Source organism: Pseudomonas sp. NPDC090592, assembly GCF_044769185.1.
In the GTDB taxonomy this organism is placed as follows: domain Bacteria; phylum Pseudomonadota; class Gammaproteobacteria; order Pseudomonadales; family Pseudomonadaceae; genus Aquipseudomonas.
Map to the genome: position 1 here is coordinate 138425 of NZ_JBIVXJ010000011.1, position 54923 is coordinate 193347.

Below are 54923 nucleotides of genomic sequence, written 5' to 3' on the forward strand. Positions count from 1 at the left end.
GGTGTCAGGGATGTTGGGGCCGTGCCGGGCGTGTGAAACCCTCTAACTCTTTTTTTCTGTCCGGGGCAGCGCCGGGGCGGCCCCGCCCCCCGGGGGCCCCCCCGCGAGCGGGGGGGGGGGGCCACCCCCGCGAAGAGGCCGGTGCAAGCTACCCCTTACCCAACCAGCCGCCGCAGTTGCTGCTTCACCCAAGGCTCGGCACTCACCAGGATCACCCCCAGCAACACCATCAACGCGCCCACCACGAAATTCGCGCTCAACGGCTCATCCAGCAGCAAGACGCCAAAGGTCACCCCGAACAACGGGGTAATGAATGAGAACACCGCCAGGTTCGACGCCAGGTATTTGCGCAGCAACCAGAACCACGTCAGGTAACTGACGAATGACACCACAATGCCCTGGAACAACACACTGCCCATGGCCAGCGGCGTCAACGACACCTCGCCGATCTGCCCGCTGAGCAGGGCAATCAGCAACAACCCGGCAAAACCCACCGCCAACTGGTAGAACAGGGTCAAGGTCGCCGGTGCCTCCGACAGCCGTGAGCAGCGCACCACCACTGTGGTCGCCCCCCAGGCCAACCCGGCGATCACGCCAAAGGCATCGCCCAGCAAAGTGCGGCCATCCATGTGCTCAAACGACATGCCGCCAGCAAAGGCCATGGCAATGCCGCCAAAAGCCAACAGAATCCCCAACCATTGCAACAGCCGCAAGCGTTCACTGGCTAGCCGGAAATGCAGGCCCAATGCGGTGAAGACTGGCGCCGTGTACAGAAACACCGACATATGCGCCGCCGAGGTCAGCTTCAAGCCTTCGGCAATGAACAGGAATTCAATGCCGAACAACCCACCCGCCAGCAGCCCGGCGCGCCAGGTGCTGCCGACCTGCTCCCAGCCCCCGCGCCAGCACAGCATCAGGCCTACCAGCACGGCGGCGATAGCGTTGCGCAACGCCGCCTGCATCACCGGGGCAATGTCGACGGCGGCGGTCTTGATCAGCACTTGCTGGCAGCCCCAGATCAGGCACAGCCCCAGCATCACCTGGAAAGCAAAGGCATCTGGGTTCTTGCGGACCGCGCTCATGGGCGGGCCTTTGAGGTGATCGTGGACATGGGCAAGGACTCGGCAGCGTTCAGAAGCTACCGATTATCGGGTTTTCATGGCCACCGATGCCAGCCTCAAAACGACCTCAAGCGATCTGCGCTTTTGCCGACACCTGTTCGAAGGTGGTTTCATCCAGCGCATCCTCCTGCTCATCGAGCACCTGGCGCGGGTGTTCGAAGCCCGGGATGCTGCTGTCGATCAGGCTCATCAGCCGCGAGCCGCGCTCGGTCAGCACGAAGTTCTCGCCGTTGCCGCCGTCCTCTTCAGGCCGGCTTTCGATAAAGCCGCGGTCGAACAACAACTTTTCATATTCGCAGGCACGGGTTTTCAGGTGGTCCAGGTCACCCACCGGCTCACCCTTGGCGGCCAGCGCGGCAGCGTGCTGCTCGGCATAAGGGCGTGGCGTAAAGCTGTGACCGCCGCTGTTCTGCACCTCGTGCAGCAAGCGTTCGATCAAGTCCCAGTCGTAGGCGATGCTCATGGCTACGGGCTCCTGCTGTGGACGAAAGAGGTACACAGGTTGGGACTCGCCGGTGAGGTGCGGTGTTCCGAAAGATCTTGGTGGGTAAGATGTGCGTGACCCTGAAGACGCTGCTACGGCAATAGGCAGAAACCATTTGCGGGACCGCCAAGTGTAGTTTATAAACTACATTCACTCGATGAAGAAAATCGAATCCAGCAGTTTCAGACATTGGGTGGCCGGCCTCCGGGACATCAGCGCCAGAGCCCGAATCATTTCTCGGATCAACCGGTTGATGGAGGGCCTGCCTGGCGACGTATCACCGGTCGGCCACGGCGTCAGTGAGCTCAGGGTTCACTATGGGCCTGGTTACCGGGTGTATTTCCATCAGGCGGGCAGCACGTTCGTGATTCTTTTATGCGGCGGCGATAAAAGCAGCCAACAACGAGACATCAAGGCAGCCCACCAGATTCTGCGTTCGTGGAGGATGCAAAATGACTGAAACCTTCTCTGAATTCGACCCCGCCGAATACCTCACCACCCCCGAAGCAATAGCGGTGTTCATGACCGATGCCCTTGAGACTGGGGATGCCAGCTATGTCGCCAAAGCTGTCGGCGTGGTAGCGCGAGCAAAAGGTATGAGCGAGCTGGCAAAAGAAACCGGGCTGTCTCGTGAACAGCTTTATCGGTCTTTCAGCGAGCATGGCAACCCAACCCTCAAATCGTTCCTGACCGTCATGAAAGCACTCGGCATAGACATGACAGCGCGGCCTCACATAGCAGGCTGACATACCGGCCTCCCGGTGATGCTGGACCACCCCGAGATCGCTACCATTCACTTGCCGCAGCGCCTGGAAAAGCTCAACGCGGCTTCTGCTGAGCTTGCATGTACTGGCGTAGCAGCTGGTTTATGCGGGTCTGGTAGCCGCTGCCCTGCTCTTTGAACCAGGCGAGGACATCTGAGTCCAGGCGAATGGTCACCGCCTGCTTGGCGGGAACGCGCAGCTCGGCCTGACGGAAAAACTCATCGTCGAGCTCCGGGATATCTGTTGTATCGATATCCTTGTCGTCCTGCCGGGCCAGCCGGTTCCAGTCAGTTTTCGATGATTTGGTCATAGTGTCTGGCCTCCCATTTGGTGGCTTTTCTCGCGGAAATAATGCGTATCACTTCACCCCGCCTCTCTGTGTACACGACGACGCCTATCAGCGCCTTCAGCCATCCGATGCTGACCCAACGCTCTTCAGCACACGCGACATGCTCATCGCGCCGGATCAGCATGGGGTGGTTGAACATATCAGGCACGTCGGCAAAATCGATGCCGTGCTTGCGGATATTGATCTGGTTTTTCGCTTCGTCCCATTCAAAGAACATGGGACGCCCTGTATTTACAGCTGTACATACAATACCCCCTCTTTTCATCCGAGACTAGAGTGATATAGCGCGCTGTTCAACGGCGCAAAGGGGATACTGAGGCACTTCAGAAACGGACTACATCCATCATGGAAATGATCCATCGGTCGCAAGCCCTGAACTTCCCCACACCCTCAGCCCTCCACCGCGCATAGCCACCGCTGGAGGTAAAAAGGATGAAACCGCTGCTACCCATTGGCTGCGCCACCGCCCTGCTCTGCGCCCTGCCCGCCTGGGCCTGCACACCAGAGGAAGCGACGCAGAAACGTGAAGAGCTGGCCGGGTTGGTTACTCAATTGACCGAGCAGAACCCGCAGAAAGCCAAGGAGATCAATGACGAGCTTCAGGGGATGGACTTGGGGACGGCGAGCAAGGACTTGCCCGACAAGTGTCAGCTGATTGACCAGCGGATCAAGGAGTTGAAGCAGGCGGAAAAAAAGACTGAGTGAGGTGTTTCCTGCAGGCACCGACCCTGTAGGAGTGGCCTTGTGTCGCGAAAGGGCCGCAAAGCGGCCCCAGCAATTTGTGCATTTGCGCCGAAATCCTGGGGCTGCTCCGCAGCCCTTTCGCGACGCAAGGCCGCTCCTACAGGGAATGCGTCAGCCTGCTAGAGGCTGATTACTCAGCAGCCGGCTTACGCTTTTTCAGCGGTGCCAGGCCGTCAGCACTGGCCAGCGGTGCGTTGGGCCGTGGCTTGGCGGTTGGCTTGCGCTTGGCCGCAGCTTTCTTGTCACCGCCTTTCTTGTCAACCTTCTTCTTCTTGGCCCCAACAGCCTTGCCCGACGCCTTGACCTTCTTCGGCCCGCTGTAGGTGCCCTTCACTTCCTTGATCACCCGGCGCTCGAACTGCTGCTTCAGGTAGCGCTCGATGCTCGACATCAGGTTCCAGTCGTTGTGGGTGATCAGCGAGATCGCCAGGCCTTCGCCACCGGCGCGGCCGGTGCGGCCCACGCGGTGCACGTATTCGTCACCGCTGCGAGGCATGTCGAAGTTGATCACCAGGTCCAGGCCGTCGATGTCCAGGCCACGGGCCGCCACGTCGGTGGCCACCAGCACCTTGGAGCTGCCCTGCTTGAAGCGCTCGATGGCCAGCTTGCGGTCCTTCTGGTCCTTTTCGCCATGCAGCACGAAGGCTTTTACATCCTTGGCCACCAGGTGGCCGTAGATACGGTCGGCCAAGGCGCGGGTGTTGGTGAAGATGATAGCCTTGTCGAAGGTCTCGTTGGCCAGCAGCCACTGCACGATCGCCTCTTTGTGCTGGTCGTGGTCGGCGGTAATGATTTGCTGGCGGGTGCCTTCGGCCAGTTGCGAGACGCTGTTGAGCATCAGGTGCTCAGGGTCTTTGAGTACTTTACCGATGATGTCGCGCAGGGCCGCGCCACCAGTGGTGGCGGAGAACAGCAGGGTTTGCTCGCGGTTCTCGCACTCCTTGCACAGGCGCTCCATGTCTTCGGCGAAGCCCATGTCGAGCATGCGGTCGGCTTCGTCGAGGATCATCACTTGCACGTGGGACAGGTCGAGGTTGCCGGCGTTAAGATGCTCGAGCAGGCGGCCCGGGGTGCCGATCAGCACGTCCGGCACCTTGCGCAGCATGGCGGCCTGTTCCTTGAAGTCTTCACCGCCGGTGACCAGGCCCGCCTTGATGTAGGTGAACTGCGAGAACAGCTGCACTTGCTTGAGGGTCTGCTGGGCCAGCTCGCGGGTCGGCAGCAGGATCAGCGAGCGGATCTCTACCCGCCCACCTTTCAGGTCGACCAGGCGGTTGAGCAGCGGCAGCACGAAGGCTGCCGTTTTGCCGCTACCGGTCTGCGCGGTCACGCGCAGGTCACGCCCTTGCAGGGCCAGGGGGATGGCCGCAGCCTGCACCGGGGTTGGCTCGACAAATTTAAGCTCGGCCACGGCTTTAAGCAGGCGTTCATGCAGGGCGAATTGGGAGAACACGGAGGTAACCTCAGGCAAGTGCGGGAAATTCAGTTGCATAGGGTAACGTTTTCTGCCGGCTTAGCCGAATTTCTTTTGGCAACTTTGCAGCCATCCGCGCTCTAATGGCGCTTCGTTTCGCAAAAAGACTGTACCCAAGCCCATGGATATCCAACGAATCTGGCGTGACTCCCTCGACCTGTGGGGCACCCTCGACCAACATCCCATGCTGCACGCGGCCATCGGCCTGGCGGTGCTGCTGTTGATTTCCCTGGTAGTCGGCCGCCTGGCGCGCTTCCTGATGCTGCACGGCGCGCGGCTGCTGGCCCGCCAGCCGGCGCTGAAGTGGCTGGACGACCTGCGCCACAACAAGGTGTTCCACCGCCTGGCGCAAACCACGCCGTCACTGGTGCTGCAATTTGGCCTGAAGCTGGTGCCGGAGTTGTCCGACACTGCCCAGCACTTCCTGGGCAACGTCGCCCTGGCCTTCACCCTGCTGTTCATGACCATGGCGCTGTCGTGCCTGCTGGATGCCTTGCTCGACATCTATGCCCGCACCGAACACGCCCGCACCCGTTCGATCAAGGGTTACGTGCAACTGGCCAAGATGATGCTGTGGATCTTTGCCTCCATCGTCATTGTCGCCACCCTGATCGACCGCTCGCCGCTGTTGCTGCTGTCGGGCCTGGGTGCCATGTCGGCGGTGCTGCTGTTGGTGTACAAGGACACCCTGCTGTCATTCGTCGCCAGTGTGCAGCTGACCAGCAACGACATGCTGCATGTGGGTGACTGGATCGAGATGCCGCAGGTAGGTGCCGACGGCGATGTGGTGGACATCACCCTGCACACCGTGAAGGTGCAGAACTTCGACAAGACCATCGTCTCGATCCCCACCTGGCGCCTGATGAGCGAGTCGTTCCGCAACTACCGCGGCATGCAGCAGTCCGGTGGCCGGCGAATCAAGCGCAGCCTGTTCATCGACGCTGCCGGTGTGCGTTTCCTTACCCGCGAAGAAGAGCAGCGCCTGACCCAGGTGAGCCTGCTGGGCGATTACCTGGCCGGCAAGCGCCAGGAGCTGCAAAGCTGGAACGAAGCCCTGGGCCCGGTGGCCGAGCTGTCGGCCAACCGCCGCAAGCTGACCAATATCGGTACCTTCCGCGCGTTTGCCCTGGCCTACCTGAAAAACCACCCCAACGTGCACCCGAACATGACCTGCATGGTGCGGCAGATGCAGACCACGGCCGAGGGTGTACCGCTGGAGATCTACTGCTTTACCACCACCACGGTGTGGGCGGACTATGAGCGGATTCAGGGGGATATTTTCGACTACCTGCTGGCGGTGTTGCCGGAGTTTGGCTTGAGCCTTTATCAGCAGCCGAGTGGCAATGACATGCGCATGGGGTTGAGCGGGCGTGTGGCGCAAGAGCCTGTGCCGCGTCGGCTGGAAGAGATGAGCGAGGCTTGAGATTGCCGGGGCTGCTTTGCAGCCCATCGCCGGCCCGCCAGCGTTCATGGAACTGCACCTAACTCATCGAGTTAGCAGGGACACTGTGGGAGCTGACGAACCGCAGCAATGGGCCGCAAAGCGGCCCCAAATTGCACAATTTCTCAGCATTTGCATTGGGTCACTGAATCACGGTTCTTGCAAAAAGCTACCGCCTTTATCTCGTAGAAGCTCAACCAATGCGACCGCGGAAGGCGGTAGATACCCCTCTGCTCTCACCGACACCGCAACGGTACGGCTCATGGTTGTTTCGTTCAGTGGAACTTCTCTCAGTCGTGACATGCCTTTGCCATACTCCAACGTCTCCCGGGCGAGGAAGCTCAGCAGCCGGGTACGAGCGATCAATCTGGGAAGGAGAGAAATCGAATTGGTTTCAATCTGGACGCTTGGAGCAGGGAGCTGCCTTGAAATAAAGGCGTTGTCTATCCAGCGCCTTGCGGTAACCGTCGGCCCCGGCAACACCCATTGGTAACGGCAAAGATCCTGTTGATCAAACGGAGCCAGGAAAATTGGATGGTCTGCGCTAGCGACCACTACGGCTTCATCCTGGAGCACCGGATAAATCTTGAAGTCCGGATCGCCAGAGACAAGAGGGCAAATGATTGCATCCAAACGCCCAGCTCTGAGGGCCTCCCTGAGAACATCATCTTGGCCTATGGAGAGCTTGAGTGTCAGCTTCGGGGCCCTACTCAAAAGCTCCTCAGCCAACTGGGGCAGCAAATACTCGGCCATGCTCGCCGCACACCCCAGCCGAATGTTGCCTACCAGGCCGTTGGCATAATCTCGGACTTCTCGCTCGGTTTCCGCAATGTTGATACGCAACTGCTTGCCCCTGGCAAGCAATAGCTCACCCACATCGGTCAGCTTGATCCTTCTACCATCTCGCTGGAACAGGCGCGCACCGAGGGACTCCTCCAGGCGCTGAATGCTTTTACTCAGCGCCGGCTGAGTACGGTTGAGTTTCTCAGCAGCTCGTCCGAGGTGCCCTGACTCCGCGATGGTCTCGAAATATGCAAGGTCACGAAAGTCCATGATTCATAAATTTCAGTTATAGGTTCATCGAAAGTAGAAAATAGACTTGATCAGTCCAGGCATCGATAATTTTCGTTCCCACCCGTGGGCTGCCCCCTAAGGTGAAGTCAGTGCCTGGAGGTACAGTTCGTTGCAAAGCTCAAAATCCGCCGTAGCCAATCGCTCACTGACCCTCAAATGGATCGCGCTGATCGGCATCGCCGGCGCGGCGGGCCAAGGTCTTCACGCGGCAGCAGTGCCAGCGGGACTATTCCTGGGGCCGATGCTGGTCGCCATTTTGTTCGGAGTGTGTGGTGCGCAAATGCACTTGCACCGGCACATCTTCCGCTTCGGCCAAGGCTGCGTTGGTCTCCTGGTAGCGCACTCCGTAACTTGGTCGGTTCTGCTCTCGTTGGCTCAGTCATGGCACATCATGCTCTTCGCCACATTTCTCACCGTCGTATTAAGCGCTGCTGTGGGGCTCGGAACCGTTAGATACGGTGGCATTCCTGGCAGCACTGCAGCCTGGGGCACAGCACCTGGCGCAGCTTCTGCCATGGTTTCCATGGCCGAGGAATACGGTGCCGATTCACGCGTCGTAGCGACCATGCAATACGTCAGGGTGGTCTGTGTAGTCATGATTGGGTCGCTGGTAAGCCATATGCTCGGGGCGACGAGTACTCCGGTTGTGATATCACCATCCGTTAGCCCTCTATCTGGCACCGACCTGTTTAATCTCTTGCTCAGCTCGGCAGTCATCCTGTTTGGTGTTGCAGCTGGCACGAAAATACCTGCCGGAGCGCTGCTGATGCCGCTGCTGATCGGAGGCGCCCTGCAACTGACTGGAGTGCTCCACATCACTATGCCGGCTTGGCTTCTTGCAACAGCCTATGGCGCTATTGGCTGCTATATAGGGCTGCGCTTTGACCGTAAGACCGTGCGCTACGTTTTCAAGCACTTGCCCGCAATGATTATGGGTGCAGTGATACTGATCTTGCTCTGTGCATGCTGCGCCTGGCTTCTAGCCTGTGCCACTGGCACTGACTTTCTCTCAATGTACTTGGCAACCAGCCCAGGCGGACTGGATGCAATGGCTATCATCGCTGTGGAAACACATGCCAATGTCGGCATGGTGCTAGCGATGCAGACGCTTCGTCTCTTCGGTGTAATCCTGACAGGTGCTTACTTCGCCAGGCAGATCATCCGCCTGACGCAGAACTGACCCCACCCGACTTACTCGCTCTCGATCTTTTCCAATGCCGCGAGTAGCTCTCGATTACTGCCCCCAAGCAAGCTGGTCGCTTGGGCAGCGCGCTTGAGCAATAGCAGTCGGGCCGCTTGTAGTTGATCCTTGTTAAAACGCTCGGACGGGCCCGACAGCGTGAGAGCACCTTTGAATTCATGGCTGACGCCAAATACGGGTGATGATATCGACGATGTCTCTGGATCACGCTCCCCAAACGACGTTGCCCAGAACTGCTCTCGCACATCAGCCAAAGCACGATCTGCTGGAGGGCCAAACGCCCTCAGGATCTTGCCTGAAGCGCCAGCATGCAGTGGGAAGCGATCACCCTCATGGATGCTGAAGCGCACTGCTCGTTTGGGTTCGACACGGAACAGCACTACCCGGATATCGTTCTCGATCACGTAGAACGAGGAAGTCTCGCCGCTCTCCTCAGTCAATGCCTCAAGCACCGGATAAATGGTATCTCGCAGCCGGAAGGAGGTCTGGTATATCTGTGCCAACCGCAACGGCTCATGCCCCACCGCATACTGACCATCAGGCAGGCGCCTGATAAAGCCAGCCCTCTCCAAAGAACTCATGAGGCGAAGAATCGTGCTTTTGTACAGACCAGTACGACGAGCGATTTCAGCCAATGGGAGACTCGATTGATCAGGCTCGAAAGCTCCGAGAATCGCAAAGGCTCGATCAACAGCAGCCACCCCTCCGTCAGCATTAGTCTTGGACGTGTCGGCTACCACAGGCTCATTTTTTGGCGACATCAGACGTGTTCTCGGCACACTCGTGAGAAAGCGGCCCCTGTATAGAGGCCGTTCAGATGGCTGATACCTTACCTGTGAGTACGGCTAGCAGCTAGTCCATTGTCCAGAACACTGTTCTGCTCAGATAGCATCACGCATCACGCATGAACAGTCGCAGGGACAACGCCATCAAGGCGGCGAAGAACAGGATGCATCCCATCACCATCAGGCCTGCCGTAAAGGAATGGGTATAATCCTTCAAGAAGCCCATCAGATAGGGCCCGACGAATCCACCGAATGCGCCTATGGAGTTGATGAGCGCGATACCACCAGCAGCCGCTTGGCCACTCAAGAACTTCGCGGGCAGCGTGTAGAAAATCGTCTTTGCCGAGATCGTACCCACAAGGGCCAGCGTAATGCCTGCCAGTGCCGGAATCAGCGCATTCATGTTCACAGCGAAGATCATTGCCAGACCAGCCAATACCAAGGCAACGATGAGGTTCAGGATACCGCGACCGCTTCGATCGACGTACTTGGCCCAGAACAGCAGCCCGATCGTCGAGAAAAAGTACGGTACGGCAGCGACCCAGCCGATCAGGCTGATTTCAACGCCCTGGGCTTTCAGCATCTGAGGAAGCCAGATACCAATACCGTAGGTGCCGATGGTGAAGCTGAAGGTGATAGAGCTAAGAATCCAGACGCGTGGATCCTTGAGTGCAGCCTTGAAACCGTGGCTTTTTTGGGCGTTCGCCTTCTCCTTCTCCAATATACCGGTCAGAGCATCCTTCTCCTCCTGGGACAACCACTTTGCCTCACTCGGCCTGTTGGCAAGAACCTTCAAAGTGATGAGTCCCAGTACGCAAGCTGGCAGCCCCTCGATGATGAACATCCATTGCCAGCCCGCGAGCCCCCAAGCGCCATGCATCTGGAGCAGGTAAATAGAAAGTGGGCCACCAACAAGGAACGAAATTGGCGTTGCAACCGTGAACCAGGCGAGTACCCGAGTGCGGTACTGGGCCGGGAACCACAAGGTGAGGAAGAAAATCACGCCAGGGAAGAAGCCAGCCTCGGCAACTCCCAAGAGGAAGCGAATAACATAGAAGCTATAAGGGCCGATAACGAATGCTGTTGCTGCTGCCGCAAGCCCCCAGGTGATCATGATTCGAGCCATCCAGAGCCGTGCGCCGAATCGGTACATGGCCAGGTTGCTTGGGACTTCGCAGAGGCAATAGCCCACGAACATGATCCCAGCACCCAGGCCGAACTGAGCGGCAGTGAGTCCGAGCTGATCGGTCATCTGCAGGGCCGCATAACCAACACTGGTGCGATCCAGGTAGTTGAAGAAATAGGCCAGCGCGAGCAATGGAATGAGACGCCAGGCGGCCTTCTTCATTGCTCTCTGCTGTAGCGCAGAGGTGACTTCAGGCTGCGGCATGGACAAATGGTTATCCGGGGTCGTGACGTTAGCCATGACTGTATCCTCGGTGTTGTTGTTATGAATACCGTGGCTGGATAGGCCATCGGTGAGCGCAGTCCTCAGGTACATCCCGTGCCTTCAGTGCTGCTGATTGCGCCCGAATATCTTTCCGAGCTCTACGTACAAAAACGTCAGGAGTGAGCCCCCACGGGAGACCCACATCCGTGTTGGTCAGGCAGTTTTAACCGTGCCGCTGGCTTCGAGCTGAGTGATGTCATCGTCACCGTAGCCCAGCTGTGCAAGCAGCTCTCGCGAATGGCTGCCGAGGCTCGGGACGTTCAGGCGAGTCCCGAAACGCTGGCCATTCATCTCGAAAGGCAGCATCGGTACCTTCACCTGCTCACCATCTGGCAATGTAAGCTCTGCCATGCCGCCGGACTGATTGAGGTGTTCATCCTCAAACATGTCTTCAGGACGCTGGATCGGGGAAAACGGCAAACCAGCTTTCTCACAGAGGGCCATCACGGTTTGCTTATCCATTCCGGACAAGCGCTCGCGCACCAAAGGAATGATTCGGTCACGGGCCTGAACGCGCTGGTTGTTCCGACTCAGCTCGGTGTCACTTCCAAGCTCAGGGAAATCGAAGGTTTCGCAGAAGGCGACCCACTGACTGTCGCTCACGACACCCATGAAGACTTGCTCGCCTTCTTCGGAGGTTTCAAACACGTCGTAGATTGCCCAAGCCGAAATTCGGCTAGGCATCGGCGCTGCCGCTTTCCCGGTCACTACTTTCTGCATCATGTGCTGGGCGACCAAGAAGGCCGAGTTTTCAAACAGGCCGGTCTGTACAAACTGCCCACGTCCCGACTCCTTGCGCTGCAGCAGAGCAGCAAGAATCGAGACAGTGCTGAACATCCCACCCATCACGTCGTTGACTGATGCCCCTGCACGCAGGGGGCGCCCGACCGGCCCGGTCATGTAGGCCAGGCCGGTCATCATCTGTACCACCTCATCCAGCGCCGTACGCTTCTCGTAGGGGCCAGGCAAGAATCCCTTCATCGAGCTGTAAATGATGTCAGGCTTGATGGCTTTGACCTGCTCATAACCCAGGCCCAATTTCTCCATGGCACCAGGTCGGAAGTTCTCAGTGACGACATCTGCTGTGGCGATCAATTTCTTCACAGCGGCCATGCCTTCCTCGGACTTGATGTCCACCGCAAAGCTCTTCTTGTTGCGGTTGTAGGTCATCCAATACCCGGCCCCCGATCCCATGAGCCGACGTGTGTTATCACCTTCCGGCACTGGCTCCACCTTGATGACCTCAGCGCCGAGATCGGCGAGCAGCAAGCCACAGGTCGGGCCCATTACCATGTGGACAAACTCGACTACGCGAATGCCAGCCAGGGGGAGGGATTGCTCTTCGTGCAGGCTCATACGGCCTCCTTCGCATAGGTGAAATTCTTGCCAACGCCGGCATCCGGGATAAAGCCATAGACGGGCTCTCCAGGGAGCCCACGAAGAAGTACCTCACGAGCCGCAACCAAGCGATCAATGTCTACGCCGGTTTTCAGGCCCATCGACTCAAGCAAATACACCAGGTCTTCAGTGACGATGTTGCCCGAGGCACCCGGAGCGTATGGACAACCGCCCAAACCACCTTGAGAACCATCGAACGTCTTCACCCCGGCCTCCAACGCAGCGACTACGTTGGCCAACCCTTGACCACGGGTGTTATGGAAGTGAGCGCTCCCCGCGAGCGCACCCAGCTCCCGGAACAACCGGGTAAACAGTCGACGCACTTGAGTAGGGTTGGCATAGCCGACGGTGTCGGACAGCCCGACCTCATCTACGCCCAGTTCCGCCATTTTCAAGGCAATGGCCATCGTCTCGTCGTCAGTGACGACACCTTGAAGAGTGCACCCGAAGGCAGTCGACAGACCTGCTTCGATCTGTACCTGCGCGAAGCGCTCATTGCGCAGGGCAACCACCGCTTGAACCTCATCGAATACCTGAGCGTGCGTCTTGCGGATGTTCGAGATGGAGTGCTGCTCACTCACAGAGATGGGCAGAGTGATCTTATGGACCCCTGCGTTGAATGCAGCCTCCGCGCCCTTGAGATTCGGTACGAGCGCAGTGACGAAGAGATTAGGCAGGGTCAGGGCATGGGCAACCACCTGCGCAGTATCGGCCATCTGCGGCAGCAACTTGGGGGATACAAACGAGCCCACTTCGATCTCCCTCAAGCCGGCGCCCGCCAGAGCCGAAATCCAGTCCAGCTTCAACTCGGTGGGCATGGTGGCCTTGACGCTCTGCAAGCCATCTCTAGGGCCGACTTCGCTGACGAGGATGTCGATATCTGTCGCTTCTTTCATGGAGGTTCTCCAGTAGCTGGGGAGAGCCTGCCCGAACATTCATGCAATGCAGCTGCGAAGTGGAACGCTGTTTTTTATGATTGTTCTGTCAGGCAGAATTATGTTCTGTTTTAGTATCTACCCACAATTTCACACCTGTCAACGAGACAGGCGATGAACGGATAATCAACTCAATTCGTGGGCGTGGACAGCAGCCACGAGCGTCTGATGGGACTTGACAGGGCTGAAAATAGCTTGGAAAGTGTTCTACCAAGAGCAATATAGTTCTATCTGACAGAACGATGCTCGAAACAACAAGATATCCCAGGCAACGTACACTGGTGAGATTGGCCCAAACTTCTGCCGTTTGAGCCTCAGCGTCGCGTGTCTGTTTTCACATGGAGATTGCCATGAGCCTGTACGCCCCTCCCGAGGAACGCCCAACAGAAGTCTTCAGCAGACTGCCGAAAGAGTTTTGGCGTGACGGGGACTCCGACTGGGTCAGAGCTAACAAGCCAGGCCAGCAAGTCACGAGCTTCCTGGAAGGGCCCTCCTTCGACCAGACCGGCAATCTCTATGTCACGGATATCCCCTATGGCCGAATCTTCCGCGTTTCCCCGCAGGGGAACTGGGAACTGGTTGTCGAGTACGACGGCTGGCCCAACGGTTTGAAGATTCACCGTGACGGTCGAATCTTCATCGCCGACTACAAGAACGGGATTCTCGTTCTCGATCCGGTCAGCAAACGCATTGAGCCCTTCCTGACACATCGTAGGAGTGAGAGCTTCAAGGGTGTAAATGACCTGTTCTTCGACCGACAGGGGCACCTTTTCTTCACCGACCAAGGTCAGTCAGGTATGCACGACCCAACTGGCCGCGTGTTCCGTTACGACCTGCAGCAACAACGCCTGGATTGCCTGCTGGATAATGGCCCTAGTCCTAATGGCTTGGTGATGGATCTTCACGAGAAGTCCCTCCTGGTGGCGATGACTCGCGGAAATGCGGTTTGGCGCCTCCCCCTCCAACCTGATGGCACAACCTCCAAGGTGGGTATCTTCACCTCCATGGCCGGTGGCGTGAGCGGCGCTGACGGTATGGCCCTCGACGATGCAGGAAATCTCTACGTCTGCGATGCCGGCAATGGTTGTGTATGGGCTTTCGATCAGCACGCAGTCCCACTCTATCGATTCAAGTCATGCACCAAAGGCCGCACCCTGACCAACCTCGCCTTTGGTGGGGAGGGTAATCGTGGCTTGTTCATCACCGACTCGTCGACAGGACACATCTTGAGGGCTGACCCCGGCCACTCCGGAAAGCAAATGTTCTCGCACGCTCCAGCCTAACAACTTAGTGCCGCAGCCCTGTGCACATGGCGCACGGACGCTGCTCGCCCAAAGAAAGGCCAGAGCACTTTCTTCTCATACAAAACAGATAATAAGAGGGCAACATGCTCACTCTCTTGAGCTACACAATGATCGTCTGCTTCATGTACCTCGTCATGAGCAAACGCCTGTCACCACTGGTTGCCCTCATCTTGGTGCCGGTTGCATTTGCAAGCCTGGGTGGATTTGCGACCCAGCTCGGCCCAATGATGTTCGATGGCGTGAAAATGCTTGCTCCGACGGGGATCATGCTCACCTTCGCCATCCTCTACTTCTGCATGATGACCGATGCAGGCTTGTTCAACCCGCTGATCAAGCTGATCTTGAAGTGCGTGAAAGGCGACCCACTCAAGATTGTCATCGGCACCGCTGTGCTCGGTATCTGCGTGGGATTGGATGGCGATGGAGCGACTACTTACATCATCACCACCGCAGCACTCCTTCCGCTATACCGCCGCACCGGGATGAGCCTTCAGGTACTTGCCACTGTGTTGTTGCTCACCAACGGAGTGATGAACATCCTTCCTTGGGCAGGGCCATTCTCGCGTGCGGCAAGCGCCATGCACGTGGATATCACCGAGCTGTTCCTTGAAATGCTCCCACTCATGATCGCCGGTGCCGGGTGGGTGATTTTCGCTGCATTCTACTTGGGCCGCAGAGAGCGCCGTCGTCTGGGAGTTGTGGAACTCGATCACGATGAGGTCATGAGCCACTTCACCGAATTCAAACTGACCGACTGGCGTTTCCTGTTCAACAGCGTGCTCACCATCACCCTGATCACCATGATGATGCTCAGCATCATGCCCCTCCCGATCTTGTTCATGCTCGCCTTCGGCCTGGGCGTCTTGGTGAACTTCCCAAGCGTCAAAGACCAAAAGGAAGTCATCGGTAAATACGCCGATAACGTCATGGCAGTAACCCTGCTGATCTTCGCCGCAGGCATCTTCGTAGGGATCATGTCCGGCACAGGGATGATCAAAGCCATTTCGGGAAGCCTGATCCATGTCATTCCCGAGTCTGCCGGTCACTTCATGTCCGTCATCACGGCATTCCTCAGCATGCCCTTCACCTACGTACTGACCAACGACGCTTTCTACTTCGGGATCCTGCCAATCCTGGCCGAAACAGCTAGCCACTACGGCATCAGTGCAAAAGAGATGGCCATCGCCGGCTTGATCGGCCAGCCAGTCCATCTGCTCAGCCCCCTGGTTGCCTCCACCTACCTGCTGTGCGGTCTGCTTGACCTGGACTACGGCGACAACCAGCGAGCCTCCATCGGCTGGAGCATCGGTACATGCCTGGTGATGTTCGTAGCAGCGATCGCGATCGGAACCATCGACGTTTTCAACTGAGGGTCTCCCTCAACGGAGGCGTCAAATCACCCACTACGTCGCCAGCGCCATTAGAGCATTGCTCGCCATCGCAGTCGGCATCTTGCTCAAAAAATCGAAGCCCGCTTCAACCGAAACATCCACAGCCCCGCAATAATCAAGCAACTCCACCAACAAAAAAAATTGGCTGTTTCTGCGCGCCCACCCGTTGAGCGCGCCGACAACGCCTGGAGTATTCATGAAGCCACGTAACGCAATCCCTGTCTGCACCTTACTCGGCCTTGGTAATCTCGCCTCTCCCGCATTCGCGGAAGGCTTCCTAGAAGACACCAAGGTCTCCCTACAAACAAAAAACTTCTATTTGAATCGGGACTTTCGGGACGGTGCAGGCCAGAACAAGCGTGATGAATGGGCACAGGGATTCATTCTCGACGCAAAGTCAGGCTTCACCCCAGGCCCTGTGGGATTTGGCATAGACGCCATCGGCATGCTCGGCTTTAAACTAGATTCCAGCCCCGACCGGACAGGCACTGGCCTCCTCCCAGTCCACGATGACGGCAAAGCGCCAGATGAATACTCCAAACTGGGCCTTACAGCGAAAGCCCGGTTCTCAGAAAGCCTTCTCCAAGTGGGAACGCTGATCCCCGACATGCCAACCGTCAAGGCCAACAACGGACGTATCTTCCCGCAGACCTTCCAAGGCGGATTGCTGAGCATTGGGGAAATCGAGTTCCTTGATGTCGTGGCCGGTCGTCTGACTAAAGTCACAGACCGCGACCAGACTGCCGCTCAAGACCTTGTACTGAACAACAAGAACCGTCGCTTTCAGTCCGGCATAACTGCTGACCATTTTGACTTGGCAGGCGTTGACTACACCTTCTCCAAAAACCTCGTCGGCTCCTACCAGTACGGGGAGCTGGAAGATGTTTATACCCAGCACTTCTTCGGCCTCGTTGGCTCTGTGCCCTTACCTGCCGGCCAACTGAAGGCAGACCTCCGACTTGCAATCAGCAGAGACAGCGGCAGCTCGTCTGCTGGAGAAATAGACAACACCTCAGCCAATGGCATGGTGACCTACAGCATCAAGGGACACGGCTTTGGCCTCGGCTACCAACAGATGTCGGGGGACACAGCCTTTCCCTACATCGACGGCACCGACCCCTACTTGATCAACTTCGTCCAGATCAACGACTTTGCGGGCGCCAAGGAAAAATCATGGCAGCTTCGCTATGATTTCAATTTTGCCACCATGGGCATTCCTGGACTGACCTTCATGTCCCGCTATGTCAAAGGTCATGATGTCGAGCTTGCCGCGAATGCCACAGGCAATGAATGGGAACGAAATACCGAACTGCAGTATGTGTTCCAGAATGGGCCGCTCAAAAACCTGGGGGTCCGATGGCGGAACGCGAGCTACCGCTCTGACTTCGCCCGAGGTGCTGATGAAAACCGCCTCATCATCAGCTACAGCATCCCACTGCTGTAGCTTCGGGATGCCTAGGCATGCAAAGGCCGCGCGTGGGTTTGGCGGGGCGTGCGGCGGCTGGACCGATGCCACGTCGCCTAGAAGAGTTGAATGAGGCTTGAGATTGCCGGGGCTGCTCTGCAGCCCATTCGCGGGGCAAGCCCGCTCCCACAGGTTCAGCGTCTGCGCGGTCATTGTGGGAGCGGGCTTGACCCGCGAAGAGGTCCTCAGTTACCCCGCATAACCGAGTAGGTATAGTAGCCCGGTCAAGGTCACCAATGAGGCCACGGTCGACAACAAGATCGTCCGTGATATCAGCCCCGCCTCGCGGTTGTAATACTCCGCCAGCATGAACGGCCCGGTACCGGTCGGCAGTGCCGCCAACAGCACCGCCGACGCTGCCCACATCGTTGGCAAGCTGAACACCTTGAACGCCAGCACCCAGGTCAGCGCTGGCTGCCCTACCAACTTCAAGGCCACCAACGGCCACGGGCTGGCCTGCGACCCTGTACGTTTTTCAGCCAGAAATGCGCCCAGCGATATCAGCGCACAAGGCGTGGTCGCCAGCGCCAGCATGTCGAGAAAGTGCATCACCGGTTCCGCCAGGCCCAACCCGGAAACCGCCCAGGCAGCGCCTGCCAGTGGCGAAATCACCAACGGGTTCTTCGCCAGCGCCTTGCTCACCAGCAAGATGGCGCGGCCAATATGCCGCTCCTCCTGTAGCCCGATCTCGATCAGCGTCAGTGAAATGGCGAACACAAGGCACACCACGATCAACGACGAGATCAGCGCCGGCTGCAAGCCCGCCTGACCGAACAGCAACAGGCACAACGGGATGCCGATATAGCCGGTGTTCGCATACCCCGCACTGAGCCCGTCGATGCTCGACGCCACCAGGCCATGACCGCTGTAAAGCCGCCACGCCAGGGTGACCACGAACATCGCCAGGGCGCCTGCACCAAACGCCACGATGAACCCCGGGTGCCAGATCTCGCTCCAGGTGGCGGTGGCAGTCACCTTGAACAACAACGCCGGCAGGCACAGCCAGACCACCATCTTGTTGATTTCGGCAGCGGCCTTGTCGCCCAGCTTGTTGGTCTTGCGGCACAGGAACCCGACCAGGATCAGGGCAAAGATCGGCGCGACGATGACGAAGATGGTGTGCATGTCAGGCCTTGCCGACCAGCGGTGCCCGGGCCCGCGCACCCAGGCGGCTCAACCATACCGACGCCAGGATGATCCCGCCGCCGATGAACAGCCGCCCCAAAGGCTCATGCTGGTTCCAGATCAGCAGGTTCAGCAACAGCCCCACCGGCACATGCAGGTTGTTCATCACCGCCAGCGTACCGCCCGAAACCAGGCATGCGCCCTTGTTCCACCAGTACAGGCCCAACGCCGTCGGGCACAAGCCAAGGAACAGCAACACCAGCCATTGCACATTTGTGCTTGGCAGGTGCTGGGCGTTGCCGAACAGCAGGAAGGCCGGCAGCACCACCAGCAAGGCGCCCAGGTAGAAGTAGCCAAAGCGTGCGTAGTGCGGCAGGTCGCTGGGGTTGCGGGCAACCAGGTGGCGGTACAGCACCTGGCCGGCGGCGTAGGTGAAGTTGGCCAGTTGCAGCAGCAGGAAGCCGATGAAGAACTCACCGCTGATGCTGTCGAAGCGGATCACCGCGGCGCCGGCTACGGCCACCAGCGCGGCCAGCAACGCCCACGGGTTGAAGCGCCGGTTCATGGCGTCTTCGATCAGCGTTACATGCAATGGCGTGAGGATGGTGAACAGCAGCACTTCCGGCACGGTGAGCACGCGAAAGCTCAGGTACAGGCAGACGTAGGTGATGCCGTACTGCAGCGCGCCGATCAGCAGCATCGAGCGCATGAAGCGCGGCTCGACCTGGCGCCAGCGGGTCAGCGGCAGGAACACCAGACCGGCCAGCAGGACCCGTACCAGCACGGCGAAATAACTGTCGACATGGCCAGCCAGGTATTCACCGATGAGGTTGAAGGAAAACGCCTGGATCAGCGCGACGATTATCAGGTAGCCCATGGTTGCCTCTCGTGAATCAAGGCCGCGACCTTAGCGGGTTGCGGGCTTTGTGTTCAACCATGAGGAATGTGGGGCTGTGCCGGCCTCTTCGCGGGCTTGCCCGCTCCCACAGGTATATCACCGCACCTGAGTCCTGTGATGTACCTGTGGGAGCGGGCAAGCCCGCGAAGAGGCCGGCACAGCCATCCACAAAACACCAGACATAAAAAAGCCCGGCCGTTGGCCGGGCAGGTACACCCAAAGGAGCAAAAACAGGTGTCAGGTTTGGGAATTCAGTAAGCCTCAGGCCACCGCCGCCAGCTTGGCCTTGGCCTGGTTGACGCCCTTCTCGTGGAACTCGCCACTCATGTTCAGGCCCTCGGCATGGATGAAGTCGACATCGTGAATGCCGATGAAAGCCATCACCTGGCGCAGGTAGGGTTCCTGGTGGTCGCTGCTGGCGCCGGCATGGATGCCACCCCGGGCTGTCAGCACGATGGCGCGCTTGCCGGTCAGCAAGCCTTGCGGGCCGGTCGGGGTGTACTTGAAGGTGATGCCGGCACGCAGTACGTGGTCCAGCCAGGCCTTGAGGGTGCTGGGGATGGTGAAGTTGTACATCGGCGCAGCCATTACCAGCACGTCCGCTGCCAGCAATTCATCAGTCAGTTCGTTGGAACGGGCCAGGGCTTCCAGTTCGGCGGCACTGCGCTGCTCTTCGGGCTTCATCCAGCCACCCAGCAGGTTGGCGTCCAGGTGCGGCACCGGGCTTACCGCCAGGTCGCGCACAGTGATCTGATCGGCCGGGTGGGCAGCCTGCCATTGCTGGATGAAATCACGGGTCAGCTGACGGGAAACGGAATCCTGCTGGCGGGCGCTGCTTTCGATGATCAGTACGCGGGACATGGGGTGCCTCCATCGGCAAAAAGGGTTGCGATTCGATGGAGGTGAGATTAAGGGTTGACCTATCGATAAAAAAGCGTAAAAAGTGGGTTCAACCTATCGATTTATCGGTTTATTCCGCAGTGCAACTCAAGGCGATCCGCAGTTTGATGATCTGCCGGTTGAATTTGGCGGTGACATCGACGCTTTTACCCGCCGGAACGTTCACCCGGCGTACCCTGGGTGCCTCCGGGCCATTGCGGAACGTCACCTTGCAGGCCGCCGGTACCTGCCCATAGTTGTTGAGGGTGATGGCGCCAATGTCGTAGGCCGTGTCATAGGCGGTGTAATCGAGCTTTACCCCGGTCAGTTCCTTCTCCACGTCGATAGGATAGGCCATGGCCCCCAGGGGCAGGCACAGCAGTATTGCCGCAAAACATTTCTTCATCGGCCGCTCTCCTTGAAAGAGCGCAGCTTAGGACAACAGGAGCGAAAGATGAAAGCGCCGCGCGTAACCCTTGACCAGTGGCGAACCCTGCAGGCAGTGGTCGATCACGGCGGGTTTGCCCAGGCCGCCGAGGCCCTGCACCGCTCGCAGTCCTCGGTCAGCTACACCGTGGCCCGCATGCAGGAACAACTGGGTGTGCCACTGTTGCGCATCGATGGCCGCAAGGCAGTGCTCACCGAGGCTGGCAACGTACTGCTGCGCCGCTCGCGCCACCTGGTCAAGCAGGCCAGCCAGCTCGAAGACCTCGCCCACCACATGGAGCAAGGCTGGGAAGCCGAAGTGCGCCTGGTGGTGGATGCCGCCTACCCCAGCGCCCGGTTGGTGCGCGCCCTGGCCGCGTTCATGCCACAAAGCCGCGGCTGCCGGGTGCGCCTGCGTGAAGAAGTGTTGTCTGGCGTGGAAGAAGTGATGCACGAAGGCATCGCCGACCTGGCCATCAGCAGCTACAGCATCGGTGGCTATCTTGGCGCCGAACTGAGCGCGGTGGAGTTCGTCGCCGTCGCCCACCCCGAGCACAGCCTGCACCGGCTGGGCCGCGAGCTCACCTTCCAGGACCTGGAAAGCCAGTTGCAGGTGGTAATCCGCGACTCCGGCCGCGCCCAGCCGCGTGACGTTGGCTGGCTGGGGGCCGAACAGCGCTGGACGGTCGGCAGCCTGGGTACCGCGGCTACCTTCGTCAGCAGTGGCCTGGGCTTTGCCTGGCTGCCCCGGCACATGATCGAGCGCGAGCTGCGTGAAGGCGTGCTCAAGCCGCTGCAGCTGGATCAGGGTGGCAGCCGCCACCCACTGTTCTACCTTTATTCGAGCAAAGAGAAGACCCTGGGCCCGGCCACGCAGATTCTCATCGACCTGCTGCGCAACTTCGACACCGCGCCACTGGACGTGCCCTTCGCAGCCCCCCCACAAGCCTGAGAGGACCGCGCCCATGGCCTATTTCGAACACGAAGGATGCGCACTGCATTACGAGGAATATGGCCAGGGCGAACCCTTGGTGTTGCTGCACGGCCTTGGCTCCAGCTGCCAGGACTGGGAGTTGCAGGTACCGGTATTGAGCCGTCACTACCGGGTGATCCTGATGGACATCCGTGGCCATGGCCGCTCCGACAAACCCCGTGACGGCTACCAGATCGCCACCTTCAGTGCCGACCTGCTGGCCCTGCTCGAACACCTGCACACCGGCCCCGTGCACTTCGTCGGCCTATCCATGGGCGGCATGGTGGGTTTCCAGTTCGCCGTCGACCACCCGCAGTGGCTGCGCAGCCTGTGCATCGTCAACAGCGCCCCCGAGGTCAAGCGCCGTAGCCGCAGCGACTGGGTCTGGTGGCTGAAGCGCTGGGGGCTGGCGCGCTTGCTCAGTGTCGAAACCGTCGGCAAGGGCCTGGCCGAGCGCCTGTTCCCCAAGCCGCACCAGGCCGAGTTGCGGCAGAAGATGGCCCAACGCTGGGCGCGCAACGACAAACGCGCCTACCTCAAGAGCTTTGACGCCATCGTCGACTGGGGCGTGCAGGAACGCATCGGGCAGATTCACTGTCCTACCTTGGTCATTGCCGCCGACCACGATTACACCCCGATACAACTGAAGGAGCGTTACGTCGCCCTGATGCCCCACGCCAGGCTGGTCGTCGTCGACGATTCCCGGCACGCTACGCCCCTCGATCAACCCGAGGTCTTCAACCAGACCCTGCTGCAATTCCTCGCAGCCGCCTCCACCTCTCAAGGATCTTTGAGCCCATGCTGAAAAAACTCCTGCTCACCGCCTGCTCGGTCGCCTTCGCCACCAGCGTCATGGCCTCCGACAAGACCCCGCACGTTGTGCTGGACACCAGCTTCGGCCAGGTCGAAATCGAACTGAATGCCGAGAAAGCGCCGCTCAGCACCAAGAATTTCCTGCAATACGTCGACAGTGGTTTCTATAACAACACCATCTTCCACCGCGTGATCCCGGGCTTCATGGTGCAAGGCGGCGGCTTCACCGACCAGATGGTGCAGAAGAACACCAACGACCCGATCAAGAACGAAGCCAGCAACGGCCTGCTGAACACCCGCGGCACCCTGTCGATGGCGCGCACCTCGGACCCGAACTCGGCCACCAGCCAGTTCTTCATCAACGTGGCCGACAACGACTTTCTCAACCCGGGACGTGACCGCGGCTATGCCGTATTCGGCAAAGTGACCAAGGGTATGGAAGTGGTCGACCAGATCGTCAACTCGCCGACCACCATCAAGAAAGGCATGCGTGATGTACCGGCCGACCCGGTCTACATCAAGTCAGCCAAACGCATCGACTGACCGCAGGGCTTCACAGGGACGTGAAACCGCCTGAGGGTCGGATGGAACAGGAGTGTCGTTACCCATGCTGTACCGCCGTTTCGAACAACTGATCGATATTTTTCGCGAAGCACCCAGTGAGTCGCCACCGACCACCGTGTGGCCGTTCTACCTGTATTACCTGCGCCAGGTATGGCCCAGTTTTCTTGCCCTGCTGGTGGTCGGGCTGTTCGCCTCGCTGATCGAGGTGGCCATGTTCAGCTACCTCAGCCGCATCATCGACCTGGCCCAAGGCACGCCCAATGCCAACTTCTTCAGTGAGCACAGTGGCGAGCTGGTCTGGATGCTGGTGGTGATACTGCTGCTGCGGCCGGTGTTCTTCGGCCTGCACGACCTGCTGGTGCATCAAACCATCAACCCCGGCATGACCAGCCTGATCCGCTGGCAAAACCACACCTACGTGCTCAAGCAGAGCCTGAACTTCTTCCAGAGCGACTTTGCCGGGCGCATCGCCCAGCGCATCATGCAGACCGGCAACTCGCTGCGCGACTCCGCCGTGCAGGCGGTGGACGCGCTATGGCATGTGCTGATCTACGCCATCACCTCGCTGGTGCTGTTCGCCGAGGCCGACTGGCGCCTGATGCTGCCGCTGCTGCTGTGGATCGGCGGCTACATCGCTGCGCTGTTCTACTTCGTGCCACGGGTGAAGGAACGCTCGGTGATCTCTTCCGACGCCCGTTCCAAGCTGATGGGGCGCATTGTCGATGGCTACACCAACATCGCCACCCTGAAGCTGTTCGCCCACACCGACTACGAGCAGCAATACGCCCGTGAAGCGATCCGCGAACAGACCGAGAAAACCCAGCTGGCGTCGCGGGTGGTCACCAGCATGGACGTGGTCATCACCACCCTCAACGGCCTGCTGGTGGTCACCACCACGGGCCTGGCGCTGTGGTTGTGGAGCCAGTCGCTGATTACCGTCGGCGCCATCGCACTGGCCACCGGCCTGGTGATCCGTATCGTAAACATGTCGGGCTGGATCATGTGGGTGGTCAATGGCATCTTCGAGAACATCGGCATGGTCCAGGACGGCCTGCAGACCATCGCCCAGCCGGTCACCGTCACCGACCAGCCCAACGCGCCGGCGCTCAAGGTCAGCCGCGGCGAGGTGCGCTTCGACGATGTCGATTTCCACTATGGCAAGGCCGCCAACGTGATCGAAGGGCTCAACCTGAACATCCGCCCTGGCGAAAAAATCGGTTTGATCGGCCCGTCCGGGGCGGGCAAGTCGACCTTGGTCAACCTGCTGCTGCGCCTGTACGACGTGCAGGGCGGGCGTATCCTCATCGACGGCCAGGACATTGCCCAAGTGAGCCAGGCCAGCCTGCGCGCGCAGATCGGCATGATCACCCAGGACACTTCGCTGCTGCACCGCTCGATCCGCGACAACCTGCTGTATGGCCGGCCCGGTGCCAGTGAGGGCGAGCTACAGGAAGCCGTGCGCCGGGCGCGGGCTGACGAGTTCATCCCACAGCTTTCGGACGCCCAGGGCCGCACCGGTTTCGATGCCCATGTGGGTGAGCGCGGGGTGAAGCTGTCGGGCGGCCAGCGCCAGCGCATCGCCATTGCCCGGGTGTTGTTGAAGAATGCACCGATCCTGATCATGGACGAAGCCACCTCGGCGCTGGACTCGGAGGTGGAGGCAGCCATCCAGGAGAGCCTGGAGACGCTGATGCAGGGCAAAACGGTGATCGCCATTGCCCACCGGTTGTCCACCATTGCGCGGATGGACCGGCTGGTGGTGCTGGACAAGGGGCGCATTGTCGAGAGCGGCAGCCACAGTGAGCTGCTGGAGCAGCAAGGGCTTTATGCCAGGTTGTGGCACCACCAGACCGGGGGGTTTGTCGGCGTCGACTGATTCCTGCACCGGCCTCTTCGCGGGCTCGCCCGCTCCCACAGGATCACCACAGGCCGTCAGAACTGTGCAATACCTGTGGGAGCGGGCAAGCCCGCGAAGAGGCCGGCACAGACAACACAAATCCCTCAGTCCCGGCGATAAGGCAACATCCCCCGCGCCTCTTCGGCGTAGGCCCTCACCCCGTCCCGCTCCTGCACGAGAAAATCCTCCACCGCCCGCCGCAACCCCGGGTGCAGCAGGTAATGCCACGACCGCGTCAACACCGGCTCAAACCCGCGCATCAGTTTGTGTTCCCCCTGCGCCCCGGCATCGAAACGCTGATACCCCTCGGCAATGGCAAACTCCATGCCCTGGTAGAAACACGTCTCGAAATGCAGCCGATCGAATTCATCCAGGCAGCCCCAGTAACGGCCAAACAGGCTGTCGCCCCCCACCAGGCTCAGGGCCATTGCCACATCACGCCCGCCCTGGCGAGCCATCACCACGCGTACAGCCTCAGGCATGCGCTCGGCCAGCAAACTGAAAAACTCGCGTGTAAGGTACGGCGCCCGGCGGCGCACCGCATAAGTGTTGGCATAACAGAGGAAGACGAAATCCCACTGGGCTTCATCCAGTTCATCACCTCGGTACCAGCGAAAATCAATGCCCTGCCCCGCCACCTGCTCACGCTCCTTGCGCATCTGCTTGCGCTTGCGCGAACTCAGGCTGTCGAGAAAATCCTGGAAATCGCGGTAGCCGCGATTCTGCCAATGGAACTGGCAACCCAGGCGCTCCATCCAGCCCGGCTGGGCTGCCAGTTGCGCGTCCAGCGCCGAGTCGGTGAAGTTGATGTGCGCACCAGAAAGCCCACCCTTGGCCAGATACTCGGGCAGGGCCTGCAACATCATCAAACCGTCAGCCGGGTCGGCGGCAAAAAGGCGCGGCCCGCTGACAGGGCTGAACGGCACGGCCCCCAACAGCTTGGGATAGTAGGCAATGCCGGCTCGCTCACAGGCATCGGCCCAGCCATGGTCAAACACATACTCGCCATAGGAGTGCCACTTGCGGTACGCCGGCATCAGTGCCCGCACCTGCCCCTCACGCTCCAGCACCAGGTGCTCGGCAGCCCAGCCCGTGCTGCGCTGCACGCTGGCGCTGTCCTCCATCGCGCTGAGAAAGGCATGGCGCAGGAACGGCTGGCCTGCGGGTACCAAGGCATCCCAGGTGGCCGCCGGAAGATCACGCAAATGGGCAAGGCTATACAGGCTGGTCACGGTTTTGGCTCGCTGTGTGAAGGCCTTCAGTATCCCTAAGGAAGGCCCGTCACTCAAATGACGAAAGCCAGGCTGATCCTTTTATTCTCAATTACTTAACAACAGTGCCACTAATTAGACATTAATCTGTCATTGGCCCCCGCAATACTTGCGCCTGTTTTCCGGAACCCCAGAACCTGTCTAGTCAGGCCCTTTCCGAAGACATGCCAACGCAGGGGCAGGCGCTTGAGCCTCCCCCATTTTTTTCAGTAGGGAGAACCTTATGCGTCTTGTTTCTACACTTACCGGAGTGAGCCTCACCGGCATGATGCTGGCTCTGAGCGCCCCGGCCAGTGCTGCTGTCGACGCCAAGCTGCTCGAAATGCTCCGCGCCAACGGCTCGATCAACCAGGCGCAGTACAACGAACTGCAGGGCGACCTGGCGAAAGAAACCAAGGAAAAGGCCGACCAGAAAGCTCAGTCTGAACGTATGAGCAACTTCGAACAAAAAGTGGCATGGGCCGCCAAGACCCAGATCAAGGGTGATGTACGCCTGCGCTACGAAGACGTCAACGTCGACAACCCGATCTCGCGCAGTGGCAACCAGGACCGTGAGCGCGTACGTGCCCGTGTCGGCTTCTACAGCGAGATCAACCCGCAGGTCGACGCCGGCGTGCGTGTGGCCACCGGCAGCAGCGCCGATGCCCGCTCGACCAACCAGAGCCTGGACAACTACTTCGAGAAGAAATCGCTGTGGGTCGACCTGGCCTACCTCGACTGGCACCCGACTGCCGTGCCAAACCTGCACCTGATCGGCGGCAAGATGAACCAGCCTTGGGTGAGCATGGGCGACATCATCTGGGACAGCGACATCAACCCGGAAGGCGTGGCAGCTACCTACAAGACCAACCTCGGCCCGGCCGAAGTGTTCGGCAGCATCGGCCACTACAACCTGAAGGACAACGTCGACGGCGACGGCGTGCAGTTCAAGCACGACGCGCAGCTGTACGCGGCCCAGCTGGGTACCAAGTTCAACGCGGCTGACACCGTCAAGGTTACCGTTGGCGGCAGCATCTACGGCTACGACAACGACAAGGCCTCGGCCGCCCTGCGTTCGCTGGGCAACACCACCGACGAGTTCAACCTGGTTGAAGGCTTCGGTCAGATCGACTTCACCGGCTTCGCCATCCCACTGTCGGCTTACGGCCAGTTCGTCAAGAACACCGAAAGCACCGACGGCAAGGACAAGGCCTGGCTGGCAGGTGTGAAGAGCAAGATCGGTGCCTGGAGCCTGGACTACAACTACCGCGACGTACAGCGTAACGGTGTAGTCAGCCTGTTCACCGACTCTGACTTCGGTAACGGCTTCACCGGTTCTCGTGGCCACAAGTTCAAAGTGGGTTACGAAATCGACAAGAACTTCGCCCTGGGCGCGGCCTACCTGATGGCCAAGACCGACTACTCCAACCTGCCGAACAGCGATGCTGACGTAGACACCCTGCAGGTAGACCTGGAAGCCAAGTTCTAAGCGACACCCTCCTCTGCTTCACTGTGAAGCGGGAAATGCCGACCCCATCCGGCGTTTCCCGCTTTTTTTTGCCTGGTAGAAATGCGCCGGCCTCTTCGCGGGCTTGCCCGCTCCCACAGAATCACCACAGATCTCAAGAACTGTGGAGTACCTGTGGGAGCGGGCAAGCCCGCGAAGAGGCCGGTACAGGCGCCAAAAAATTCAGCGTTTGCGCAGGATCACACTACCAATCGAATAACCCGCACCAAACGAGCTCAACACCCCCAGCGACCCCTTGGCCAGGTCATCCTGGTACAGGTGGAAGGCAATCACCGACCCCGCCGAACTGGTGTTGGCGTAACGGTCCAGAATCACCGGCGCATCTTCCTCGGCCACTTCACGCCCCAGCAGCTTCTTGACGATCAGGTGGTTCATGCTGAGGTTGGCCTGGTGCAACCAGAAGCGCTTCACATCGCTCGGTTGCAGGCCATTTTCCTGCAGGTGCTCACCGATCAGCTCTGCCACCTTCGGGCACACCTCGCGGAACACCTTGCGGCCTTCCTGGATGAACAGCTTGTCTGCCGCACCCTCGCCCTCTTCCGCCGCGCGGTTGAGGAAGCCGAAGTTGTTGCGGATGTTGTTGGAGAACTCGGTCCACAGCTTGCTGCTGACGATGTCGAACTGGTGCACCGAGGTGGCCTTGTCGGCACGCTCGAGCAACACGGCGGTGGCGGCATCACCGAAAATGAAATGGCTGTCGCGGTCACGGAAGTTCAGGTGGCCGGTGCACACCTCCGGGTTGACCATCAGCACCGCACGCGCCTGGCCCAGGGCCACACTGTTGGCGGCGGTCTGAATGCCGAACGTGGCCGATGAACACGCCACGTTCATGTCGAAGGCAAAGCCCTGGATGCCCAGCGCCTGTTGCACTTCGATGGCGATGGCCGGGTACGGACGCTGCAGGTTGGAACAGGCAACGATCACCCCGTCGACATCGGCAGCCGTGCGCCCGGCGCGCTCCAATGCCTGACGGGCAGCGGCCACGGCCATTTCACAGAGCACCGAGGGTTCGTCGTTGGAGCGTTCTGGCAGGCGTGGCTTCATGCGCTGCGGGTCGAGGATGCCGGCCTTGTCCATCACGAAGCGGCTCTTGATGCCCGAAGCCTTTTCGATGAACGCCGCGTCGGACACCGGCGCCGCTTCGATTTCACCGCGCTCGATGGCGGCGGCGTTGTCCTGGTTGAACTGCTGCGACCAGGCGTTGAACGAGGCCACCAGTTCTTCGTTGGAAATACTCTGGGCCGGGGTATACAGGCCGGTGCCGCTGATCACGACGTTATGCACGGTCGTTCCTCTGGTCAAAGGCCATCGCCACGGGGCGCTGGCTGGGATATGACAGGATTATGGCACTTTAGTACCAATTCAAGGGCGAGGGCTACGCCCTCGTTCGCGGGCACGCCCGCTCCCACAGGGGCCGTGCGCCGGCCCCAAATTGCACCAATATTGCCACATCTGTGGAAGTTTAGCCCTCCACCTGGCTCCACTGCTTGCTCAATCTTTTGTCGGAAATCGGCACCTTGGTCCCCAGCTGCTGGGCAAACAGCGACACCCGGTATTCCTCCAGCCACCAGCGGTACAAGGTCAGCTGTTCATCCCGCTTGCCCTCCTGGGCATGCTTGTCGGCACGGGCCTTGTACTGCGCCCACAGGTTGGCCAGTTCGCCGCTCCACACCCGGTCCTTCTGCACTTGCGAACCCAGTTTCTCCAGGCGCAATTCCACCGCCTTGAGGTAACGCGGCAACTCCTTGAACCACACCCCGGGCGTTTCACGCACAAAGCCTGGGTAAACCAGGTTGCCCAGCTGTTGCTTGATGTCGTTCAGCGCCACCGCCTGGCTGAGGTCGATCTTGCCCTTGAAGCGCTTTTGCAACCCATGCCACAGCTTCAGCACCTCCAGGGTCTGACGCGCCAGGCGCTCGGCGTGTTCGGCCCAGCTACCGCGCTTGCGCTCAGCCAGCCCGGCCAGGGCCGCGCCATCGCGTGGCAACGTCTGCTCACCTTCGAGGATGCAGCTGTCCAGGCTGGCCAGCAGGATGTCCTCGACCAGCGCCTCGACCCGGCCCATTTCGCGGTACAACAGGCCCAGTTCGGTCAGGCCCGGCAGTTTGCCACGCAGGAATTTGGCCGGCTCGGCCAACTGCTGCAACAACAGGCGCTGAAGCGCACGGCGGTGCTGGAACTCGGCTTCAGCCTGGGTCGAGAAACGCCCTTCGCGCACGGTGCCGCCCTCATCCACCAGCGCCGGGTACACGGTCATCGAAAGCCCCGCGATCTTCTGTTGAGCAGTCTGCTTCACTTCCGTGAAGGCCTTGGCCTGTACCGGCTGCTCGCTTTTGGCATCACGCGGCACGGCCAGCGCCGCCTGGCTGGCAGCGGCAAAGCGTGCCGTCAGCTCGGCAAGATCGCGGCCTTCGCCAAGGAACTTGCCCTGGCCATCGACCACTTCGATGTTCATGCGCAGGTGGCCTTCGACCAGCTGGATCGACTCTTCCCAAGCCTCGTCGGCCACGCGCGCCCCTGTCATGCGCAGCAACTCCTGGCCCAAAGCCTGCGGTAGTGCACCTTGGCCAAAGGTCATGCGTGCCAGCGAGGCCTTGACGAAGTCCGGTACCGGCACGAAGTTCTTGCGCAGGGCCTTTGGCAGGTTGCGTATCAGCGCCACGCACTTGGCTTCCAGCAGGCCCGGCACCAGCCATTCCAGACGCTCGCCCGGCAGGCTTGGCAGCAGCGGCGCCGGCACCCGCACCGTCACGCCGTCACGTGGGTGGCCGGGCTCGAAGTGGTAGCTCAGCGGCAAGCGCAGCTCGCCCACCTGCATGCTGTCGGGGTATTGCGCGGCGGTGACTTCACTGGCCTCGCGGGCCAGCACGTCTTCCTCACGCATGATCAGCAGGTTGGCGTCCTTCTGGCTGCCCATGCGGTACCAGCTGTCAAAGGTCGCGGTCTGGTGGATTTCCGCCGGCAGGCGCGCTTCGTAGAAGGCGTACAGCGTTTCCTCATCGGCAAGGATGTCGCGCCGGCGGGCCTTGGCCTCCAGCTCGTCGAGGTCTTCAAGCAGGCGTTTGTTGGCCGCCAGGCACTTGGCCCGCGACTGGATTTCGCCACCCACCAGGCCTTCGCGGATGAACAGCTCGCGCGAGGTGACCGGGTCGATCGGGCCGAAGTGCACCGGGCGGCGGCCGACCAGGATCAGGCCGTACAGGGTGATCTGCTCATAGGCCACAACCTGCCCGCGCTTCTTCTCCCAGTGCGGTTCGAAGTGGTTCTTCTTGACCAGGTGGCCAGCCAGCGGCTCGATCCAGTCAGGTTCGATCTTGGCGACCATACGCGCGTACAGCTTGGTGGTTTCGACCAGCTCGGCGGCCATCACCCACTGCGGGCGCTTGCGCCCCAGGCCCGACGACGGGTGCACCCAGAAGCGTCGCTGACGGGCGCCCTGGTAGTCGCCTTCTTCGGTCTTCTGGCCAATCTGGCTGAGCAGGCCGCTGAGGATGGCCTTGTGCATCTTCTGGTAGTCGGACGGTTCCTTGTTCACCGTCAGCTGCAGGTCACGGCAGATCAGTGCCAGCTGGCGATGGGCATCGCGCCACTCACGCAGGCGCAGGTAGTTGAGGAAGTTCTTCCGGCACCAACTGCGCAGCGGGTTGGCGGTCAGTGCCTGGCGCTGCTCTTCAAAGCCGCGCCACAAGTTGACCAGCGCGGCGAAATCAGAGTCCACATCCTTCCACTGCGCGTGCGCCTGGTCGGCGGCCTGCTGGCGCTCCGGTGGGCGTTCGCGCGGGTCCTGCACCGACAGCGCACTGGTGACGATCAGCACTTCCTGCAGGCTGCCCTGGCGAGCGCCCTCCAGCAACATGCGGCCCAGCCGCGGGTCGATCGGCAAACGCGCCAGCTGCCGCCCAAGCGGGGTCAGCTGGTTCTCGCGGTTGACCGCTGACAGCTCCTGCAACAAGTTGAAGCCGTCGCTGATGGCCTTGCCATCTGGCGGCTCGATGAACGGGAAAGCATCGATAGCGCCCAGGCGCAGGTGCAGCATCTGCAGGATCACTGCCGCCAGGTTGGTGCGCAGGATCTCCGGGTCGGTGAACGCGGGCCGGCTGTTGAAATCCTCTTCGCTGTACAGGCGTACGCAAATGCCAGGTTCCACCCGGCCGCAACGGCCTTTACGCTGGTTGGCACTGGCCTGCGACACCGCCTCGATCGGCAGGCGCTGTACCTTGGCGCGGTAGCTGTAGCGGCTGATGCGCGCGGTACCGGTATCGATCACGTAGCGAATGCCCGGCACAGTCAGCGAGGTTTCCGCGACGTTGGTGGCCAGGATTACCCGACGCCCGGTGTGCGACTGGAAAATGCGCTGCTGCTCGGCCGGTGACAGGCGTGCATACAGCGGCAGTATCTCGGTATGGCGCAATTGCGCCTTGCGCAGGATCTCGGCGGCATCGCGGATTTCCCGCTCGCCCGGCAGGAAGATCAGCACATCGCCCGGGCCCTTGCCTTCGCTGCGCTCGTGGTGCGCCAGCTCATCCAGGGTGGCGAGGATCGCCTGATCGACAGTGAGGTCGTCCTCGATCTGGTTGCCTTCCTCGTCCTGCTCGCTGGTCAGCGGGCGGTACCAGGTTTCCACCGGGAAAGTACGCCCGGACACCTCGATGATCGGCGCGCCGTCGAAGTGCTTGGAAAAACGCTCCAGGTCGATGGTCGCCGAAGTGATGATCAGCTTCAGCTCTGGCCGGCGGTGCAGCAGGGTCTTCAGGTAGCCAAGCAGGAAGTCGATGTTCAGGCTGCGTTCGTGGGCTTCGTCGACGATGATCGTGTCGTAGCGTTCCAGGAACCGGTCATGCTGGGTTTCGGCCAGCAGGATGCCATCGGTCATCAGCTTGACCAGGGTGTTGGCATCGCTCTGGTCTTCGAAACGCACCTGATAGCCGACCAGCCCGCCCAAGGGCGTGCCCAGCTCTTCGGCAACCCGTGTGGCAACGCTGCGCGCAGCGATACGGCGCGGCTGGGTATGGGCGATCAGGCCATGGCTGCCACGGCCCAGTTCCAGGCAGATTTTCGGCAGCTGGGTGGTCTTGCCCGAACCGGTTTCGCCAGCGATCACCAGCACCTGGTTTTCCGCCAGGGCCTTCTTGATTTCGTCACGTTTGGCGGCGATCGGCAGGTTGTCGTCGTAGCGCACGGTCGGCACGCTCTGTTGACGTGCAGTGACCTGGGCACAGGAGGCCTGGACCTTTTCCACCCACTGCGCCAGCTTGGCCTCGTCGGGGCGCTTGCGCAGTTCGTGCAGTTGCCGGCGCAGGCGATGGCGGTCGGCAATCATGGCGTGGTCGAGGTTTTGCAGCAGTTTGTCGATGGCGTGGTCAGTCATGGGGCTTTTTAGTGATGCAGGTGGGCCTGCTTTTTCATGATCGGCATTCGAAGGATGCGCGATTGTCGCAGATTTGCCGATTCTCTGCTGCCTGTGCCTGCCTCTTCGCGGGCTTGCCCGCTCCCACAGGTCCCCCACAATTTTCAGGCTGGAGGTAATCCTGTGGGAGCGGGCAAGCCCGCGAAGAGGCCGGCACAGGCAACCAAATGTTTAGCCAGCAACGATGTAAAGGTTGCCATTCACTGCTTTAATCAACCTTACGCCGCATGTGAGTATCAAAGGCATGACTCCCGCCCAGCCCATCGCCCCACCGTCTTCCCGCCCTTCGCTAGCGAAGGCCCGGAGCCGTGCCGGTGAGAATCCGCTGGTGCACATCATCCTCGCCTTCTGGGCCCTGTGGCACTGCCGCCACGCACGCCCACCAGACACCTCGCTCACGCCATTGTGACCAAACCCGGCCATCGCCTGGCCGTTTGACTCAACTGGACCGCGCTTGTTGCGCGAAGTCCTGTGCGCCCGTGAGCGAATTCATCATGCACTTTGCACCTGTAGAGCAGGCTAGCCGTTTCCTGGCTGACAACCCCGATATCGAGCTGTTCGAACTGTTCATCCTCGACGCCAACGGCGTACCCCGCGGCAAGCTGCTGCACCGTGACGAACTGCTGGCCGTGTACCAGACCGGCCGGCCGCTGCCCAGCACCATCCTTGGCCTGACCCTGAACGGCGACGACGTGGAAAACTCCGGCCTGGTGTGGGACGTGGGCGACATCGACTGCCGCGCCTACCCGCTGGATGGCAGCCTGGTGCGCCTGCCCTGGCGGCGTGTGCCGACCGCCGCCGTGCAGGTCAGCATGCACCCCAGCGAAGGCCTGCCAGCCAGCGTCGCCGACCCGCGCCACGTGCTGCTGCGCACCATTGAAGCGCTGAAAGCCGACGGCTACCACCCGGTGATGGCCTGCGAACTGGAGTTCTACCTGCTCGACCAGCAGCGTGACGCCCAAGGCCGCCCGCAACCGGCACTGGACAATGATGGCGGCCGCCCGCGCAGCACCCAGGTCTATGGCCTGCGTGAACTGGAACAGATCGAACCGTTCCTCGCCGACCTGTACGCCGCCTGCAAGGCCCAGGGCATCCCGGCACGCACGGCGATTTCCGAATACGCACCCGGTCAGGTTGAAATTACCCTTGAGCACGGCGACGCCCTGCAGGCCATGGACCAGGCCGTGCGCTACAAGCGCCTGGTAAAAGGCGTGGCCCATGCCCATGGCATGCAGGCCTGCTTCATGGCCAAGCCGTTTGCCAACCTGGCCGGTACCGGCATGCACATGCACCTGAGCCTGGCCGACAGCCACGGCAACAACCTGTTCGCCAGCGAGGACAAGGCCGGCACCCCGCTGCTGCGCCAGGCCGTAGCCGGCATGCTGCGCCATCTGCGCGACTCGCTGCTGCTGTTTTGCCCCAACGCCAACTCGTTCCGCCGCTTCCAGGCCAACAGCTATGCCCCCCTGGCGCCGACCTGGGGCGTGGACAACCGCACCGTGAGCCTGCGCGTGCCCGGTGGCCCGGCCAACAGCCGGCATGTGGAGCACCGCATCTGCGGCGCCGATGCCAACCCTTACCTGGCTGCTGCGGCGATTCTTGCCGCCAGCCATCGCGGCATCCGCGAACAGCTGGACCCAGGCACACCGGTGCAGGGCAACGGCTATGCCCAGGCCACCGAGCACCTGCCCACCGACTGGCTGACTGCCCTCGACGCCCTGCAGCACTCCCATTGGGCCCTCGAAGCATTGGGCGAAGACTTCCTCGGCGTGTACCTGAAGGTCAAGCGCGCCGAGTATCGCCAGTTCATGGCCGAAGTCAGCGAGCAGGACTGGCGCTGGTACCTGCACCAGGCCTGAGCCCCTACCTAACAAGGAACACCCATGAACGCAGCATTGAACAAAGGCCCGGCGCAGCGTGCGCCGTCCTACTACAGCGCCACCCTGAACGACCACACCGAGTACCCGCAGCTAAAGGGCACGGTGCAGGTTGACGTGGCCATCATCGGCGGCGGCTTCACCGGCGTGGCCACGGCGGTGGAACTGGCCGAGCGTGGCCTGAAAGTGGCCATTGTCGAAACCAACCGCATCGGCTGGGGCGCCAGCGGCCGCAATGGTGGCCAGGTCACTGGCAGCCTGTCGGGCGACGAAGCCATGCGCTCGCAAATGCGCAGCCACCTGGGCGCCGAGGTCGACGATTTCATCTGGCACCTGCGCTGGCGCGGCCACCAACTGATCGAGCAGCGCGTAGCGCGCTATGGCATCGACTGCGACCTCAAGCACGGCCACCTGCATGCGGCGATGAAGCCCTCGCACCTGAGCGAGCTGCGCGCTTTCGAGGCCGAGGCCCAACGCCGTGGCATGGGCGAGCAGGTGCAATTGCTCGACCGCGCAGCAGTGGCCGAGCACCTGCAAAGCCCGCTGTACCTGGGCGCCCTGAAGAACCTGCGCAACCTGCACCTGCACCCGCTCAACCTGTGCCTGGGTGAGGCCCGCGCTGCCCACAGCCTGGGTGCACTGATTTTCGAGAACTCCGAAGTACTGGACATCGTCCACGGCCCACGCCCGGCGGTGGTCACCGCCCATGGGCGGGTCGAGGCACGCCAGGTGATGCTGGCTGGCGATGTGTACCACAAGCTGGAAAAGCGCCAGCTCAAGGGCAAGATCTTCCCGGCCATGGGCGGCATTGTCACTACCGCGCCGCTGGGTGAGCTGGCCGAGCAGATCAACCCGCAGGACCTGGCGGTGTACGACTGCCGCTTCGTGCTGGACTACTACCGCCTCACGGCCGACAAGCGCCTGCTGTTTGGCGGTGGCGCCAATTACTCGGGCAAGGACTCACGCGACATCGAAGGCGAGCTGCGCCCGTGCATCGAACGCACCTTCCCGGCGCTCAAGGGCGTGCCGATCGAGTTCCAGTGGAGCTGCGCCATGGGCATCGTGGTCAACCGCATTCCGCAGTTGGGCAAGCTGTCGGACAACGTGTGGTATTGCCAGGGGTATTCGGGGCATGGCATTGCCACCAGCCACATCATGGGCGAGATCATGGCCGAGGCCTTGACCGGCACGCTGGAGAAGTTCGACACCTTTGCCCAGTGCAAGCATGTGCGGGTGCCTATGGGGGACTTGCTGGGCAACCCGCTGCTGGCGGCGGGTATGTGGTACTACCAGATGCTTGAGAAACTGCGCTGAAGTATTCGCGGGCACGCCCGCTCCCACAGGTACAGCGCAGCCCTCTGGCTCGGCGCAATACCTGTGGGAGCGGGCGTGCCCGCGAAGAGGCCTGTCATGTCGATCAGGCGATCTTCTTCAAGCCCTGCTTCTTCAGCTCTTCATCACGCAGCTCGCGGCGCAAAATCTTGCCCACGTTGGTGGTTGGCAACGAATCACGGAACTCGATCATGCGCGGTACCTTGTAGCCGGTAACGTTGGCACGCATGTGCTCCATCACCTGCTCCTTGGTCACGGTCATGCCCGGCTTGACCACGATGAACACCTTGATCACTTCACCCGACTTCTCGTCCGGCACACCAATGGCCGCGCATTGCAACACGCCCGGCAAGGCCGCCAGCACATCTTCCAGTTCGTTCGGGTACACGTTGAAGCCCGAGACCAGGATCATGTCCTTCTTGCGGTCGACGATGCGCATGTAGCCATCCGCCTGGATCAGCGCAATGTCACCGGTCTTCAGCCAGCCTTCGCTGTCGAGGATTTCGGCGGTGGCGTCTTCACGCTGCCAGTAGCCCTTCATCACCTGCGGGCCCTTGACGCACAGCTCGCCCACTTCGCCAAGCGGCAGCTCATTGCCGGCGTCGTCGATGATCTTGCACAGGGTCGACGGCACCGGAATGCCAATGGTACCCACCTGGTTGGCCTCTGCCGGGTTCACCGCCGCCACCGGGCTGGTCTCGGTCATGCCGTAGCCTTCACAGATGGCGCAGCCGGTAACGGCTTTCCAGCGTTCAGCCACGCTCAGTTGCAGGGCCATGCCACCCGACAGGGTGATTTTCAGCGCCGAAAAGTCCAGGGCACGGAACGCCTCGTTGTTGCACAGGGCAACGAACAGGGTGTTGAGGCCGACAAAGCCGCTGAACTTCCATTTGCCCAGCTCCTTGACCATGGCCGGCAAGTCACGCGGGTTGCTGATCAGCACGTTGTGGTTGCCGATCAGCATCATGGCCATGCAATGGAAGGTAAAGGCATAGATGTGGTACAGCGGCAGCGGGGTGATGAGGATTTCGCAGCCTTCATGCAGGTTCGACCCCATCAGCGCCCGGCACTGCAGCATGTTGGCCACCAGGTTGCGATGGGTCAGCATCGCGCCCTTGGCCACGCCGGTGGTGCCGCCGGTGTACTGCAGCACGGCCACGTCGTTGGCCTGCGGGTTGGCCTCGGTCACCGGCTGGCCCTTGCCCAATGCCAACGCGTCGTTGAAGCGTATGGCACGCGGCAAGTTGTAGGCCGGTACCATCTTCTTCACGTACTTGATCACGCTGTTGATCAGCAGGCGCTTGAGCGGCGGCAGCAGGTCGGCCACTTCGGTGACGATAACGTGCCTGACCTGGGTCTTGGGCACCACTTTTTCAGCCAGGTGGGCCATGTTGGCCAGGCACACCAGGGCCTTGGCGCCGGAGTCGTTGAACTGGTGCTCCATTTCCCGCGCGGTATAAAGCGGGTTGGTGTTGACCACGATCAGCCCGGCGCGCATGGCACCGAAGACCGCGACCGGGTATTGCAGGACATTGGGCAGTTGCACGGCAATGCGGTCACCCGGCTTGAGGTCGGTATGCTGCTGCAACCAGGCGGCAAACGCCCCCGACAGCGCATACAGCTCGCCATAAGTGATAGTCTTGCCCAGGTTGCTAAAGGCCGGTTTGTCGGCAAAGCGTTGGCAGGATTGCTTGAGTACTGCCTGGATATTGGGGAATTCGTCAGGATTGATTTCCGCCGTAATCCCGGCTGGGTACTTATCCTTCCAAAAATGTTCGATCATGGAAGCCCACTCCTTCAGCAACAGCGAAGTTCGATTGGCGCGTCTATGCGCTTATTATTGATATGAGACGGTGGTTCGTTGCAAACCGGATCATCTGAAAGCGGCCCGAGAGTAACAGCTTTGTTTGGGGTCGCCTAGAGGCCACAACAGGCCTTGCAGTCACAAAAATGACTCAATGAACAATACAGGTCATTTTTAGAGTATTTAACTTAAAGCGGCAAGCTTCAAGCTTCAAGCGGCAAGATAGAGCGTGCTCAAGGCTCTAGCTCGCCGCTTGAAGCTTGAAGCTTGAAGCTTGAAGCTTGAAGCTCGAAGCTCGAAGCTCGAAGCTAATTCAAGCTATATCACGCAATTCCCGCCGCAGGATCTTGCCCACCGGCGTCATCGGCAGCGACTCACGCAGCACGATGTGCTTGGGCACCTTGTAGCCGGTGAAGTTGGCCTTGCAGTAGGCCTTCAGCTCTTCCACGCTCAACCCGCCCTCGCGCGGCACCACGAACAGCTTCACCGCCTCGCCGGAGCGCTCGTCCGGCACGCCGATGGCTGCACAGTTGGCAACCTTGGGGTGGCCCATCACTACATCCTCGATCTCGTTGGGGTACACGTTGAAACCCGAGACGATGATCATGTCCTTCTTGCGGTCGACGATACGGGTGAAGCCGTCCGGGTCGATGATGGCGATATCACCCGTCTTGAACCAACCGTCTGCATCCAGCGCCTGAGCCGTGGCTTCAGGTTGCTGCCAATAGCCCTTCATCACCTGCGGCCCCTTGATGCACAACTCGCCCCGCTCGCCCAACGGCAGCTCGTTGCAGTCATCATCGATCACCTTGAACGCGGTACCGGCCACCGGGATGCCCACCGTACCCAGGCGCGCCAGCTTGCCGTAGGGGTTGGTGCTGGCCACCGGCGAGGTTTCAGTCAGGCCGTAGCCTTCGACGATGCGGCAACCAGTAAGCGCCTCCCAGCGTTCGGCGGTGGCCTTGACCAGCGCGGTGCCGCCGGAATTGGTGACCTTGAGGGCGGAGAAGTCCAGCTGGCGGAAACCGGGATGGTCCATCAGCGCTACGAACAGGGTGTTCAGGCCTAGCAACGCAGAGAACCGCCACTTGCCCAGCTCCTTGATGAAGCCGGGGATATCCCGAGGGTTGGTAATAAGCACGTTGTGGTTGCCGGTGACCATCATGCACATGCAGTTCGCGGTGAAGGCATAGATGTGGTACAGCGGCAGCGGTGCGATCATGACCTCCTGGCCATCCTTGAGCAGCTTCTGCCCATCGGGGCCGTGCTGCGAGAAACAGGCCAGCACCTGCAGCATGTTTGCCACCAGGTTGCCGTGGGTGAGCATGGCGCCCTTGGCCAGGCCCGTGGTGCCACCGGTGTACTGCAACACGGCGATGTCGCCCAGGCTCAGGGGTACCGGTTTGGGTGACTGCCCGCGGCCTTGGCGCAGCACCTGCTTGAACGATAGTGCCTGGGGCAGGTGATAGGCCGGCACCATCTTCTTGAGCTTGTCGACCACGGTGTTGATCAGCCAGCCCTTGGCGGTGGGCAACAGGTCGCCCATTTTTGCCTCGATCAGGTACTCGATGCCGGTGTCGGGCAGCACCTCCTGCACACGCTTGCCGAACATGTTCAGGTACACCAGCGCGCGTGCACCGCTGTCCTTGAACTGGTGGCGCATTTCGCGCTCGGTGTACAGCGGGTTGGTGTTGACCACGATGAGGCCGGCGCGCATGGCACCGAAGACGGCGATCGGGTATTGCAGCACGTTGGGCATCTGCACCGCGATGCGGTCACCGGGCTTGAGCGTGGTGTGCTGCTGCAACCAGGCCGCGAAGGCTGCCGAGTGGCGCTCCAGCTCTGCGTAGGTCAGGGTCACGCCCAGGTTGCTGAATGCCGGGCGGTCGGCAAAGCGCTTGCAGGAGCGCTCGAACACCTCGACGACCGAGGCGTAGGCATTGATATCGATGGTGGAAGGCACGCCCGCCGGGCGCTTGTCATTCCAGAAGTCGGCTTGCATTTATTATTGTTCCTCTGCCTGGACCTGCACTGCGTCCTTTAGTCCACTACCTGATCGCCCACGGGCGAAAAGGCGTTGATCCGACGTTAGCAGGTAAGTCCAAGGTGGCATACACGCCAAGTGCCGCCATTAACATTGTGAATCTTATTTGTGCCCTTCCTGCAATCCGGCCGGTTGTGCATACACTGTCCGGGTACCTGTGCGCACAAGGATCCGCCATGCCCCACGACGCCTTCTGGCTACCTGCCAGCGAGCACTGCAGCCTGTACGTGCACCAATGGTTGCCGGCCAAACCGGTGAAAGCCGTGGTGCTGCTGGCCCATGGCATGGCCGAACATGCCGGGCGCTACCACCACCTGGGGCACGCCCTGAACGACGCCGGCTTCGCCCTGTTCGCCGCCGACCAGCGCGGCCACGGGCGCACCGCCGAGCTGGGCAGCCTCGGCCTGTTCGCCCGCCATCATGGCTGGAATGCCATCGTCAACGACCTGGGCCTGCTGGCCCAGCACATCGGCCAGCAGTACCCGTGCACGCCGCTGTTCCTGTTTGGCCACAGCATGGGCAGCTACATCGCCCAGGCCTACCTGCTGCACCACAGCGCCAGCCTGCACGGGGCGATCCTCAGTGGCTCCAACTACCAGCCGGCGGCGCTTTACCGCGTGGCGCGGCTGATTGCCCGGCTGGAAAGCTGGCGCCAGGGGCCGCTGGGCAAGAGTGCGCTGATCGAATGGTTGTCGTTCGGTTCGTTCAACAAGGCCTTCAAGCCCAACCGCACAGCGTTCGACTGGCTCAGCCGCGACCCGGCCGAGGTCGACCTGTACGTCAACGACCCGTTGTGCGGCTTTCGTTGCAGCAACCAGCTGTGGCTCGACCTGCTGCAAGGCTTGGCGCAGATCAGCCAGCCGAGTAACCTCGCGCAGATCGATCCGAACCTGCCCATGCTGGTGATCGGGGGTGAATGTGATCCGGTCAGTGCCGGCAAGCGTCTTACCCACCTGGCCGACGCCCTGCGCGCGACCGGCAATCGACATGTACAGCTGCGCGTCTATCCTGAGGCGCGGCATGAAGTACTCAACGAAACCAACCGTGACGAGGTCACCGCCGATATCCTCGGCTGGCTTGAACAGGCACTGGCCCTTGGCCGCCCTGTGCGCAGTGAATGATAGCCGCCCTCGCCTACTGCTTAAGGAAGCCCCGATGTCCCAGGTCACCAACACGCCTTACGAAGCCCTCGAAGTCGGCCAGACGGCCGAGTACAAGAAGTCCGTTGAAGAACGCGACATCCAGCTGTTCGCTGCGATGTCGGGTGACCACAACCCGGTTCACCTGGATGCCGAGTTTGCCGCCAAGAGCATGTTCCGCGAGCGCATTGCCCATGGCATGTTCAGCGGGGCGCTGATCAGTGCAGCCGTGGCCTGCACCCTGCCAGGCCCAGGCACCATCTACCTGGGCCAGCAGATGAGCTTCCAGAAGCCGGTAAAAATTGGCGACACCCTGACCGTGCGCCTGGAAATTCTCGAGAAACTGCCAAAGTTCAAGGTGCGGATCGCCACCAATGTGTACAACCAGAACGATGAGCTGGTGGTGCAGGGTGAGGCCGAGATCCTGGCGCCGCGCAAGCAGCAGACCGTCGAACTGGTGTCGCCGCCGAATTTTGTCGCTAGCTGAAAACTGATGTAGCCAGTACCGGCCTCTTCGCGGGCAAGCCCGCTCCCACAAATGCTGTGAGATCCCTGTGGGAGCGGGCTTGCCCGCGAAGAGGCCAGTACTGCAAACATCACTCAGTGGCCTGTAACCGCCGCTCGATATGCCTGCGCTCGGGCTCTTGCCGGGTCAAGGCCAGTGCCTGCCGCCACGCCGCCCGCGCCTCCTCCACCTGCCCCAGCTGGTAATGCAGCTCAGCCCGCGCCGCATGTGCCAGGTGATAGTCCAGCAGTTCACCACGCACCAGGATTCCCTCGACGGCCCGCAAACCGGCCTCCGGCCCATCCCGCTTCGAAAGCGCCACAGCCCGGTTCAGCTCTACCACCGCTGACGGCCAATGCCGCTGCAACACGTCGTACAGCCCGACGATCTCCCCCCAGTCCGTTTCTTCAGCCGTTGCTGCTTCTGCGTGAACCGCGGCTATCGCCGCCTGCACGGTATAGGCTCCAAACGCCCGGCTTTGCAGGGCCTGACGCACCAGCTCGCAGCCTTCGTCAATCCGTTGCCGGTCCCACAGGCTGCGGTTTTGCTGCTCCAGCAGCACAAGGTTGCCCTCGGCATCGGTGCGCGCTTGCTGCCGGGACGCCTGCAGCAGCATCAGCCCCAGCAGGCCGACCGCTTCCGGATCAGGCAGCAGCTGCACTAGCAACCGCGCCAGGCGGATGGCTTCATCGCTCAGCGCTTGCTGCAACAGCGCCTCGCCCGATGACGCCGAGTAGCCTTCGTTGAACACCAGGTAGATCACCCGCAACACGCTCTCCAGGCGCTCGGGCAGTTCGCTCAGTTCCGGTACCTGGTAAGGGATGCCGGCATCGCGGATCTTGGCCTTGGCGCGGACAATGCGCTGGGCAATGGTGGCCGGGCTTTGCAGGAAGGCGCGGGCAATCTGCTCGGTGGTCAGGTCGCAGACTTCACGCAGGGTCAGCGGTACCTGGGCATCGGCGGACAAGGCCGGGTGGCAACAGGTAAAGATCAGCCGCAGGCGGTCGTCCGCCAACAGTTCTTCTTCGCTGGGGTCTTGTGCCTGGCCGTCGAGCAGCATGCTCAAGTCTGCCTGCGAGCGGTTGAAACGGGCACGCCGGCGCAGCGCATCGATGGCCTTGAAGCGCCCGGTGGACACCAGCCACGCCCGGGGGTTATCGGGGATACCATCGCGCTGCCAGCGCTCGACGGCGATGAAGAAGGCATCATGCATGGCCTCCTCGGCCAGGTCGAAATCACCCAGCAGGCGGATCAATGTTGCCAGGATGCGCCGCGACTCCCGCCGGTACACCGCCTCGACTTCGGCGCGCACCTGTGCCAGTGCCGTCATCAGTCGGGCATCCGCTGGGTTACCACCTCCACCAGGCGGTCCAGGCTTTCTCCCCAGCCCTGGTAGAAGCCCATTTCCTCGTGGGCCCGGCAGTCTGCGGCATTCCAGTGCCAGGCGCGGGCGGTGTAGCGGGTTTTGCCCTGCTCTTCGTCAAAACTGATCACAGCGGTCATGAAGGCTTTGTTCGACGGCACCCAACCGGGGCTGAAGGCATCGGTGAACACCAGCCGACGTGGCGCGGCAATTTCCAGAAATACGCCCTGGGTCGGGTACTCGCTGCCATCCGGCGCCCGCATCAGGGTGCGGAACAGGCCGCCGGCCCATAACTGCATCTCGCACTCCGGGGTGGTCATGCCGTGCGGCCCCCACCACTGCATCAGCCACTGGGGCTCGGTCCAGGCGCGGAACACCTTGGCCGGTGGTGCGTCGATCAGGCGGCTGATAGACAACTCGTGTTGCGCTTGCGCATTGGGTGCAAGGCTCATGCTGTTGTTCTCCGTAGCGGTCAGGGTTGCAGTTCGCGCACCGGCCTTACCTCGACGCTGCCCACCCGTGCGGCGGGAATGCCCTTGGCAATGTTCAGCGCTTCATTCAGGTCGCGAGCCTCCACCAGGTAAAAACCGGCCAGCTGCTCCTTGGTTTCGGCAAACGGGCCGTCGGTCAGGCTCATGTGCCCGTTACGCACGCGCACCGTGGTGGCCGTCTGCACCGGCTTCAGCGCCTCAGCCGCCAGCATGCGCCCGGAGCCGTGGATGGCTTCGGCGTAGGCCATGCATTCAGCATCTTCCGGGCTGTCAGGCAGGCTGTGCAGCAGCCCCTCGTCACAATAGACCAGGCACAGGTATTTCATGGTCGCCTCCAGGGCTTTGGCAAAGTGCGTTTGGCGATAACGGCTCAGGGCTTGAGATCGAACAGGGCTTTTTGCGTTTCCATGTCGAACGGCGCCGACCAGTGCTCGTGGATCACCTGCCACTGGCCAGCCTGACGACGATAGCCCACGGTGGCCCGCATGAAGCCGCACTGGCTCTCGTCATCGCCCGGGCCACAGCGGTTCAGCCAGTGGGCCAGCGCTAGGTCGCCAGCGGCATGTACGCTGAGTTCGGCCAGTTCGAAGACCATGGGGCCGGTGCACATGCCCATGCACATTTCCCAATGCGCCGTGTAGGCGGCCTTGCCTTTGAATTGCAGGGCCTGGATGGCATCGAAGGCAACGATGTCGTCGGCGTAGGGGGCGGTGATGTTGGGGATGTCGCGATCGCGCACGGCCTGCATCCAGCGCTCGATCAGTTGACGGATCTCGGTTTCGGCTGCGGTGCTCATCGGGGTGTTCCTCCGACAGGACATAGGGATTGGGCACACTGTGAAGCGTGCCTTCAGCTATGGTCGAACGGGGGGCGGAGGAATCGACAGGTGCTGAAAATTATTCCGCTTTGATGTTGGCACGGTAGCACCCGGGGGCGCCCTGCCTCAGGCCATTGCCGCTTGTTCAAAAACCTCGTCAGCCCACTGGTTCAGGCTTTTGCCGGCAGCACGGGCAGCAACACTGGCGGCGGCATGAACTTCAGGGCGTATACGCAGCATCACTTTACCCGAGGCTGGTTTCTCCGGTGCGATGCCCTGCTCTGCACAATCGGCCAGGTAGTCTTCCAACGCCTCGCGAAATGCATCATGCAACTCGGGCACCGAGCTTGCGTGAAAACTGATGATGTCCCGCATACCGAGCACACGGCCGACGAAGATATCATCACGTGCGTCGTACTCGATACGCGCGGCATAGCCTTTGTAGCGCATGCAACTCATGTCCTGACTCCTGCCCGCAAGAGAAATTCACGGGCCTCTTCAATCTGATACCGCTTGGCTTCTTTGCCCGGATGAGGCCGATGGCACCTCCAGCATTGGCCGCCAAGCATCATCTTGACTCTTGAACCTTGGCGCTCCAGCACCTGCCCCCCTAGATGGAGTATCAGTGCCTCAATCTCGGAGAAAGCCAACGACGCCGTGGTCGGCGTGCGGAAAACTGCATCAAGAATCTTGCGGTATCGAGTGTTCATCGAAAAATGCTATCAGATAAAGATAGCACTTATTCCTCGATATTCGTTCAGGATTTTACATGGGTGACTTTGAGATACGGCGGGGTGGCCCGCATCACTGCGAGACGACGACGGAGGCCACCAATACCGGACGACGCTATGATCAACCCTGCTGGCAACCCTCACCCATGGCCCGGTACTGAATGGTGTGCACCTGGCCCTGGTGGTCTTCATAGGTCATGGTCGCAGGTACCACTTCGCAGACATTGGGGATGGTCGACAGGTTGATCACCCGTTTGATATCCAGGTTCATGGAGTAGTCGTACTGCTGGGCCACAGGCTGGCTGGAGACGGGTTTGGCCTCATCGGCGAGGGCGAACGAGGACATACCGACCAATGCAAGAATCAGTAATGGTTTCATGTGGGTTTGCCTTTTGAGCATTCAAGCTGATCGATTGACTTCTATTGCCATAAACGGCGCGGAGAAGTTGCCATCTACGGTGAAGATGGCACGAAGTACCGATCCCGCTTCGTACTGCCAGGGGGGATGTGTAAAAGTCTACTCCCGCCTGGCAATAGTTGAACCCCGTAGTCGGATATTCACCCTTGCCGAATTTGCAACAATCTGCGTCAAATTGGTCGCAAACCATCAGGCCAGAGCCTTTGGCCAGCTATCAGGGCAGGACTCGCCATCGCATTAAAAAATCTTCACTGCTCGGCACTTCCGGCCCCGGAACGCCGGCTGCTGGACCATTTTTACCGCCAGCATGGCTCGCGCATGCGTGCTGCGGGCGACGCGCAACTGTGGGTGGCAAGGGCGCCGGGCATTATTGCGGGCTTGAGCCTGAGCCCCGTGGGTGATGGCTATTGGCTGACCGGGCTGTTCGTCGACCCGCAACAACGCAGCAAAGGGGTAGCCGGGCGACTGATCGATGCGGTGCTGGAGCAGGCAAATGGGCCGGTCTGGCTGTTCTGCCACCCGGACCTGGCGCCCTTCTATCAACGCCTGGGTTTCCACCTGGCCGGCCAACTGCCCGAGGCCCTGGCCGGCCGCCTGCTGCGCTACCAGCGCAGCAAACGCCTGGTAGCGCTGGAGCGGGCTCAGTCGTCGCTGGCGTCCAGCCCGGGGAACAGTACCTCGGTGTAACCGAACTTGGCGAAGTCCTGGATGCGCGACGGGTACAAGCGCCCGATCAGGTGATCGCACTCGTGCTGCACCACCCGTGCATGAAAGCCGTCGGCAAAGCGGTTGATCGGGTTACCCTGGGGGTCGAACCCTTCGTAGCAGATGTGCTTGAAGCGCGGTACCACGCCGCGCAGGCCAGGCACCGACAGGCAACCTTCCCAGCCGTCCTCGACCTCGGTAGACGTCGGCGTAATCACCGGGTTGATCAGGATGGTCTGCGGCACAGCTTCGGCATCCGGGTAGCGCTCGCTGCGCTCGAAACCGAAAATCACCAGTTGCAGGTCGATACCAATCTGCGGCGCGGCCAGGCCTACACCGCCCACATGGCGCATGGTTTCGAACATGTCGTCGATCAGTTGCTGCAATTCGGCCGTGCCGAACAGGTGCTCGGGCACGGGCGGGGCGATGCGCAGCAGGCGTTCGTCGCCCATCTTGAGAATGTCACGGATCATCTGGGGTCAGGCTCGGATGATTGCGGCTCGCTCGAAGCCGGGTGCTCATGGCCCAGCACAGTGATGGTGTCGGGGGCCTTGTGCTCACCGAAATCCTTCTCGCCCGGGTTTTTGCCCTCGGCTGACATGTGCTCGATCACTGCATTCATTTCGGCGCCAAGCAGCAGTACGGCGGCCGAGATATAGAAATACAGCAACAGCACGATGATTGCACCAATGCTGCCGTACATGGCGTTGTAGTCGGCAAAGGTCTTCACGTAGTAGGCAAAGCCCAGCGAAGCCACGATCCATACCACCACCGCCAGTACCGAGCCTGGGGTAATGAAGCGGAATTTCTGTTTTACATCAGGCATCACGTAGTAGATCAGCGCCACCGCCACCATCAACAGGATGACGATCACCGGCCAGCGCAGGATGGTCCACAAGGTAACGATGAATTCCTGCATGCCGACCTGGGAGGCGATCCACTCCATTACCTGCGGGCCCAGCACCATCAGCGCGGCGGCCGCCAGCAGCATGCCAGCCAGGCCCACGGTGTAGAAGATCGACAGCGGAATACGCTTCCACACCGGGCGGCCTTCGGGCACGTCGTATGCGGCGTTCATTGCGCTCATCATCAGGCGCACGCCGGCCGAAGCGGTCCACAAGGCAATCACGATACCCACCGACAACAGCCCGCCCTTGGACTGCTGCAACTGGTCGATCACCGGGTTTACCTGCTCCAGCGCCTGGGGTGGCAGCACCAGTTCCGATTGCAGGCGCAACCAGGAAAAGAAGTCTGGCAGGTGCAGGAAACCAATCAAGGCAATGAGAAACAGCAGGAAAGGGAACAGCGAGAACAATGCCTGGTAAGCCAGCGCGGAGGCATAGGTAGACATCTCGTCATCAAGAAATTCCTTGATGGTGCGCACCAGCACGCGGTGCAAGGGCAGGCCCTGCAGGGCGGGAAAAATCATAGCGTCTCCTTTCGCCGCTTGATCATTACAACGGACAAGTCTAATAGACCATGCGGTTGCTGTGCTGCTCCCGGCCATGCTTGAAGAATTTGCTAACAACAGGCCCGGCCCCTTCGCGGGCACGCCCGCTCCCACAGGTACAGCACCATCGCCAGGTCTTGCGCAGTACCTGTGGGAGCGGGCGTGCCCGCGAAGAGGCCGGTACAGGTTGGCTCAAATCAAGGCTTCTTCACCGCATCCTTCACATTGCCCTTGATCTGCTGCGCCTCGCCTTTGAGCTCCTGCGCCTTGCCCTCAGCCCGCAGCTTGTCGTTGTCGGTCACCTTGCCAACCCCCTGCTTGATGTTGCCGACCGCTTCGTTGGCCAAGCCTTTCGCTTTGTCTTTAGTACCGCTCATGGCAAAACTCCTGCAATGGGAGACACGTAAACCGTGTCGACAGAGGGTGGACCCACCGCCTTCGCCAAGAGTTTCAATGGATTTGTATCGTTTGAGCCGAGCGGCAAAACTGCGGGCGAATACCGCACCGAATCGCCCCCGCCCTTCTGCGCAGCCGCCCTGGCTGCCCTAGAATCCCCGCAAACGTCCGCCCAACGCAGGCGGGCACTCGATAAGAACAATGTCTTGGATACCCGCACTTCATGCGCCTGATGCCTGCACTCGTGGCTTTGCTGCCACTGCTCCCCTTGCCCACCCTTGCCGCCGCACCGGCCAGCCCCGTAACCCTGCGTGTCGACCACTATGCCGACGACGGCCAACCCGGCACGCTGCGCTGGGCCATCGAAACCAGCAACCAGAACCCCGGCCATTACCGCATCGACATCGCCGCCGTCGGCAACCCGCCCTACGTGATCCGCCCCAGCCGTGCCCTGCCGGAAATCAAAGGCCCGGTACGCATCACCGGCCTACCCTGGGCTCACGATGGGCAGTACATCGCCATCGATGGCTCGGCCTACATCAAGGACCAGGGCGTACGCACCTGCCCCGGCGCCTTGCCCGGCCAGTTCGGCACCAACGTGCGCACCACCACCAACCCCGGGCTGGTACTGCGTGACACCCAGGGCGTGCACCTGAGCGGCCTGGAGGTGCGCAACTTCTGCATCGGCATCCTGGTCAACCGCGCCAGTGGCAACGTGATCGAAGACAACCGCATCGTCGCCAACAAAGGCGGCGCGGGCATCATGCTGACCGGTGACGACGGCGCGGGTAACCCCACCGCCACCACCACGAACAACAACAAGGTGCTGCGCAACCAGCTGATCGACAATGGCGACGGCCTGGAGCTGACCCGCGGTGCCGCCTTCAACCTGGTGGCCGACAACCTGTTCCGCTCCACCGCGGCCAACCCTGAGCCCTCGCAGGGCATCGAGATTCTGTTGGGCAACGACAACAGCGTGGTACGCAACCGCTTCGAAAACTACTCCGACGGCCTGCAGATCAACTGGGGCAAGCGCAACTACCTGGCGGCCAACACCTTCAGTGGCAACTCGATCGGCGTCAGCGTTACCGGCGAAGGCAACATCCTCGACGGCAACCTGATCCACGGCAACCGCATCGGTGTGGCCCTGCGGCCGGAGCCCGAGACCACGGCAACGCGCTTGAGCGCCAACCGCATCTGGGGCAACAGCCAGGATATCCGCCGCTGCGAGGCAGGCGGTTCGTGCGTGCCAGACCAGCGCACCGGCGCCATCGTGTTTGGCGTGCCGGCACAGGCGCATGCGCTTTATGTGGGGTCACGCGGGGTCGGGGCCGAGTTGCCAAAAAAAGACCAGGCGATCATCTGCGATGCCAAGGGCGAGCCCAAGCCTTGCCAGCCACTGCCCAACCATAACCAGCAGGCACCACGGCTGATTGCACTGGAAGGCAATGTGCTGCGCGGCGAGGCGCAGGGGCCGGTGTCCAGCCTGTTGCGGGTGGAGTTCTTTGGCAATGCCGAGGCGCAAGGTAGCGAGGCGCAGCAGTATCTCGGGGAGGTGTTGGTGAACAGCGGCACGCAGGGGCAGGCACGGTTTGCCCAGGTGCTGGAGAACATCGACGGGTTGCACAGCTTTACTGCGACGGTGACTACGGCCGACGGGGCTACCTCTGAGCTAAGCCTGCCGGTTCGCCGCTGAGGCTACCGGCCTCTTCGCGGGTAAACCCGCTCCCACAGGTATAATATTAGCTCGAAGCCAGCACAGTTACTGTGGGAGCGGGCGCGCCCGCGAAACAGGCAACGCAGTGGATGGCACCGGCTTTGCCGGTGTTCGCGGGCGCGCCCGCTCCCACAGGGTCCCTGCTAAATCAGTAGATGTGAGTTCTGTGGGTTTACCCGCGAATGGGCCGCAAAGCGGCCCTTCTTGCAGCCTTACTTCGGTGTGCCGTGCACGACACCGGCGGTGTTGTCCAGCAGGCTCTTGGTCGCTGTCTGGATATACGCTTCCAGCTTCTTGAGCATTTCCGGCTGGTCCGGGCTTTCGATCAGCTCGGCCTTGAACTCGCTGCCCAGCTGATAGCGGTACATGCGCGGGCTCATGTCCTTGGACTCGATCAGGATGCGATCACCCTGTACCAGGCCAACGATCTGCTCACTGCCCGACGGCTTGATCATGCCCACGCCCTGGTCGCCCTCAGGCAGGTTGAGCAGGTCGCGGCCCCAGCACTGGTGACGGGTCTGGCCACCCAGGCGGCCCATGATGGTCGGCACGATATCAACCTGGGTACCCACGGTGTGGTTCACCGCACCAAACTTCTCCTGAATGCCCGGGGCAATCAGCAGCAACGGCACATTGAAACGACCCAGGTCCAGTTCGGTGACCTGCTGGTGGTTGCCAAAGCCATGGTCGCCGACGATGACGAACAGGGTTTCCTTGAAGTACGGCTCTTTACGTGCCTTCTCGAAGAACTGGCCCAGCGCCCAGTCCGAATAACGCATGGCTGTCAGGTGCTCGTCCAGGCGACCCTGGCCAGTAACCTTCTCGACCGGCAGGTCCTTCGGCAGCGCGTACGGGGTGTGGTTGGACAGCGTCTGCAGCAGCGCGTAGATCGGCTTCTTGCCGTCGTGCTTGGCCAGTTCCTCATTGCCGCGGTCGAACATGTCCTGGTCGGACACGCCCCAGGTCGGGTCGGAGAACACCGGGTTGACGAAGTCGTTGCGGCCGATGAAGGTGGTCATGCCCTGGTTGCCGAAGAACCCGGACTGGTTGTCCCAGGCAAAGTCACCGTTGTAGACGTACACATCGTCGTAGTCGCGGGCGCTGAGCAGGGCTGGCAAGCCAGACAGTTTGTGGCCGCCTTCCGGGGTCTGCATCAGGTATTCGAAACCTGGCAGGTTGGGGAAGCAGGCCATGGTGGCGAACATGCCCTGGTGGGTATGGGTGCCGTTGGAGAAGAAGCGGTCGAACAGCAGGCCTTCTTTGGCCAGCTTGTCGAAGTACGGGGTAATGTTGTTGGGGCTGCCCAGCGCGCCTACCGAGTGGCCGGCGAAGCTCTCCATCAGGATCACCACCACGTTCTTGATCGGCAGGGTGCCCTCTGCCGGCGGCACGAAGTCGCGGCGGATAGCTGCCTCGTCGGCGTCGACCAGGGTGTCGTTGGCCGTGAGCAGCTGTTCACGCACGCTTTGCGTGGCCACGTTCTGCTCCAGTACCGGCTTCCAGATGTTGGCGCGGTCCTCGCCGAAGCGGCTCTTGGCGGCGTCGATCAGGGTCAGGGTGCCGTTAAGGCCCAACTGGTTGACGAAGTTGGAATCGGTGGTGAAGGCATCGCCCCAGCGCATCGGCGGGCCTTGGCGCAGGGTGCCGCGGGCGGCGACCACCGCCACCAGCAGAATGACCATGAACACCGCCAGGCGGTTGTACCACGGCGCAACGCGCTGCACGCCCTCACCCCGGGTGATGCGGTCGATGCCTTTGAACAGCAGGCTCAGCAGCCAGGTGCCGAAGGCCCAGGCCAGCAGGTAGCGCACCACCGGGAAGCCGTACCAGAGCATGCTCATGACGGTTTTCGGGTCTTCCTTGATGTACTGGAACACCAGGCCGTTGAGGCGCTGGTGGAACTCGCGGTAGAAGTCCATTTCCATCAGGCCGAGGAACATCACCACGCTTGAGGTGAGGGTCAGCCAGAAGCGGAACACGCCACGCCGGGCCATGGCCCAGGGGCTGAGAATTGCCAGCAGCAGCGGAATGCTGAGGTAGACCACAACGCGCAGGTCGAAGCGCAAACCGTTCAGGAAGCCTTCGGCAACGGTGGAATACGGCGTATCGCCGACCATGTCGCTGTTGTAGACCAGCAGCGCCAGGCGCACCAGGCTGAGCATCAGCATGATCACCAGGCCGCTGAGCAGCGTGTAGGCCAGGTGGGATTTCAGGGTTGGCGAAAACGACGTTCGCGCGCCCTGTTGCTTCAAGGCGTCCGTGTTAGCCATGAATGGGAAGGTCCTAGGATTGCGGTTTGCGAAGAGGCGCTGGCGCTAGACCAACGCAGCATTGTGCGGGAGCGGATTCTGTTTAAACCAATGTGAAAATTTTGTCACGGGGGTGTTGCGGGTTTTGTCTGTGCCGGCCTCTTCGCGGGCTTGCCCGCTCCCACAGGATTACCACAGGCCCTGGCGTTGTGCTTAACCTGTGGGAGCGGGCAAGCCCGCGAAGAGGCCGGCACAGGCGTTCAGATCCGCACATTCCCCCGCGGCCCGGCAATCGCCCAGATCACCAGCCCCACCACCGGCAGCAAGGCAATCAGCAGTATCCACAACACCTTGATACCCACCTCGCTGCCACTTTTGATCACATTGAGGATGGCCCAGATATCCAGCGCCAGAATGATCAGCCCCACCAGGCTGTTGAATGTCGACCCCATGCCAAAACTCCTGTCCAAAGGCTTTGCTGCACAGCATAGTCAGCTATCAGAGCGATAGAAGGGAATCCTTGGCCGTTGGCACAGGTCCCTGAGTAGACTGCCAGTATTCACAGATTCGAGGTTCGCATGCCCCCCGCCCACAGCCAAAGTGCCGCTCCACCCTCAATGCTGCAGGCCTGGCGCCAGCAAGTCGTGAACACCCCCTGGCTCAGCGCCGGCCTGGGGTTGAGCCTGCTGGCAGTTATCGTGCTGCTGGCCGCCAGCTTCTGGAACGCGGTGAACGGCGACCATGCCGATAACCTGCACCTGGCCGTGCTCGGTGGCTTGTCCGGTTTTGGCGCTACTGCACTGGGTGCGGTGCTGGCGGTGGTGCTGCGTGATGTCAGCGCACGCACCCAGGACGTGATGCTGGGTTTTGCCGCCGGCATGATGTTGGCCGCCAGTTCGTTTTCGCTGATTCTGCCGGGCCTGGATGCCGCCCGCGAAATCACCGGCAACGGCCCGGCTGCGGCGTTTACCGTGGTGCTGGGCATGGGCCTGGGTGTGCTGTTGATGCTGGGCCTGGACCGTTTTACCCCGCACGAACACGAAAGCACCGGCCCCTGCGGCCCCGAGGCCGAGCGCATCAGCCGGGTGTGGTTGTTCGTGCTGGCGATTACCCTGCACAACCTCCCGGAAGGCATGGCGATTGGTGTGAGCTTTGCCAACGGCGACATGAACATCGGCCTGCCGTTGACCAGCGCCATCGCCATCCAGGACATCCCTGAAGGGCTGGCGGTGGCGCTGGCCTTGCGCGCCACCGGGCTGTCCAGCCTTAAGGCTGCATTGGTGGCAATTGGCTCAGGGCTGATGGAACCGCTGGGAGCGGTGATCGGGCTGGGGATTTCGACCGGCTTTGCCCTCGCCTACCCGATCAGCATGGGGCTCGCGGCAGGGGCGATGATCTTTGTGGTCAGCCACGAGGTGATACCCGAAACCCACCGTAATGGGCACCAGACGGCGGCGACCCTGGGGTTGATGGGTGGGTTTGCGGTAATGATGTTTCTGGATACCGCGCTGGGCTGAAGACTCAGGTTGCCTGTACTGGCCTCTTCGCGGGCTCGCCCGCTCCCACAGGTACATCACTGGGCCTGAGGGCAGTGGCGTTCCTGTGGGAGCGGGCAAGCCCGCGAAGAAGCGATAGGTGAACTCAAATGTGGACGGCGACCTTCAGGGCTTCCAGCGCCGGCTCAACCTTGATGCCCACCTCAGCCCCCAACTCCAGCACCCGCGCCAGGTCGTTCTGCCCCACCATCACCATCTGCAACTCGTCATCCAGCAACTGGCTGAAGTTCAGCAGCACATAACCCCCGGCCTCTTTGTTCAAGGCCCCCATTTGCACCTGAATGCGGTTGAGCGCGGTCAGTGGCTTGGTGCGCGCCAGCTGCTTGGGCTTGAGGGTGAACGGCACGCTGTTGTCGAACGAGTCGCTGATCAGCTGGAAAAGGTCCTGGTAGCTGTCGGCCTGGAACACCACGGTGTCCGGCAGGCTGCCCAGCACCACCCATTCACCCAGCGGCATCGGGAAGGTGTCGTCGTAGTTGATATCAGGGTTGGCGGCAAGGAAGGCAGCCGGGTCGGCATAGGCCTGGGCGGCCTCGTCGGCGATGCGCTCGATATCGGCCTCGCGCATGCAGCCGGCGCCAATGAGGCTGATGAATTCGAGCAACTGAGTTTTCATGAAAGGGGCCTGCGACGGGTAAAAAGTCGCCAAGGATAGCCGCAAATGCCCCCTTGCGGTTAACCGACCAGCGTTTGCAGGCGTGCAGCGGCGTCCACTGCACCCATGGTTTGTGCCGCCATCAGCGCAGTCGCACCACGGGCGTCCTGGCGCGCCGCGTCGGCCCCCTGGGCCAACAGGAAGTCGAGGATTTCGCCGCGGTTGAACATGGCCGCCAGCATCAGTGCGGTGCGCCCGTCCTGTGCGGCAGCATCAACCGGCACGCCATGCTCCAGCAGCAGGCGGATCATTGCCAGGTCGCCCTTGAATGCGGCCCCGGCAATGGGCAGCTGGCCATTGTCGTTGGCGATCAGCGGGTCGGCGCCGTTGGCCAGCAGCACGCGTACTGCATCGTGGTGGCCGTGGTAACTCGCCAGCATCAGCAGCGTGTCGCCCTTGTGATTGCGCAGGTTGGCCGGCAGGCCGCTGCCAAGCAGGCGCTCGAGCATTTCGGCATCGCCCTGGCGGGCACGTTCGAAAACCTGCTCGGCGAATGCGGCGGTTTCGTCGTCGGTCATGGTGGCGGGGGCGGCT

The 54923-nt window shown here is 61.1% G+C and carries 54 protein-coding genes (1 of these 54 cut by a window edge); 20 read left to right on the forward strand and 34 right to left on the reverse strand.

The window, feature by feature from the left end; translation table 11 throughout:
* Nucleotides 1-155: 155 nt before the first annotated feature.
* Nucleotides 156-1082, reverse strand: a complete 927-nt coding sequence (locus tag ACIQUI_RS12470) for a DMT family transporter (RefSeq protein WP_403198697.1) — start codon at nt 1080-1082, stop codon at nt 156-158.
* A gap of 106 nt (nt 1083-1188) precedes the next feature.
* Nucleotides 1189-1584 (reverse strand): transcriptional regulator, encoded by a 396-nt coding sequence (locus tag ACIQUI_RS12475; protein ID WP_403198700.1) that lies wholly within the window; start codon nt 1582-1584, stop codon nt 1189-1191.
* 178 nt (nt 1585-1762) lie between these two features.
* On the opposite strand from ACIQUI_RS12475, the gene ACIQUI_RS12480 reads away from it, so the two are divergent.
* A complete protein-coding gene (locus tag ACIQUI_RS12480; protein WP_403198703.1) occupies nt 1763-2065 on the forward strand; it encodes a type II toxin-antitoxin system RelE/ParE family toxin in 303 nt (100 codons plus the stop codon).
* Nucleotides 2058-2351 (forward strand): addiction module antidote protein, encoded by a 294-nt coding sequence (locus ACIQUI_RS12485; RefSeq protein WP_391125309.1) that lies wholly within the window; start codon nt 2058-2060, stop codon nt 2349-2351. Before ACIQUI_RS12480 ends, ACIQUI_RS12485 begins: the two co-directional genes overlap by 8 nt.
* Before the next feature lie 73 nt (nt 2352-2424).
* On the opposite strand, the gene ACIQUI_RS12490 is transcribed toward ACIQUI_RS12485, so the two are convergent.
* Entirely contained in the window at nt 2425-2679 is a 255-nt protein-coding gene (locus tag ACIQUI_RS12490; protein ID WP_403198706.1) for a BrnA antitoxin family protein, read from the reverse strand.
* On the reverse strand, nt 2657-2935 hold the full coding sequence (locus ACIQUI_RS12495; RefSeq protein ID WP_403198709.1) for a BrnT family toxin: 279 nt from the start codon (nt 2933-2935) through the stop codon (nt 2657-2659). The genes ACIQUI_RS12490 and ACIQUI_RS12495 overlap by 23 nt, the downstream gene beginning before the upstream one ends.
* Before the next feature lie 215 nt (nt 2936-3150).
* On the opposite strand from ACIQUI_RS12495, the gene ACIQUI_RS12500 reads away from it, so the two are divergent.
* Nucleotides 3151-3423 (forward strand): hypothetical protein, encoded by a 273-nt coding sequence (locus ACIQUI_RS12500; protein ID WP_403198710.1) that lies wholly within the window; start codon nt 3151-3153, stop codon nt 3421-3423.
* A gap of 169 nt (nt 3424-3592) precedes the next feature.
* On the opposite strand, the gene ACIQUI_RS12505 is transcribed toward ACIQUI_RS12500, so the two are convergent.
* Nucleotides 3593-4954 carry a DEAD/DEAH box helicase gene (locus ACIQUI_RS12505; RefSeq protein WP_105946026.1) on the reverse strand — a complete coding sequence of 454 codons (1362 nt, stop codon included), beginning with the start codon at nt 4952-4954 and terminating at the stop codon, nt 3593-3595.
* 103 nt (nt 4955-5057) lie between these two features.
* On the opposite strand from ACIQUI_RS12505, the gene ACIQUI_RS12510 reads away from it, so the two are divergent.
* On the forward strand, nt 5058-6359 hold the full coding sequence (locus ACIQUI_RS12510) for a mechanosensitive ion channel family protein (RefSeq protein ID WP_403198713.1): 1302 nt from the start codon (nt 5058-5060) through the stop codon (nt 6357-6359).
* A gap of 168 nt (nt 6360-6527) precedes the next feature.
* On the opposite strand, the gene ACIQUI_RS12515 is transcribed toward ACIQUI_RS12510, so the two are convergent.
* Nucleotides 6528-7430, reverse strand: coding sequence for a LysR family transcriptional regulator (locus ACIQUI_RS12515; RefSeq protein WP_403198715.1), 903 nt, complete (start codon nt 7428-7430; stop codon nt 6528-6530).
* Nucleotides 7431-7560: 130 nt separating this feature from the next.
* Here ACIQUI_RS12515 and ACIQUI_RS12520 point away from each other — a divergent pair, with 130 nt between their 5' ends.
* Nucleotides 7561-8631, forward strand: a complete 1071-nt coding sequence (locus tag ACIQUI_RS12520; protein WP_403198718.1) for an AbrB family transcriptional regulator — start codon at nt 7561-7563, stop codon at nt 8629-8631.
* Nucleotides 8632-8642: 11 nt separating this feature from the next.
* On the opposite strand, the gene ACIQUI_RS12525 is transcribed toward ACIQUI_RS12520, so the two are convergent.
* The 4 genes from ACIQUI_RS12525 to ACIQUI_RS12540 form a co-directional block, all read right to left on the reverse strand.
* Nucleotides 8643-9413 carry an IclR family transcriptional regulator gene (locus tag ACIQUI_RS12525; RefSeq protein ID WP_403198721.1) on the reverse strand — a complete coding sequence of 257 codons (771 nt, stop codon included), beginning with the start codon at nt 9411-9413 and terminating at the stop codon, nt 8643-8645.
* Between the two features lie 130 nt (nt 9414-9543).
* Nucleotides 9544-10863 carry an MFS transporter gene (locus tag ACIQUI_RS12530; protein WP_403198723.1) on the reverse strand — a complete coding sequence of 440 codons (1320 nt, stop codon included), beginning with the start codon at nt 10861-10863 and terminating at the stop codon, nt 9544-9546.
* A gap of 177 nt (nt 10864-11040) precedes the next feature.
* Complete coding sequence (locus ACIQUI_RS12535; protein ID WP_403198725.1) at nt 11041-12243, reverse strand: CaiB/BaiF CoA transferase family protein; 1203 nt, start codon at nt 12241-12243, stop codon at nt 11041-11043.
* Nucleotides 12240-13181: a hydroxymethylglutaryl-CoA lyase gene (locus ACIQUI_RS12540; RefSeq protein ID WP_403198728.1), complete on the reverse strand. Its 942-nt coding sequence runs from the start codon at nt 13179-13181 to the stop codon at nt 12240-12242. Before ACIQUI_RS12540 ends, ACIQUI_RS12535 begins: the two co-directional genes overlap by 4 nt.
* A 389-nt stretch (nt 13182-13570) precedes the next feature.
* On the opposite strand from ACIQUI_RS12540, the gene ACIQUI_RS12545 reads away from it, so the two are divergent.
* On the forward strand, nt 13571-14503 hold the full coding sequence (locus ACIQUI_RS12545) for an SMP-30/gluconolactonase/LRE family protein (protein ID WP_403198731.1): 933 nt from the start codon (nt 13571-13573) through the stop codon (nt 14501-14503).
* Between the two features lie 104 nt (nt 14504-14607).
* Nucleotides 14608-15894: a CitMHS family transporter gene (locus ACIQUI_RS12550; protein WP_403198733.1), complete on the forward strand. Its 1287-nt coding sequence runs from the start codon at nt 14608-14610 to the stop codon at nt 15892-15894.
* A 33-nt stretch (nt 15895-15927) separates the two neighbouring features.
* Here the strand turns inward: ACIQUI_RS12550 and ACIQUI_RS12555 are convergent, their stop codons facing one another.
* On the reverse strand, nt 15928-16113 hold the full coding sequence (locus ACIQUI_RS12555) for a hypothetical protein (RefSeq protein ID WP_403198736.1): 186 nt from the start codon (nt 16111-16113) through the stop codon (nt 15928-15930).
* Here ACIQUI_RS12555 and ACIQUI_RS12560 point away from each other — a divergent pair.
* Entirely contained in the window at nt 16112-17359 is a 1248-nt protein-coding gene (locus tag ACIQUI_RS12560; protein ID WP_403198737.1) for an OprD family porin, read from the forward strand. The genes ACIQUI_RS12555 and ACIQUI_RS12560 overlap by 2 nt on opposite strands.
* A 210-nt stretch (nt 17360-17569) precedes the next feature.
* Here ACIQUI_RS12560 and ACIQUI_RS12565 read toward each other — a convergent pair whose 3' ends face one another.
* The 4 genes from ACIQUI_RS12565 to ACIQUI_RS12580 all read right to left on the reverse strand — a co-directional run bounded on the left by ACIQUI_RS12565 (nt 17570) and on the right by ACIQUI_RS12580 (nt 20688).
* Nucleotides 17570-18505 carry an AEC family transporter gene (locus ACIQUI_RS12565; protein WP_403198740.1) on the reverse strand — a complete coding sequence of 312 codons (936 nt, stop codon included), beginning with the start codon at nt 18503-18505 and terminating at the stop codon, nt 17570-17572.
* A gap of 1 nt (nt 18506) precedes the next feature.
* Entirely contained in the window at nt 18507-19382 is an 876-nt protein-coding gene (locus tag ACIQUI_RS12570) for a carboxylate/amino acid/amine transporter (RefSeq protein WP_403198741.1), read from the reverse strand.
* 282 nt (nt 19383-19664) lie between these two features.
* Nucleotides 19665-20264, reverse strand: a complete 600-nt coding sequence (locus tag ACIQUI_RS12575) for an FMN-dependent NADH-azoreductase (protein ID WP_060497486.1) — start codon at nt 20262-20264, stop codon at nt 19665-19667.
* Between the two features lie 109 nt (nt 20265-20373).
* Nucleotides 20374-20688, reverse strand: a complete 315-nt coding sequence (locus tag ACIQUI_RS12580; protein WP_403198742.1) for a 3-phosphoglycerate kinase — start codon at nt 20686-20688, stop codon at nt 20374-20376.
* Nucleotides 20689-20736: 48 nt separating this feature from the next.
* Between ACIQUI_RS12580 and ACIQUI_RS12585 the strand changes: the two genes are divergently transcribed.
* The 4 genes from ACIQUI_RS12585 (at nt 20737) to ACIQUI_RS12600 (ending at nt 24934) form a co-directional block, all read left to right on the forward strand.
* The gene (locus ACIQUI_RS12585) at nt 20737-21660 is read left to right on the forward strand and encodes a LysR substrate-binding domain-containing protein (protein WP_391125288.1); all 924 of its coding nucleotides are present in this window, start codon (nt 20737-20739) and stop codon (nt 21658-21660) included.
* A 13-nt stretch (nt 21661-21673) separates the two neighbouring features.
* Nucleotides 21674-22486 (forward strand): alpha/beta fold hydrolase, encoded by an 813-nt coding sequence (locus ACIQUI_RS12590; protein ID WP_403198745.1) that lies wholly within the window; start codon nt 21674-21676, stop codon nt 22484-22486.
* Nucleotides 22480-23037 (forward strand): peptidylprolyl isomerase, encoded by a 558-nt coding sequence (locus ACIQUI_RS12595; protein WP_403198747.1) that lies wholly within the window; start codon nt 22480-22482, stop codon nt 23035-23037. Before ACIQUI_RS12590 ends, ACIQUI_RS12595 begins: the two co-directional genes overlap by 7 nt.
* 64 nt (nt 23038-23101) lie before the next feature.
* Entirely contained in the window at nt 23102-24934 is a 1833-nt protein-coding gene (locus ACIQUI_RS12600) for an ABC transporter ATP-binding protein (RefSeq protein ID WP_403198749.1), read from the forward strand.
* Nucleotides 24935-25059: 125 nt separating this feature from the next.
* Here ACIQUI_RS12600 and ACIQUI_RS12605 read toward each other — a convergent pair whose 3' ends face one another.
* A complete protein-coding gene (locus ACIQUI_RS12605) occupies nt 25060-26187 on the reverse strand; it encodes a GNAT family N-acetyltransferase (protein ID WP_403198751.1) in 1128 nt (375 codons plus the stop codon).
* A 262-nt stretch (nt 26188-26449) separates the two neighbouring features.
* On the opposite strand from ACIQUI_RS12605, the gene ACIQUI_RS12610 reads away from it, so the two are divergent.
* Entirely contained in the window at nt 26450-27694 is a 1245-nt protein-coding gene (locus tag ACIQUI_RS12610; RefSeq protein ID WP_391125273.1) for a putative porin, read from the forward strand.
* A 201-nt stretch (nt 27695-27895) separates the two neighbouring features.
* Here the strand turns inward: ACIQUI_RS12610 and ACIQUI_RS12615 are convergent, their stop codons facing one another.
* Entirely contained in the window at nt 27896-29017 is a 1122-nt protein-coding gene (locus ACIQUI_RS12615) for a beta-ketoacyl-ACP synthase III (protein WP_403198754.1), read from the reverse strand.
* 178 nt (nt 29018-29195) lie between these two features.
* Nucleotides 29196-33101: an ATP-dependent RNA helicase HrpA gene (gene hrpA, locus ACIQUI_RS12620; RefSeq protein WP_403198757.1), complete on the reverse strand. Its 3906-nt coding sequence runs from the start codon at nt 33099-33101 to the stop codon at nt 29196-29198.
* Nucleotides 33102-33634: 533 nt separating this feature from the next.
* Between hrpA and ACIQUI_RS12625 the strand changes: the two genes are divergently transcribed.
* Together ACIQUI_RS12625 and ACIQUI_RS12630 are read left to right on the forward strand one after the other, a co-directional pair.
* Nucleotides 33635-34999: a glutamine synthetase family protein gene (locus ACIQUI_RS12625; RefSeq protein WP_403198843.1), complete on the forward strand. Its 1365-nt coding sequence runs from the start codon at nt 33635-33637 to the stop codon at nt 34997-34999.
* A gap of 24 nt (nt 35000-35023) precedes the next feature.
* Nucleotides 35024-36331: an NAD(P)/FAD-dependent oxidoreductase gene (locus ACIQUI_RS12630; protein ID WP_403198760.1), complete on the forward strand. Its 1308-nt coding sequence runs from the start codon at nt 35024-35026 to the stop codon at nt 36329-36331.
* Nucleotides 36332-36434: 103 nt separating this feature from the next.
* Here ACIQUI_RS12630 and fadD1 read toward each other — a convergent pair whose 3' ends face one another.
* Nucleotides 36435-38132, reverse strand: coding sequence for a long-chain-fatty-acid--CoA ligase FadD1 (fadD1, locus tag ACIQUI_RS12635; RefSeq protein WP_403198762.1), 1698 nt, complete (start codon nt 38130-38132; stop codon nt 36435-36437).
* A 334-nt stretch (nt 38133-38466) separates the two neighbouring features.
* Nucleotides 38467-40155, reverse strand: a complete 1689-nt coding sequence (gene fadD2, locus ACIQUI_RS12640; RefSeq protein ID WP_403198765.1) for a long-chain-fatty-acid--CoA ligase FadD2 — start codon at nt 40153-40155, stop codon at nt 38467-38469.
* Nucleotides 40156-40373: 218 nt separating this feature from the next.
* On the opposite strand from fadD2, the gene ACIQUI_RS12645 reads away from it, so the two are divergent.
* Together ACIQUI_RS12645 and ACIQUI_RS12650 are read left to right on the forward strand one after the other, a co-directional pair.
* Nucleotides 40374-41318, forward strand: a complete 945-nt coding sequence (locus ACIQUI_RS12645) for a lysophospholipase (protein WP_403198767.1) — start codon at nt 40374-40376, stop codon at nt 41316-41318.
* 34 nt (nt 41319-41352) lie between these two features.
* Entirely contained in the window at nt 41353-41823 is a 471-nt protein-coding gene (locus tag ACIQUI_RS12650; protein WP_016488563.1) for a MaoC family dehydratase, read from the forward strand.
* 109 nt (nt 41824-41932) lie between these two features.
* Here the strand turns inward: ACIQUI_RS12650 and ACIQUI_RS12655 are convergent, their stop codons facing one another.
* The 7 genes from ACIQUI_RS12655 to ACIQUI_RS12685 all read right to left on the reverse strand — a co-directional run bounded on the left by ACIQUI_RS12655 (nt 41933) and on the right by ACIQUI_RS12685 (nt 45622).
* On the reverse strand, nt 41933-43171 hold the full coding sequence (locus ACIQUI_RS12655) for an RNA polymerase sigma factor (protein WP_403198769.1): 1239 nt from the start codon (nt 43169-43171) through the stop codon (nt 41933-41935).
* Nucleotides 43171-43656: an SRPBCC family protein gene (locus tag ACIQUI_RS12660; protein ID WP_403198772.1), complete on the reverse strand. Its 486-nt coding sequence runs from the start codon at nt 43654-43656 to the stop codon at nt 43171-43173. The genes ACIQUI_RS12655 and ACIQUI_RS12660 overlap by 1 nt, the downstream gene beginning before the upstream one ends.
* A gap of 20 nt (nt 43657-43676) precedes the next feature.
* Entirely contained in the window at nt 43677-44021 is a 345-nt protein-coding gene (locus ACIQUI_RS12665) for a YciI family protein (protein ID WP_284354108.1), read from the reverse strand.
* 44 nt (nt 44022-44065) lie between these two features.
* Nucleotides 44066-44491, reverse strand: coding sequence for a YybH family protein (locus ACIQUI_RS12670; protein WP_403198775.1), 426 nt, complete (start codon nt 44489-44491; stop codon nt 44066-44068).
* Between the two features lie 147 nt (nt 44492-44638).
* Entirely contained in the window at nt 44639-44971 is a 333-nt protein-coding gene (locus ACIQUI_RS12675; RefSeq protein ID WP_325979800.1) for a type II toxin-antitoxin system HicB family antitoxin, read from the reverse strand.
* Nucleotides 44968-45222, reverse strand: coding sequence for a type II toxin-antitoxin system HicA family toxin (locus ACIQUI_RS12680; RefSeq protein ID WP_403198778.1), 255 nt, complete (start codon nt 45220-45222; stop codon nt 44968-44970). The genes ACIQUI_RS12675 and ACIQUI_RS12680 overlap by 4 nt, the downstream gene beginning before the upstream one ends.
* A 142-nt stretch (nt 45223-45364) precedes the next feature.
* Nucleotides 45365-45622 (reverse strand): DUF2790 domain-containing protein, encoded by a 258-nt coding sequence (locus tag ACIQUI_RS12685; protein WP_172285903.1) that lies wholly within the window; start codon nt 45620-45622, stop codon nt 45365-45367.
* A gap of 357 nt (nt 45623-45979) precedes the next feature.
* Here ACIQUI_RS12685 and ACIQUI_RS12690 point away from each other — a divergent pair, with 357 nt between their 5' ends.
* Nucleotides 45980-46348: a GNAT family N-acetyltransferase gene (locus tag ACIQUI_RS12690; RefSeq protein WP_403198781.1), complete on the forward strand. Its 369-nt coding sequence runs from the start codon at nt 45980-45982 to the stop codon at nt 46346-46348.
* On the opposite strand, the gene def is transcribed toward ACIQUI_RS12690, so the two are convergent.
* From def to ACIQUI_RS12705, 3 genes are all read right to left on the reverse strand, one after another.
* Entirely contained in the window at nt 46303-46839 is a 537-nt protein-coding gene (gene def / locus ACIQUI_RS12695) for a peptide deformylase (RefSeq protein WP_403198784.1), read from the reverse strand. The genes ACIQUI_RS12690 and def overlap by 46 nt on opposite strands.
* Nucleotides 46836-47795: a YihY/virulence factor BrkB family protein gene (locus tag ACIQUI_RS12700; RefSeq protein ID WP_403198787.1), complete on the reverse strand. Its 960-nt coding sequence runs from the start codon at nt 47793-47795 to the stop codon at nt 46836-46838. Before ACIQUI_RS12700 ends, def begins: the two co-directional genes overlap by 4 nt.
* A 218-nt stretch (nt 47796-48013) precedes the next feature.
* Nucleotides 48014-48193: a CsbD family protein gene (locus ACIQUI_RS12705; protein WP_016711918.1), complete on the reverse strand. Its 180-nt coding sequence runs from the start codon at nt 48191-48193 to the stop codon at nt 48014-48016.
* 242 nt (nt 48194-48435) lie between these two features.
* Here ACIQUI_RS12705 and ACIQUI_RS12710 point away from each other — a divergent pair, with 242 nt between their 5' ends.
* Nucleotides 48436-49908, forward strand: a complete 1473-nt coding sequence (locus tag ACIQUI_RS12710; protein ID WP_403198790.1) for a nitrous oxide reductase family maturation protein NosD — start codon at nt 48436-48438, stop codon at nt 49906-49908.
* Nucleotides 49909-50141: 233 nt separating this feature from the next.
* Here the strand turns inward: ACIQUI_RS12710 and ACIQUI_RS12715 are convergent, their stop codons facing one another.
* Nucleotides 50142-52199 (reverse strand): LTA synthase family protein, encoded by a 2058-nt coding sequence (locus tag ACIQUI_RS12715; RefSeq protein WP_403198792.1) that lies wholly within the window; start codon nt 52197-52199, stop codon nt 50142-50144.
* Between the two features lie 239 nt (nt 52200-52438).
* Nucleotides 52439-52630: a PLDc N-terminal domain-containing protein gene (locus ACIQUI_RS12720; protein WP_012271091.1), complete on the reverse strand. Its 192-nt coding sequence runs from the start codon at nt 52628-52630 to the stop codon at nt 52439-52441.
* 126 nt (nt 52631-52756) lie between these two features.
* Between ACIQUI_RS12720 and ACIQUI_RS12725 the strand changes: the two genes are divergently transcribed.
* Complete coding sequence (locus ACIQUI_RS12725; protein WP_403198795.1) at nt 52757-53695, forward strand: ZIP family metal transporter; 939 nt, start codon at nt 52757-52759, stop codon at nt 53693-53695.
* Nucleotides 53696-53819: 124 nt separating this feature from the next.
* On the opposite strand, the gene ACIQUI_RS12730 is transcribed toward ACIQUI_RS12725, so the two are convergent.
* Entirely contained in the window at nt 53820-54350 is a 531-nt protein-coding gene (locus tag ACIQUI_RS12730) for a hypothetical protein (RefSeq protein WP_403198798.1), read from the reverse strand.
* 59 nt (nt 54351-54409) lie between these two features.
* Nucleotides 54410-54923: the 3' portion of an ankyrin repeat domain-containing protein gene (locus ACIQUI_RS12735; RefSeq protein WP_403198801.1), read on the reverse strand. It continues 11 nt past the right edge of the window; the window shows 514 of its 525 coding nt (coding positions 12-525); its start codon lies off the right edge, out of view; the stop codon is at nt 54410-54412.

Coding starts and splice junctions, on each gene's coding strand:
- fadD1 (WP_403198762.1), bottom strand. CDS start 38,132: ATGATCGAACATTTTTGGAAGGATAAGTACCCAGCCGGGATTACGGCG.
- ACIQUI_RS12650 (WP_016488563.1), top strand. CDS start 41,353: ATGTCCCAGGTCACCAACACGCCTTACGAAGCCCTCGAAGTCGGCCAG.
- hrpA (WP_403198757.1), bottom strand. CDS start 33,101: ATGACTGACCACGCCATCGACAAACTGCTGCAAAACCTCGACCACGCC.
- ACIQUI_RS12580 (WP_403198742.1), bottom strand. CDS start 20,688: ATGAAGAAATGTTTTGCGGCAATACTGCTGTGCCTGCCCCTGGGGGCC.
- ACIQUI_RS12700 (WP_403198787.1), bottom strand. CDS start 47,795: ATGATTTTTCCCGCCCTGCAGGGCCTGCCCTTGCACCGCGTGCTGGTG.
- ACIQUI_RS12590 (WP_403198745.1), top strand. CDS start 21,674: ATGGCCTATTTCGAACACGAAGGATGCGCACTGCATTACGAGGAATAT.
- ACIQUI_RS12490 (WP_403198706.1), bottom strand. CDS start 2,679: ATGACCAAATCATCGAAAACTGACTGGAACCGGCTGGCCCGGCAGGAC.
- ACIQUI_RS12475 (WP_403198700.1), bottom strand. CDS start 1,584: ATGAGCATCGCCTACGACTGGGACTTGATCGAACGCTTGCTGCACGAG.
- ACIQUI_RS12470 (WP_403198697.1), bottom strand. CDS start 1,082: ATGAGCGCGGTCCGCAAGAACCCAGATGCCTTTGCTTTCCAGGTGATG.
- ACIQUI_RS12500 (WP_403198710.1), top strand. CDS start 3,151: ATGAAACCGCTGCTACCCATTGGCTGCGCCACCGCCCTGCTCTGCGCC.
- ACIQUI_RS12710 (WP_403198790.1), top strand. CDS start 48,436: ATGCGCCTGATGCCTGCACTCGTGGCTTTGCTGCCACTGCTCCCCTTG.
- ACIQUI_RS12655 (WP_403198769.1), bottom strand. CDS start 43,171: ATGACGGCACTGGCACAGGTGCGCGCCGAAGTCGAGGCGGTGTACCGG.
- ACIQUI_RS12515 (WP_403198715.1), bottom strand. CDS start 7,430: ATGGACTTTCGTGACCTTGCATATTTCGAGACCATCGCGGAGTCAGGG.
- ACIQUI_RS12495 (WP_403198709.1), bottom strand. CDS start 2,935: ATGTTCTTTGAATGGGACGAAGCGAAAAACCAGATCAATATCCGCAAG.
- ACIQUI_RS12595 (WP_403198747.1), top strand. CDS start 22,480: ATGCTGAAAAAACTCCTGCTCACCGCCTGCTCGGTCGCCTTCGCCACC.
- ACIQUI_RS12645 (WP_403198767.1), top strand. CDS start 40,374: ATGCCCCACGACGCCTTCTGGCTACCTGCCAGCGAGCACTGCAGCCTG.
- ACIQUI_RS12690 (WP_403198781.1), top strand. CDS start 45,980: ATGCGTGCTGCGGGCGACGCGCAACTGTGGGTGGCAAGGGCGCCGGGC.
- ACIQUI_RS12535 (WP_403198725.1), bottom strand. CDS start 12,243: ATGAGCCTGCACGAAGAGCAATCCCTCCCCCTGGCTGGCATTCGCGTA.
- ACIQUI_RS12660 (WP_403198772.1), bottom strand. CDS start 43,656: ATGAGCCTTGCACCCAATGCGCAAGCGCAACACGAGTTGTCTATCAGC.
- ACIQUI_RS12530 (WP_403198723.1), bottom strand. CDS start 10,863: ATGGCTAACGTCACGACCCCGGATAACCATTTGTCCATGCCGCAGCCT.
- ACIQUI_RS12705 (WP_016711918.1), bottom strand. CDS start 48,193: ATGAGCGGTACTAAAGACAAAGCGAAAGGCTTGGCCAACGAAGCGGTC.
- ACIQUI_RS12685 (WP_172285903.1), bottom strand. CDS start 45,622: ATGAAACCATTACTGATTCTTGCATTGGTCGGTATGTCCTCGTTCGCC.
- ACIQUI_RS12630 (WP_403198760.1), top strand. CDS start 35,024: ATGAACGCAGCATTGAACAAAGGCCCGGCGCAGCGTGCGCCGTCCTAC.
- ACIQUI_RS12480 (WP_403198703.1), top strand. CDS start 1,763: ATGAAGAAAATCGAATCCAGCAGTTTCAGACATTGGGTGGCCGGCCTC.
- ACIQUI_RS12730 (WP_403198798.1), bottom strand. CDS start 54,350: ATGAAAACTCAGTTGCTCGAATTCATCAGCCTCATTGGCGCCGGCTGC.
- ACIQUI_RS12585 (WP_391125288.1), top strand. CDS start 20,737: ATGAAAGCGCCGCGCGTAACCCTTGACCAGTGGCGAACCCTGCAGGCA.
- ACIQUI_RS12570 (WP_403198741.1), bottom strand. CDS start 19,382: ATGGGCTACCTGATAATCGTCGCGCTGATCCAGGCGTTTTCCTTCAAC.
- ACIQUI_RS12725 (WP_403198795.1), top strand. CDS start 52,757: ATGCCCCCCGCCCACAGCCAAAGTGCCGCTCCACCCTCAATGCTGCAG.
- def (WP_403198784.1), bottom strand. CDS start 46,839: ATGATCCGTGACATTCTCAAGATGGGCGACGAACGCCTGCTGCGCATC.
- ACIQUI_RS12540 (WP_403198728.1), bottom strand. CDS start 13,181: ATGAAAGAAGCGACAGATATCGACATCCTCGTCAGCGAAGTCGGCCCT.
- ACIQUI_RS12675 (WP_325979800.1), bottom strand. CDS start 44,971: ATGAGTTGCATGCGCTACAAAGGCTATGCCGCGCGTATCGAGTACGAC.
- ACIQUI_RS12555 (WP_403198736.1), bottom strand. CDS start 16,113: ATGAATACTCCAGGCGTTGTCGGCGCGCTCAACGGGTGGGCGCGCAGA.
- ACIQUI_RS12510 (WP_403198713.1), top strand. CDS start 5,058: ATGGATATCCAACGAATCTGGCGTGACTCCCTCGACCTGTGGGGCACC.
- fadD2 (WP_403198765.1), bottom strand. CDS start 40,155: ATGCAAGCCGACTTCTGGAATGACAAGCGCCCGGCGGGCGTGCCTTCC.
- ACIQUI_RS12565 (WP_403198740.1), bottom strand. CDS start 18,505: ATGCACACCATCTTCGTCATCGTCGCGCCGATCTTTGCCCTGATCCTG.
- ACIQUI_RS12560 (WP_403198737.1), top strand. CDS start 16,112: ATGAAGCCACGTAACGCAATCCCTGTCTGCACCTTACTCGGCCTTGGT.
- ACIQUI_RS12670 (WP_403198775.1), bottom strand. CDS start 44,491: ATGAGCACCGCAGCCGAAACCGAGATCCGTCAACTGATCGAGCGCTGG.
- ACIQUI_RS12610 (WP_391125273.1), top strand. CDS start 26,450: ATGCGTCTTGTTTCTACACTTACCGGAGTGAGCCTCACCGGCATGATG.
- ACIQUI_RS12575 (WP_060497486.1), bottom strand. CDS start 20,264: ATGTCCCGCGTACTGATCATCGAAAGCAGCGCCCGCCAGCAGGATTCC.
- ACIQUI_RS12600 (WP_403198749.1), top strand. CDS start 23,102: ATGCTGTACCGCCGTTTCGAACAACTGATCGATATTTTTCGCGAAGCA.
- ACIQUI_RS12550 (WP_403198733.1), top strand. CDS start 14,608: ATGCTCACTCTCTTGAGCTACACAATGATCGTCTGCTTCATGTACCTC.
- ACIQUI_RS12525 (WP_403198721.1), bottom strand. CDS start 9,413: ATGTCGCCAAAAAATGAGCCTGTGGTAGCCGACACGTCCAAGACTAAT.
- ACIQUI_RS12715 (WP_403198792.1), bottom strand. CDS start 52,199: ATGGCTAACACGGACGCCTTGAAGCAACAGGGCGCGCGAACGTCGTTT.
- ACIQUI_RS12545 (WP_403198731.1), top strand. CDS start 13,571: ATGAGCCTGTACGCCCCTCCCGAGGAACGCCCAACAGAAGTCTTCAGC.
- ACIQUI_RS12625 (WP_403198843.1), top strand. CDS start 33,635: ATGCACTTTGCACCTGTAGAGCAGGCTAGCCGTTTCCTGGCTGACAAC.
- ACIQUI_RS12680 (WP_403198778.1), bottom strand. CDS start 45,222: ATGAACACTCGATACCGCAAGATTCTTGATGCAGTTTTCCGCACGCCG.
- ACIQUI_RS12665 (WP_284354108.1), bottom strand. CDS start 44,021: ATGAAATACCTGTGCCTGGTCTATTGTGACGAGGGGCTGCTGCACAGC.
- ACIQUI_RS12505 (WP_105946026.1), bottom strand. CDS start 4,954: ATGCAACTGAATTTCCCGCACTTGCCTGAGGTTACCTCCGTGTTCTCC.
- ACIQUI_RS12720 (WP_012271091.1), bottom strand. CDS start 52,630: ATGGGGTCGACATTCAACAGCCTGGTGGGGCTGATCATTCTGGCGCTG.
- ACIQUI_RS12485 (WP_391125309.1), top strand. CDS start 2,058: ATGACTGAAACCTTCTCTGAATTCGACCCCGCCGAATACCTCACCACC.